Origin of the sequence: Salipiger sp. CCB-MM3 (assembly GCF_001687105.1) — a bacterium.
GTDB lineage: Bacteria > Pseudomonadota > Alphaproteobacteria > Rhodobacterales > Rhodobacteraceae > Salipiger.
This window is the reverse complement of record NZ_CP014599.1, coordinates 167,414-224,175: the sequence shown is the minus strand read 5'-3', so window position 1 is coordinate 224,175 and position 56,762 is coordinate 167,414. Positions and strand designations below refer to the sequence as shown.

The 56,762-nt window shown below is 65.7% G+C and carries 52 protein-coding genes (1 of these 52 cut by a window edge); 32 read left to right on the top strand and 20 right to left on the bottom strand.

Annotation, left to right across the window (positions count from 1 at the left end):
* The 4 genes from AYJ57_RS24085 to AYJ57_RS24070 all read right to left on the bottom strand — a co-directional run.
* Positions 1-703: the 5' portion of an ABC transporter permease gene (locus tag AYJ57_RS24085; protein ID WP_066111880.1), read on the bottom strand. It extends 128 nt beyond the left edge of the window; only the first 703 of its 831 coding nucleotides appear in the window; it begins with the start codon at positions 701-703; the stop codon falls past the left edge of the window.
* Positions 700-1,788, bottom strand: a complete 1,089-nt coding sequence (locus AYJ57_RS24080) for an ABC transporter ATP-binding protein (RefSeq protein WP_442974936.1) — start codon at positions 1,786-1,788, stop codon at positions 700-702. The genes AYJ57_RS24085 and AYJ57_RS24080 overlap by 4 nt, the downstream gene beginning before the upstream one ends.
* Positions 1,789-1,792: 4 nt before the next feature.
* Complete coding sequence (locus AYJ57_RS24075; protein WP_066111878.1) at positions 1,793-2,845, bottom strand: extracellular solute-binding protein; 1,053 nt, start codon at positions 2,843-2,845, stop codon at positions 1,793-1,795.
* 332 nt (positions 2,846-3,177) lie between these two features.
* Complete coding sequence (locus tag AYJ57_RS24070; protein WP_237220287.1) at positions 3,178-3,873, bottom strand: GntR family transcriptional regulator; 696 nt, start codon at positions 3,871-3,873, stop codon at positions 3,178-3,180.
* A 483-nt stretch (positions 3,874-4,356) separates the two neighbouring features.
* On the opposite strand from AYJ57_RS24070, the gene AYJ57_RS24065 reads away from it, so the two are divergent.
* The 6 genes from AYJ57_RS24065 (at position 4,357) to AYJ57_RS24040 (ending at position 10,554) form a co-directional block, all read left to right on the top strand.
* Positions 4,357-5,415, top strand: a complete 1,059-nt coding sequence (locus AYJ57_RS24065; protein ID WP_066111876.1) for an ABC transporter substrate-binding protein — start codon at positions 4,357-4,359, stop codon at positions 5,413-5,415.
* A 38-nt stretch (positions 5,416-5,453) separates the two neighbouring features.
* Positions 5,454-6,350, top strand: coding sequence for an ABC transporter permease (locus tag AYJ57_RS24060; protein WP_157374386.1), 897 nt, complete (start codon positions 5,454-5,456; stop codon positions 6,348-6,350).
* A gap of 3 nt (positions 6,351-6,353) precedes the next feature.
* Complete coding sequence (locus AYJ57_RS24055) at positions 6,354-7,136, top strand: ABC transporter ATP-binding protein (RefSeq protein WP_066111874.1); 783 nt, start codon at positions 6,354-6,356, stop codon at positions 7,134-7,136.
* Positions 7,133-8,674, top strand: a complete 1,542-nt coding sequence (locus tag AYJ57_RS24050) for an amidohydrolase family protein (protein ID WP_066111871.1) — start codon at positions 7,133-7,135, stop codon at positions 8,672-8,674. Before AYJ57_RS24055 ends, AYJ57_RS24050 begins: the two co-directional genes overlap by 4 nt.
* A gap of 23 nt (positions 8,675-8,697) precedes the next feature.
* Positions 8,698-10,194 carry an amidohydrolase family protein gene (locus AYJ57_RS24045; protein ID WP_066111869.1) on the top strand — a complete coding sequence of 499 codons (1,497 nt, stop codon included), beginning with the start codon at positions 8,698-8,700 and terminating at the stop codon, positions 10,192-10,194.
* Positions 10,195-10,263: 69 nt separating this feature from the next.
* Positions 10,264-10,554 (top strand): hypothetical protein, encoded by a 291-nt coding sequence (locus AYJ57_RS24040; protein ID WP_066111867.1) that lies wholly within the window; start codon positions 10,264-10,266, stop codon positions 10,552-10,554.
* Here the strand turns inward: AYJ57_RS24040 and AYJ57_RS24035 are convergent.
* The gene (locus tag AYJ57_RS24035; protein WP_066111865.1) at positions 10,539-11,975 is read right to left on the bottom strand and encodes a ferredoxin reductase family protein; all 1,437 of its coding nucleotides are present in this window, start codon (positions 11,973-11,975) and stop codon (positions 10,539-10,541) included. The genes AYJ57_RS24040 and AYJ57_RS24035 overlap by 16 nt on opposite strands.
* A gap of 346 nt (positions 11,976-12,321) precedes the next feature.
* On the opposite strand from AYJ57_RS24035, the gene AYJ57_RS24030 reads away from it, so the two are divergent.
* The gene (locus tag AYJ57_RS24030) at positions 12,322-13,263 is read left to right on the top strand and encodes a LysR substrate-binding domain-containing protein (RefSeq protein WP_066111863.1); all 942 of its coding nucleotides are present in this window, start codon (positions 12,322-12,324) and stop codon (positions 13,261-13,263) included.
* 35 nt (positions 13,264-13,298) lie between these two features.
* Here the strand turns inward: AYJ57_RS24030 and AYJ57_RS24025 are convergent, their stop codons facing one another.
* Entirely contained in the window at positions 13,299-14,084 is a 786-nt protein-coding gene (locus AYJ57_RS24025; protein ID WP_066111861.1) for an MBL fold metallo-hydrolase, read from the bottom strand.
* A gap of 302 nt (positions 14,085-14,386) precedes the next feature.
* Between AYJ57_RS24025 and AYJ57_RS24020 the strand changes: the two genes are divergently transcribed.
* The 6 genes from AYJ57_RS24020 (at position 14,387) to AYJ57_RS23995 (ending at position 21,628) form a co-directional block, all read left to right on the top strand.
* Positions 14,387-15,355 (top strand): ABC transporter permease, encoded by a 969-nt coding sequence (locus AYJ57_RS24020; protein WP_066111858.1) that lies wholly within the window; start codon positions 14,387-14,389, stop codon positions 15,353-15,355.
* Positions 15,356-15,359: 4 nt separating this feature from the next.
* Entirely contained in the window at positions 15,360-16,304 is a 945-nt protein-coding gene (locus tag AYJ57_RS24015; protein WP_083191519.1) for an ABC transporter permease, read from the top strand.
* Entirely contained in the window at positions 16,279-17,343 is a 1,065-nt protein-coding gene (locus AYJ57_RS24010) for an ABC transporter ATP-binding protein (protein WP_083191518.1), read from the top strand. Before AYJ57_RS24015 ends, AYJ57_RS24010 begins: the two co-directional genes overlap by 26 nt.
* Positions 17,340-18,383 carry an ABC transporter ATP-binding protein gene (locus AYJ57_RS24005; RefSeq protein ID WP_066111854.1) on the top strand — a complete coding sequence of 348 codons (1,044 nt, stop codon included), beginning with the start codon at positions 17,340-17,342 and terminating at the stop codon, positions 18,381-18,383. Before AYJ57_RS24010 ends, AYJ57_RS24005 begins: the two co-directional genes overlap by 4 nt.
* A gap of 38 nt (positions 18,384-18,421) precedes the next feature.
* The gene (locus AYJ57_RS24000; RefSeq protein ID WP_066111853.1) at positions 18,422-20,161 is read left to right on the top strand and encodes an ABC transporter substrate-binding protein; all 1,740 of its coding nucleotides are present in this window, start codon (positions 18,422-18,424) and stop codon (positions 20,159-20,161) included.
* A gap of 99 nt (positions 20,162-20,260) precedes the next feature.
* A complete protein-coding gene (locus AYJ57_RS23995) occupies positions 20,261-21,628 on the top strand; it encodes an LLM class flavin-dependent oxidoreductase (protein ID WP_066111852.1) in 1,368 nt (455 codons plus the stop codon).
* 180 nt (positions 21,629-21,808) lie between these two features.
* On the opposite strand, the gene AYJ57_RS23990 is transcribed toward AYJ57_RS23995, so the two are convergent.
* From AYJ57_RS23990 to AYJ57_RS23970, 5 genes are read right to left on the bottom strand one after another with little or no spacing between them, the layout of a single operon-like run.
* Positions 21,809-23,194 carry an LLM class flavin-dependent oxidoreductase gene (locus AYJ57_RS23990; RefSeq protein ID WP_066111850.1) on the bottom strand — a complete coding sequence of 462 codons (1,386 nt, stop codon included), beginning with the start codon at positions 23,192-23,194 and terminating at the stop codon, positions 21,809-21,811.
* Positions 23,195-23,244: 50 nt separating this feature from the next.
* Entirely contained in the window at positions 23,245-24,342 is a 1,098-nt protein-coding gene (locus tag AYJ57_RS23985) for an ABC transporter ATP-binding protein (RefSeq protein ID WP_066111848.1), read from the bottom strand.
* A 1-nt stretch (position 24,343) separates the two neighbouring features.
* Positions 24,344-26,356, bottom strand: coding sequence for a dipeptide/oligopeptide/nickel ABC transporter permease/ATP-binding protein (locus AYJ57_RS23980; RefSeq protein ID WP_066111846.1), 2,013 nt, complete (start codon positions 26,354-26,356; stop codon positions 24,344-24,346).
* A 12-nt stretch (positions 26,357-26,368) separates the two neighbouring features.
* Entirely contained in the window at positions 26,369-27,292 is a 924-nt protein-coding gene (locus AYJ57_RS23975; protein ID WP_066111844.1) for an ABC transporter permease, read from the bottom strand.
* 12 nt (positions 27,293-27,304) lie between these two features.
* The gene (locus AYJ57_RS23970) at positions 27,305-28,870 is read right to left on the bottom strand and encodes an ABC transporter substrate-binding protein (RefSeq protein ID WP_066111842.1); all 1,566 of its coding nucleotides are present in this window, start codon (positions 28,868-28,870) and stop codon (positions 27,305-27,307) included.
* 203 nt (positions 28,871-29,073) lie between these two features.
* On the opposite strand from AYJ57_RS23970, the gene AYJ57_RS23965 reads away from it, so the two are divergent.
* Together AYJ57_RS23965 and AYJ57_RS23960 are read left to right on the top strand one after the other, a co-directional pair.
* A complete protein-coding gene (locus AYJ57_RS23965) occupies positions 29,074-29,967 on the top strand; it encodes a LysR family transcriptional regulator (protein WP_193789571.1) in 894 nt (297 codons plus the stop codon).
* Between the two features lie 260 nt (positions 29,968-30,227).
* Entirely contained in the window at positions 30,228-31,004 is a 777-nt protein-coding gene (locus tag AYJ57_RS23960) for a transglutaminase-like domain-containing protein (RefSeq protein ID WP_442974933.1), read from the top strand.
* Positions 31,005-31,013: 9 nt separating this feature from the next.
* Here AYJ57_RS23960 and AYJ57_RS23955 read toward each other — a convergent pair whose 3' ends face one another.
* From AYJ57_RS23955 to AYJ57_RS23925, 7 genes are all read right to left on the bottom strand, one after another.
* Complete coding sequence (locus AYJ57_RS23955) at positions 31,014-31,727, bottom strand: SDR family NAD(P)-dependent oxidoreductase (protein WP_083191517.1); 714 nt, start codon at positions 31,725-31,727, stop codon at positions 31,014-31,016.
* Positions 31,724-32,491, bottom strand: coding sequence for an SDR family NAD(P)-dependent oxidoreductase (locus tag AYJ57_RS23950; RefSeq protein ID WP_066111836.1), 768 nt, complete (start codon positions 32,489-32,491; stop codon positions 31,724-31,726). Before AYJ57_RS23950 ends, AYJ57_RS23955 begins: the two co-directional genes overlap by 4 nt.
* Positions 32,488-33,282 (bottom strand): creatininase, encoded by a 795-nt coding sequence (locus AYJ57_RS23945; RefSeq protein WP_066111834.1) that lies wholly within the window; start codon positions 33,280-33,282, stop codon positions 32,488-32,490. Before AYJ57_RS23945 ends, AYJ57_RS23950 begins: the two co-directional genes overlap by 4 nt.
* Positions 33,283-33,343: 61 nt before the next feature.
* A complete protein-coding gene (locus tag AYJ57_RS23940; RefSeq protein WP_066111832.1) occupies positions 33,344-34,657 on the bottom strand; it encodes an NtaA/DmoA family FMN-dependent monooxygenase in 1,314 nt (437 codons plus the stop codon).
* A 62-nt stretch (positions 34,658-34,719) separates the two neighbouring features.
* Positions 34,720-35,481 (bottom strand): ABC transporter ATP-binding protein, encoded by a 762-nt coding sequence (locus tag AYJ57_RS23935; RefSeq protein ID WP_066111830.1) that lies wholly within the window; start codon positions 35,479-35,481, stop codon positions 34,720-34,722.
* Positions 35,481-36,299 carry an ABC transporter permease gene (locus tag AYJ57_RS23930; RefSeq protein WP_066111828.1) on the bottom strand — a complete coding sequence of 273 codons (819 nt, stop codon included), beginning with the start codon at positions 36,297-36,299 and terminating at the stop codon, positions 35,481-35,483. The genes AYJ57_RS23935 and AYJ57_RS23930 overlap by 1 nt, the downstream gene beginning before the upstream one ends.
* A 21-nt stretch (positions 36,300-36,320) precedes the next feature.
* Positions 36,321-37,391, bottom strand: coding sequence for a putative urea ABC transporter substrate-binding protein (locus AYJ57_RS23925; protein WP_066111826.1), 1,071 nt, complete (start codon positions 37,389-37,391; stop codon positions 36,321-36,323).
* 149 nt (positions 37,392-37,540) lie between these two features.
* Here AYJ57_RS23925 and AYJ57_RS23920 point away from each other — a divergent pair, with 149 nt between their 5' ends.
* Positions 37,541-38,152 carry a TetR/AcrR family transcriptional regulator gene (locus AYJ57_RS23920; protein ID WP_066111824.1) on the top strand — a complete coding sequence of 204 codons (612 nt, stop codon included), beginning with the start codon at positions 37,541-37,543 and terminating at the stop codon, positions 38,150-38,152.
* 15 nt (positions 38,153-38,167) lie between these two features.
* On the opposite strand, the gene AYJ57_RS23915 is transcribed toward AYJ57_RS23920, so the two are convergent.
* Complete coding sequence (locus AYJ57_RS23915; protein ID WP_066111822.1) at positions 38,168-38,839, bottom strand: GntR family transcriptional regulator; 672 nt, start codon at positions 38,837-38,839, stop codon at positions 38,168-38,170.
* 98 nt (positions 38,840-38,937) lie between these two features.
* Between AYJ57_RS23915 and AYJ57_RS23910 the strand changes: the two genes are divergently transcribed.
* The 11 genes from AYJ57_RS23910 (at position 38,938) to AYJ57_RS23860 (ending at position 51,864) form a co-directional block, all read left to right on the top strand.
* Positions 38,938-40,446 (top strand): ABC transporter substrate-binding protein, encoded by a 1,509-nt coding sequence (locus tag AYJ57_RS23910; protein WP_066111820.1) that lies wholly within the window; start codon positions 38,938-38,940, stop codon positions 40,444-40,446.
* 60 nt (positions 40,447-40,506) lie between these two features.
* The gene (locus tag AYJ57_RS23905; protein WP_066111818.1) at positions 40,507-41,424 is read left to right on the top strand and encodes an ABC transporter permease; all 918 of its coding nucleotides are present in this window, start codon (positions 40,507-40,509) and stop codon (positions 41,422-41,424) included.
* A gap of 49 nt (positions 41,425-41,473) precedes the next feature.
* Positions 41,474-42,364, top strand: a complete 891-nt coding sequence (locus tag AYJ57_RS23900) for an ABC transporter permease (protein WP_066111984.1) — start codon at positions 41,474-41,476, stop codon at positions 42,362-42,364.
* Positions 42,364-44,028, top strand: coding sequence for an ABC transporter ATP-binding protein (locus AYJ57_RS23895; protein ID WP_066111817.1), 1,665 nt, complete (start codon positions 42,364-42,366; stop codon positions 44,026-44,028). Before AYJ57_RS23900 ends, AYJ57_RS23895 begins: the two co-directional genes overlap by 1 nt.
* Entirely contained in the window at positions 44,025-45,596 is a 1,572-nt protein-coding gene (locus tag AYJ57_RS23890; RefSeq protein WP_066111815.1) for a gamma-glutamyltransferase, read from the top strand. Before AYJ57_RS23895 ends, AYJ57_RS23890 begins: the two co-directional genes overlap by 4 nt.
* Before the next feature lie 24 nt (positions 45,597-45,620).
* Positions 45,621-47,009 (top strand): M20 family metallopeptidase, encoded by a 1,389-nt coding sequence (locus AYJ57_RS23885; protein ID WP_066111813.1) that lies wholly within the window; start codon positions 45,621-45,623, stop codon positions 47,007-47,009.
* A 2-nt stretch (positions 47,010-47,011) separates the two neighbouring features.
* The gene (locus tag AYJ57_RS23880; protein ID WP_066111811.1) at positions 47,012-47,824 is read left to right on the top strand and encodes a sulfite exporter TauE/SafE family protein; all 813 of its coding nucleotides are present in this window, start codon (positions 47,012-47,014) and stop codon (positions 47,822-47,824) included.
* On the top strand, positions 47,821-49,140 hold the full coding sequence (locus tag AYJ57_RS23875) for a D-serine ammonia-lyase (RefSeq protein ID WP_066111809.1): 1,320 nt from the start codon (positions 47,821-47,823) through the stop codon (positions 49,138-49,140). Before AYJ57_RS23880 ends, AYJ57_RS23875 begins: the two co-directional genes overlap by 4 nt.
* Positions 49,137-50,630: an amidase gene (locus AYJ57_RS23870; RefSeq protein ID WP_066111807.1), complete on the top strand. Its 1,494-nt coding sequence runs from the start codon at positions 49,137-49,139 to the stop codon at positions 50,628-50,630. The genes AYJ57_RS23875 and AYJ57_RS23870 overlap by 4 nt, the downstream gene beginning before the upstream one ends.
* Positions 50,631-50,644: 14 nt before the next feature.
* Positions 50,645-50,977, top strand: coding sequence for a RidA family protein (locus tag AYJ57_RS23865; RefSeq protein WP_066111803.1), 333 nt, complete (start codon positions 50,645-50,647; stop codon positions 50,975-50,977).
* A gap of 77 nt (positions 50,978-51,054) precedes the next feature.
* The gene (locus tag AYJ57_RS23860) at positions 51,055-51,864 is read left to right on the top strand and encodes a metallophosphoesterase family protein (protein ID WP_066111801.1); all 810 of its coding nucleotides are present in this window, start codon (positions 51,055-51,057) and stop codon (positions 51,862-51,864) included.
* 73 nt (positions 51,865-51,937) lie between these two features.
* Here the strand turns inward: AYJ57_RS23860 and AYJ57_RS23855 are convergent, their stop codons facing one another.
* Positions 51,938-52,351, bottom strand: a complete 414-nt coding sequence (locus AYJ57_RS23855; RefSeq protein ID WP_066111799.1) for a VOC family protein — start codon at positions 52,349-52,351, stop codon at positions 51,938-51,940.
* A 392-nt stretch (positions 52,352-52,743) separates the two neighbouring features.
* Here AYJ57_RS23855 and AYJ57_RS23850 point away from each other — a divergent pair, with 392 nt between their 5' ends.
* From AYJ57_RS23850 to AYJ57_RS23830, 5 genes are all read left to right on the top strand, one after another.
* Positions 52,744-53,577: a transporter substrate-binding domain-containing protein gene (locus AYJ57_RS23850; RefSeq protein WP_066111797.1), complete on the top strand. Its 834-nt coding sequence runs from the start codon at positions 52,744-52,746 to the stop codon at positions 53,575-53,577.
* A 119-nt stretch (positions 53,578-53,696) separates the two neighbouring features.
* Complete coding sequence (locus tag AYJ57_RS23845; protein WP_066111793.1) at positions 53,697-54,437, top strand: amino acid ABC transporter ATP-binding protein; 741 nt, start codon at positions 53,697-53,699, stop codon at positions 54,435-54,437.
* Positions 54,434-55,102, top strand: a complete 669-nt coding sequence (locus AYJ57_RS23840) for an amino acid ABC transporter permease (RefSeq protein WP_066111790.1) — start codon at positions 54,434-54,436, stop codon at positions 55,100-55,102. The genes AYJ57_RS23845 and AYJ57_RS23840 overlap by 4 nt, the downstream gene beginning before the upstream one ends.
* Before the next feature lie 10 nt (positions 55,103-55,112).
* Positions 55,113-55,781 (top strand): amino acid ABC transporter permease, encoded by a 669-nt coding sequence (locus AYJ57_RS23835; RefSeq protein WP_066111787.1) that lies wholly within the window; start codon positions 55,113-55,115, stop codon positions 55,779-55,781.
* A gap of 22 nt (positions 55,782-55,803) precedes the next feature.
* The gene (locus AYJ57_RS23830; protein WP_066111785.1) at positions 55,804-56,730 is read left to right on the top strand and encodes an N-carbamoyl-D-amino-acid hydrolase; all 927 of its coding nucleotides are present in this window, start codon (positions 55,804-55,806) and stop codon (positions 56,728-56,730) included.
* The last annotated feature ends 32 nt before the right edge of the window (positions 56,731-56,762 follow it).

Sequence of the window (56,762 nt, the reverse complement as noted above, 5' to 3'; positions counted from 1 at the left end):
CGATGAGCATCGACAGCGTCTGCTGGCGCTCGCCGACGATGAGCGAAGGGATCACATACATCGACACCGCCAGCGAGAAGGTGAAGGCCGAGCCCGCCACCACCCCCGGCAGGGTCAGCGGCAGCGTGACGTTGAAGAAGCGGAACATCGGCGTGGCCCCAAGCGAGGCGGCGGCTTCGGGCAGGCGCTGGTCAAGCTGGCGCACCACGGCGTAGATCGGCAGTACCATGAACGGCAGGAACACATTCGCCGCCCCGACGATCAGCGCGGTTTCGGTGAACATCATGCGGATGGGCCGGTCGATCAGGCCAATCCATTGCAGCGCTCCGTTCAGCGCGCCATTGGCGCGGAACAGGATCGACCACGCAAAGGCTTTGACCACCACCCCCAGCGACATCGGCAGCACCATGGCCACCAGAAAGACCGTCAGCCATCCACCCTTGGCGCGGCTCATGGCGAAGGCGGTGGGATAGGCGATGACCAGCGCCAGCAAGGTGGTCAGCCCGGCAACGCGCAGCGTGCGCCAGAGCACCCGCATGTTATACTCATCGGCAAAGAAATCGGCGTATTCGGCGAGTGAAAATCCTTCCGGCGTGCGCACCGATTTGGCCAGCAGCATGACCAGAGGCAGCGCATAGATCACCGCCAGATACCCCAGCGCGGGGACCGCGAGCAGCGAAAGACGGTCGACGCGGCGGATCATGCGGCGCCTCCATAGACCAGCGTGTCGGCGATCTCCCAGCCAAGCTGAACGGTCTCACCTCGCGCCAGACCGCTGCGGATGCCGGGCAGTTCGCACAGGATGCGGTCCCCCTCGGCGGCGCGGCCATGCAGCACGGTCTTGGAGCCCAGAACCATCACGTCCTCCAGCACGACCGACAGGCTGTTCTCGCCCTGCCCCACCGAGATAAGCTCTGGCCGCACGCCGATCTGCGCCGCGCCGCCAACCGGAAGATCGCCGCGGGCACGCAAGGGGCCGTAGGGTGTGTCGAGCGTCAAAAGACCGCCCTCGGAGGCGGCGACGGTGCCCATGATGGTCGCGGAAAGCCCGACGAAATCCATGACAAAAGGCGAGGCCGGGCGGGCATAGAGCGTCGACGGGTCGGCAAACTGCTCGATCTTCCCGGCGTTCATCACCGCGATCCGGTCCGACACGCCCATCGCCTCTTCCTGATCGTGGGTGACAAAGATGGCGGTGATCCCGCGGTCGCGCAGCAGCGATTTCAGCTCCACCTGCATGGTCTCGCGCAGCTTGCGGTCGAGGGCAGAGAACGGCTCGTCGAGCAGCAGCAGGTCCGGCCCCACCACCAGCGCCCGCGCCACGGCGACGCGCTGCTGCTGACCACCCGACAGCGCCGAGATCGGGCGGCCCGCAAATCCCTCCATGCGCACGAGGCGCAGCGCCTCGTCCACCGGGGCAGAAATCTGCGCCTTGGGGGTGCCGCGCGCCCGCAGCCCGAAGGCGACATTCTCGGCCACGGTCAGATGCGGGAACAGCGCGTAGTTCTGGAACACCACCGAAACGTTGCGCTTATGCGCGGGAAAGCGGCTGATGTCGCGCCCGCCCAGCACCACCGAGCCCTCGTCGGCCTCCATCAGCCCGGCGATGATGCGCAAAAGCGTGGTCTTGCCGCAGCCCGAGGGACCGAGGAGAGAGACAAGCTCTCCCCGGTCCACCCGGAAGTTCATGCCGGACATGACGCTTGTGCCTTTGAAGGATTTCGCAACGCCCCAGACGTCGAGGTAGCGGCGATCGCCCGGAGTGGGGTCTTGGGTCATGTCCAACATCGGCTCAGAGCGCCATCAGCTTGTCGAAACGCTCGATCCACGCGCGGCGGTTGGCGGCGACGAAGGCCCAGTCGGGGCTGTAGATCTGCACGCCCTCGGGGATCACCGCGCCCGCCTTGACCGTGGTGTTGGCGGGCACCGAAGAGGCGAAATCGGCAATGGCCGACTGCATCTTCTCGCCCAGCATCTCGTTCACATAGGCCTCGGCCAGCTCCGGGTTCGGCCCGCCCTTCACAAGGCAGATGCCCGACGGCATGGCAAAAATGCCTTCCTTCGGCGCGGCCAGATCGACCGGTACGCCTTCGGATTTGCGCGGCAGCGTGTAGGACGAGAAATTGCCCGACAGCAGCGTGATCTCGCCCTGTTCCAGCAAGTTGAAGGCTTGGCTCATGGTCGAATAGACCGACAGCAGGTTGGGCTTGAGCTCCTCGAGCTTGGCGAAGGCCGCGTCGATCTCGTACTGCGCTTCCGAGAACGGCTTGCCCGAGCCCAGCATCGCCGCGACAAACAGCGTCCACATGCCTTCGGTGTTCTGCAGCGAAGGGATGATCACCTGCCCCGCGTTGGCCGGATCCCAAAGCGCGTCCCACGACGGCACGCCCTCGGAATAGTCGGTGTTATAAGCCACGCCCGCCCACGGCTGGACATAGTTGCACCACATGCCGTCCATATGCACCGCATCGCCGCGCAGGTCGGTCATATTGGGCACGGCCTCGGCGGTGATCGGGGTCAGCAGATCGGCCTCGACCGCTTGGATCATCACCGGATCGTCCATCTGCACGACCGACAGATACGGCTGGTCCTTGTTCGAGGCCATCTTTTCAAGGTTGACCGAGGATTTGGTGCCCTCGAACAGAATATCCGCGCCGATCGCCTCTTTCATATGAGGCACGACGATCTCTTCCATCCAGGCGGTGTGCGATCCGGCACAGCCGATCACCAGTTCAGAGGATTGCGCGCGCAGCAGCGCGGGCGTGGCCAGCGTTCCAGCGGCGGCAAAGGCCGAGGTCTTGAGCAGCGAGCGGCGGGTGAGGCCACGGTGCGTGAGGCGGGTCATGGGCGTTCCTTCTCTGTCGGTTGCAAGGCGCGTTGGCCAAAGGGTTCGGCTGGTGAAAAGGGCCGGTTCTGGCGCCGACCTCAAATGGGATGCCATTTAACTTACGCAGGATTGCTGGCCCGCTGGCGAGAGATACAGCTTGAAAATCTCCTTGTTTCTCAGAACGCCCAAAGTTTGCGCGGCTGAATCCCACTTCTGCCCGACCCGCAGGCTAGCCGCGAACCAAAATGGCATCCCATTTTAAAAACGGCAGTACACAGCGACTCGCGCCCGCCGGTCAGCGGGTCGGGGCAACCTTGTCGGGATGTTTCGTGAACGCGGGCGAAGGAGGCCTAACCCTCCCCGTCCTCCAGAACGGCGGCGAAGGTCTCGCCGGTGTGCTGGAGATGCTGGCGCCAGACCTGCGCCGCCGCCGCCGCGTCGCCGCTGCGCAGCGCCTCCATCAGCGTCTCATGCTCTTGCACCGATTGCGCCAGTCGGTCGGCGCTGTGGATCGCCATGAACCGGCCATAGCGCGCCCGCGCAATCAGCCGCTTGTGCGCATCATGCACGATGGGATTGCCGCAGTTCTCGACGATGAAATCGTGGATCGCGGAATTGGTGTCGAAATAATCGGTGTGGTTGCCCAGCTTGTGAAACACCATCATCTGCGCGTGCAGGTCTTCAAGCTCGTCCAGCAGCGCGGGCGTGATGGTCCGCGCGAGCCGCTCGGCGGCAAGGCTTTCGAGCGAGGCAATCACCTCGAAAAGCTGCACCGCCTCTTCGGCGCTGCATTGCACCACCTGCGCACCCTTGTTGCGCGAGATCTCGATCAGCCCGTCCTGATGCAGCAGCTTCAGCGCCTCGCGCACCGGCGTGCGCGACAGATCCAGTTCCGCCGAGATGCGCCGCTCCACCAACCGCGAGCCGGGCGGGTACTCGCCTTTAACGATACGATCGCGAAGCACTTCGGCCACCCATTGGGCAATCGCAGTCGGCGAGTCCGTGACCGGGGGAACGGCGGTCAGTTCGGGAAGAGGCTGGCTCAAGGCAAAGTGTCTCAGACAAGTAATACTGTGGCATTCCATTTTGCCCATGCCGCAGGGCGATGCAACCAAATCACGCGCATAGCGCGGAGCCGCCGACCCGTTCATCGCAGACATCCCGGCGTAGAAGCGCCCGCAACCATTTGATTCGCCATAACCTCGCCGCTCCGGGCCCTCTTCGGATCCAGATCGCTTAAATTATGCAAATTTGGCATTCCATTTGCTCAATAAGCCGACAGCGCCGAGTGCGACAAAGAAAATTCGGCGCAATTTCCCTCTCGTCCGCCGTGGATCGGCTCAGGCTGATCTCAGCGCAGAGAGGGCACACTGCCCGCTGAACCACTGACATGAATGCCATATGGCAGTGTTCGCTCCTCTTCTTCTGGTTGGCGTGCCGAGAAAAATTGTCATGGACGATTTGGCCCGGCCTGCCTGAACGATAGACCGCCCGCCACTTTGTCCGTGCCCAACAGAGAGGACAAAGACATGTGCGAACGTTGCGGGAACACCTACCAAAACATCCAGATGGCCAGCCGACGCGGCTTTCTCAAAGGCAGCGCCGCCGCTGCGGCCAGCCTAGCGCTGCCCGCCGGGCTGATGAGCGCCTCCGAGGCCGCCGCTGCCGGAATGACCACAATCAAGGCCACCCACGGCTCGGGCCTGTGCAACCTCGGCATTTTCCTCGCCAAAGAGCGTGAACTGGCCAAGGACGATGGCGTCGAGCTTGATTTCGTCGTGACCCCGACCACCACCGATGTGGTCACGCTCTTCGGCGCGGGCATGGTCGACGTCTCGGTCATCCCCTATTCCAACTTCATCACGCTGGTCGATGCCGGGGCGCCGGTGCGCATCGTCGCGGGCGCGGGTGTCGAGGGCTGCATCTTCGTCGGTGCCGAAGGCATCACCTCGGCAGAGGACCTCAAAGGCAAGACCATCGGCACCTTTCAGGCCGACACGCTTGAGGTGCTGCCCTATGACTATCTGACCGCCGCGGGCATGTCCTTTGCCGATGTCGACGTGAAATACTTCAACACCTCGCCCGAGCTTGCCGCCGCCTTCATCAATGGCGCGATCGACGCGGTGTGCCACATCGAACCCTATGCCACGCAATGTCTGCAGGAGCGCGCGGGCGCCTCGGTGCTGTCGGACGGGCTCGACGTCTACGGCAAGGGCTATTCGGACTGCGTGCTGGCCGCGCGCATCCCGCTGCTGGAGGAAAACCCTGACGCGGTGAAAGCGGTGATCAAGGCGATGATGACCGCGCAGTTGCAGTCCGAGCAGGACACCGACAAGGCGCTCGAGGACACGGTGGGCACCTACTACAAGACCTCGCTCGAGGCGTTGAAGCTGGCCCAGTCGCGCCAGCCGGTGATGATCGACCAGCGCAACAACACCGAGTTCTTTGTCGAGCGTTCGGCCTCGATGCAGGCCATGGGTTACGTCAAGAACACGCTCCCTGCCGAGGCCGTTGACTGGACGCTTCTGGAAGAGGTGATCGCCGAGAACGGTGACCTTTACGAGCAGCTCGCGCTCAAGACCGCCTGAAGACCCCATTGAGCCGAGAATGAGCACAGGAGCCTCCCATGAGCGACGGAACCATGAGTGACGAGAGAAAACTATCCGCCCCAACGCGTCCGCCCGCGGGCCGCAATCTGGCCCGCAAACTGGCCCCGGCGCTGTGGTCTCTCGCGTCGCTCGCAATCTTCGTGGGCTTGTGGGAGCTCGCATGGTGGCGGGGGTGGGCAAACCCTCTGCTGCTGCCGCCACCGCATATCTTTCTGGCCAATCTGCCCGACCAGTTCCGCTTTTTCGACCCCAACGGCCAGCGCGCCGGGGCGCTCAGCCAAGGCGGATCCTTCTGGTCGGTGCTGGGGGTGATCGGCTGGACCTCGCTGCGGGTCACCGCAGGGCTGGGGCTGGGCTTCATCATGTCGCTGGGGATCGGGCTTGCGATCCGCTACTTCCGCATCTTCGGCAATCTGATGCTGCCGATGGTCACCATGCTGGCACCGATCTCGCCGGTGGCATGGATCCCGGTCGCCGTCTTCGTCTTCGGCATCGGCAACCCGCCCGCGATCTTTCTGGTGTTCATCGCCATTTTCTTCGTGATGACGCTGGCGACGCTGTCGCTGATCGACAGCGTGCCCAAGAACTACATCCAACTGGCCAAGATCATGGGCTGCTCGAAACGGCAGATCTACCGCCATGTGATCCTGCCCGCGATCCTGCCCGACCTCTTCGTCACCCTGCGCATGAACCTTTTCGCCGCGTGGATGGTAGTGCTGATCGCCGAGGCGGTGGGCGTCGGCTCGGGCCTTGGTCAGGTCACCATGCTGGCGCGCAACACGTTCAACGCCAGCCTCGTCTTCTTCACCATGACACTTATCGGGATCACCGGCTTTGCCTTCGATCAGGCGCTTCGCTACGTGCAGCGCAAGGTCCTTTGGTGGGTCGGTCCCAGCCCCGTGGGAGGGGTGTGACCCATGCTCGGACTGTCCATCAAGAACGTCTCGAAAACCTGGAACCCGGACGGCCCCGAGCCAGTCCCCGCGGTCCGCAACCTCACCCTCGATGTGGCGCTTGGCGAGTTCGTCGTGCTGCTCGGGCCCTCGGGCTGTGGCAAAAGCTCGCTGCTCTATATCGTCGCCGGGCTCGAAGACGCCACGCAGGGATCTGTCACCTTCGACGCGCTGGAGATCACCGAACCCTCGCCCGAACGCAGCCTGATCTTTCAGGAGGCCTCGCTTTATCCGTGGCTGACGGTGAAGGACAATATCACCTTCGGTCTGCGCATCGCTGGCAAGTCGCCGCGCGAGATGGATGAGGCCGCCGAGCGGTTGCTGCGTCTCGTCGGCCTCGTCGGCGCGGGCAACAAGCGCCCGCATGAGCTGTCGGGCGGGATGCGCCAGCGCGCCGCGCTGGCACGGGCGCTGGCGATGAAACCCAAGGTGCTGCTGATGGACGAGCCCTTTGCCGCGCTCGACATCCAGACCCGCGCCCGGATGCAGAAACATCTGCTCGATGTCTGGGAAAGCTCGGGCGCTTCGGTGCTGCTGGTGACCCACTCGATCGACGAGGCCCTGGCGCTGGCCGACCGCATCGTCGTCTTCACCGCGCGTCCCGGCCAGATCAAGGCCGAGATCCGCCTCGATCAGGCCCGCCCGCGCGATCTGCGCAGCCCCGAAATGATCGACCTCGCGCGCCGCTGCGAAGCGCTGCTGGCCGAGGAAGTGGAAAAATCCTTCAAGGAACAGGAATTCTCGTGAGTATCGAAATCGTCACCGCCCGCTGGATCGTTTCGGGCGCGAAGGATGATGTCTCGCCCGATATCATCGAAAACGCGGCACTGGCCCATGAAGACGGCATCATCCTCGCCGTCGGTCCCGCCGCCGAGATCACCGCCGCCTATCCCGGTGCAAAGACCACGGACTACCCGCATCACCTGATGATGCCGGGGCTGGTCAACAGCCACCACCACATCGGCCTGACCCCGCTGCAACTGGGCGCGCCCGATTACGCGCTGGAACTGTGGTTCGCCGCGCGGCTGTCGATGCGCAAGATCGACCCCTATCTCGACACGCTGTTCTCTGCCTTCGAGATGATCTCTTCGGGCGTCACCACGGTGCAGCATATCCAAGGCTGGGCCACCGGCGATCTGGAGCAGGTCAAGGCCTCGGCGGGCGGTGTGCTGAAAGCCTATGAGACGGTGGGGATGCGCGCCTCTTACTGCTACGCGGTGCGAGAGCAGAACCGGTTCGTCTACGAGGCCGACGAAGATTTCTGCCGCCGCCTGCCGCCCGAAGCCGGGCGCGCCATGGCCGAGCACCTCGGCCAGCAGAAGATGAGCTTTGCCGAATATATGGCGCTTTACGAACATCTGCGCGACAGCAACGGCAATTCGCGCGCGCGCATCCAGCTGGCCCCGGCGAACCTGCACTGGATGACCGACGATGGGCTTTTGGCGATGAAAGAGCGCTCGGACGCTGACGGCGTGCCGATGCATATGCACCTGCTCGAAACCGCCTATCAGAAGGAATACGCCTTCAAGCGCACCGGCACGACCGCCGTCAAACATCTCGAAAAGCTCGGACTTCTCAGCCCGAAGCTGACCCTTGGCCACGGCGTGTGGATGACCGAAGAAGACCTCGAGATCTGCGCCGGGACCGGCACCTGCGTGTGCCACAACTGCTCGTCCAACTTCCGCCTGCGCTCGGGGATGCTGCCGCTGATGGAGTTGCGCAAGCGCGGCATCGTGGTTGGAATGGGCATCGACGAGGCGGGCATCAACGACGACCGCGACATGCTTCAGGAAATGCGCATGGCGCTGACCGTGCACCGCGTGCCGGGCATGGATCACAGCGCCGTGCCGACGCCAACCGGCGTGCTGCGCATGGCCTCCGAACATGGCGCGCTGACCACCGCCTTCGGCGCCGAGATCGGGCGCCTTGATCCGGGGCGGCGCTTCGATGCGGTGGTGCTCGATTACGACAGCGCCACCTATCCCTATCAGGACCCCGACATCGCGCCGCTCGACGCGCTGATCCACCGCGCCAAGTGCAAGGACGTGCATGAGGTGCTGATCGACGGCGAAGTGGTCTACCGCGACGGCAGCTTCACCCGCATCGACCGCGCAGAGGTGCTGGCGCAGATCGCCGAGGCGCTGGCCAAACCGCGCGACGAAGAAGAGCAGCACCGCCACTGGCTGCGCGATCAGGTCTTTGGCGAGGTCGAGAACTTCTACGACGGCTATATCACCGGCACCGCCCCGCGAACGCCCTTCTACAACCGCTCCTCCCGCGACTGACCCGGAGCCCGAGAGGACAGACCATGCCCGAAACCCTCTTTCGCAACGTGCGCCTGCTTGATCTGCAGGCGCATGACGGACTGACTGCGCCCTGCGATCTGCTGGTGCGCGATGGCCGTATCGCCGAGATCGGTGCCCCCCAGCCCGCGCCCGGTGCGGCGGTGGTCGAGGGTCGCGGCGATCTGCTGATGCCCGGCCTCGTGAACGGCCATTTCCACTCGTCGGTCAATCACATGAAGGGCCGTCTGCCGTCGCTGCCGCTCGAGATCTTCATGCTCTACGAGTGCCCCGAACTCGAGGTGCTGCGCCCCACCCCGCGCGAGGCCTACCTGCGCACCATGCTCGGCTGCATCGAGATGCTGAAGACCGGCACCACCTCGGTGCAGGACGATTGCTTTTTCGTGCCCGAGCCGACGCCCGAGATCATCGACGCGGTGGCGCAGGCCTATCTCGACAGCGGGATGCGCGCTCGGCTGGCGCTGGATCAGCCGGAGGTGCCCGAACTCGACAAGCTGCCGTTCCTGCGCGACCTGCTGCCTTGCGAGTTGCGCGCGCCGCTCGAACAGCCCTCGCCCTGCCCCGCCCCGCGCCTGCTGGAGCTTTACGATCACCTCCTTGGCCAGTGGCATGGCGCGGAAGGTGGCCGGCTGAAGGCGGCGGTCTCCTGCTCGGCACCGCAGCGGGTGACGCCCGAGTATTTCGCCGCGCTCGACGACCTGAGCCAGCGCCACGACCTGCCGTTCTATGCCCATATGCTCGAGACCAAACTGCAGCGGGTCTATGGCGAGGAGTGCCTCGGCGGGCGCTCGCTGGTGCGCTACACGGCGGATCTGGGGTTTCTGTCCGAGCGGATGAACGTGATCCATGCGATCTGGGTCGATGACGCCGATCTCGACCTTATCGCGCAAAGCGGCGCAAGCGTGGCGCATAATCCGATCTCGAACCTGCGCCTCGGCAGCGGCATCATGCGGTGGCGCGACATGCTCGGTAGGGGCATCCCGCTCTGCCTCGGCGTCGACGAGGCCATCGCCGACGACGCGATCAACATGTGGAGCGTGATGAAAACCGCCGCGCTGGTGCATACGCTGGACCGCCCGCGCTATGAGGATTGGCCGATGGCACCCGAGGTGCTGCGCGCCGCGACCGAAGGCGGCGGACGGGCGATGCGCGAGCCCGGTCTGGGCACGCTCACGATCGGCGCGCCTGCGGATCTCAATCTGCTGGACCTCAGCGCCCTGCCCTTCGTGCCGCTCAACAACCTGCCCCGGCAATTGGTGCATTGCGAATTGGGCCAGTCGCTTCGGATGACCATGGTCGCCGGAGAGATCGTCACCGAGAAGGGCCGCCTGCTGCGGGTCGACGAGGCGGCGCTTCTTGAGGAGGCAGGCGCGCTCTTTGCAGGCAAGCGCGCCCAGATGGACCGCGCCGATGCGCAGGTGGCGCGCTATCTGCCCGCCTACCGCGCGATGTACGACATGGCCTCGGCGCGGGACGTGGGGCTGCGGCGGCGACTTGGCTGAGGGCGCGCATCTTGCCCGATGGGCCGCCGCGCGGCATCATGGTGCTCCGCTGATCCGGAGATCTCGCCGATGCCATTGCCAGCTTCTTCGCGCCACCGCGCCGCGCTGATCGCGGGCCTGCTTTGTGTGGGGGCGGTCGGGCCCTGCGTTGCCGATGATCCCTCCCCCGGCGGGCAGGCATGGTCCGACACCTGCGCAAAGTGCCACCGCAGCACCGAGGCGATCGCCTATGCGCTGCCCGATCCCGACGACCGCGCGGGGAAGGACCGGCTGAACCGCTTTCTGGCCATGCATCACGCCCCCGATGACGAGGCGCGCGCCGCGCTGGTCAACTGGCTGGCGGATCAGGCCAGCCAGTAAAGCAGCACCAAGCCCAGAACCGACCCGAGCAGCGCCGCAAATCCCGTCAGCCGCAGCCGGTCCTTCACCGAACTCGGCCCGGCCCCATAGCTGAAGCGCTCGTAGTCGATGCGGCTCAGCGGCACGCCCATTTCCAGCGCGCTGTCGGCCACGAGGGTCATCATCACGCCCGGCCCGCAGATCATCACCTCGCAGGCTGAGGGCTCCAGCCCCTCCATGGCTTTCTCGAGCAGGGCAGCACTCATAGGCCCGCGCAGCAGCCCCAGCTCGGACACATCTTCGGCCCGGTCCGACACCAGCATCGGCGTGACGCCAAGCGCGGCGCAGGCGGGCTGGTACAGCTCGGGCGGCACCATCGCTTCGGCGCTGCGGGCGGCATAGACAAAGCGGACCTGCCGCTGACTGCCGCTGCGCGCCAGATGGCTGAGGATCGACAGGATCGGCGCGATCCCGACGCCGCCGGCCACAAGGATCAGCGGCCCGGCCCCGCGCGGCACAAAACTGCCGTGCGGCGCATCCATCGACACGGCGGTGCCCGCAGGCAGCGCGCCGATGCCATCGGTGAAATCCCCGGCCTCCTGAATAAGAAACCGCAGGCCGTCTTCCCCCGGCGCCGAGGCGATGGAAAACGGATGGTCATGCAGCGGCAGCCGCTTTGCACCGAACGCCAACCACGCGAACTGCCCCGGCTCGAAGGCCAGCGCGGCCCCTTGCGGCGGTGCCAGACGCAGCAGCCACAGACGTTCGGCGACGTGGCGGTTCTCGGCGATGGTCCAAGGCGCGGCACCGCGCCGGACCAAACGGCGGGCGTAGACCGAGACCGCTGGCAGGCAAACCGCCAGCGCCAGCCCGACCCAGAGCAGCGCCGTCCCCATGCCCCTCGGGCCATCGCTCAGCACATGCCAGAGCAGCGCCGCGACCAGCCCCAAAGCGCCAAGCGCATGACCCGCCCGCCACAGCTGATAGCGCATCGGCAGCCGGTCCCGCAGCAGCGCCAGCGCGACCAGCAAGGCCAGCAGCCCCAGCGCGATCCGCGCATCCCACAGCCCCGGCCCCGAGAGCACGAAGTCGATCCTCCGCGCGAGCCGTCCGGGACGGTCGGGGTCGGGCAGGCCGATGAAGGCCAGCACATGCATCAGCGCCAAAAGCAACGCCAGCGGCGCCGCCCATTTGTGAAACGCCATGGTCACATCGATGCCGATGCGGCCCGAGATCGCCTCGAAGCGCCCACTGGTCACCATCTGCGCCAGAACCATGACCGCCGCCGCGATACCGCAAGCCGTCGCCAGCCGCATGGCACCTTGCCAATGGCCGGGCTCGGAAAGCAGCGCCACAAGCATCGGCAACGCGACCAGCCCGGCGTAGAGACAGGCGAGCACGCGAGGCGGCAGGCCGCGGCGTTTGGAACGGTCTTGGGGCATGGCGCTTTTGGCTCCTTTGTCCAAAGCTTAGCGCGGCCCGCGCAGCGAAGACTTGATGCGGATCACAAGCGGGGGCGGAAACTCTCCGCCGCGCGTGTTTTTCCCGGCGAGGGCGATCATCCCGGGCGCACACTCTTTCTCGGCGTGCTGAAAACTCGGCGTGTCGGCGCAGCAAATGCCGGTTCTGCAAGCAGTGTCTGCGCGGCGGAGGGAAATCTTGCACAAGTTCGGACTTAAACCTCGGAGCGCCCGAAGATTTATTCTTCACTTACCTTAGCCGCAGGCGCTTGGGGGTCGCTCCGGGGTGCCTGCCGCGACGCTCCCGAAATAGCCGACCGGGCCCAGCATGTTGAACGTCCGCCAGATCGAGGCCTTCAAGGCCGTCATTGAAACCGGCACCGTCAGCCGCGCCGCCTCGCGCCTCTGCGTCTCGCAGCCCGCGATCAGCAAGATGCTGCAGAACCTCGAGTATGACACCGGGCTCGCCCTGTTCGAGCGCAGCCCCGGCCGGGTCCGCCCCACCGGCGACGCGCTGCTCTTGTTCGAAGAGATCAACCGGCTCTATCGCGGCCTCGACCGGATCGAGACAGCCGCCTCGGACATCCGCAACATGAAGGGCACGATGCTGTCGGTCGGGGTGATGCCCGCGCTGTCGACCGGCTTCATTCAGGACCTCGTGATGGAATACCAAAGCAGCAACAGCGCCGCGCGACTGGCGCTGCATGCGCGCAGCACGGTCAAGATCGTCGACATGCTGATTTCCGGCAGCCTCGACATCGGTGTCTCGTCCCATCCAATCGACGATCCCGAGATCGAGCATATCGCGCTCGACAGTCGCCCCTATGTCTGCGTGATGCCGCGCGGCCACCGGCTGGCCGAACGGCCCGCGCTTTGTCCGGCGGACCTCGAAGGCGAGCGTTTCATCAATTTCACCCCGACCTCGGATCTGCGCGCTCAAGTGGATGAGCTCTTCACCCGCGCCGGGGTGCAGCGCGACATCATCACCGAAGCCTCGATGGCGCCCAGCATTTGCGCCATGGTGGCGCGCGGTCTGGGCGTGGCGCTGCTCAACCCTCTGTACCTTGGGGCTTTCTCGGAACTTGTGGTCTGCCGCCCCTTCGCGCCCACGGTCAGTTCCGAGGTGCGGCTGCTGCTGCCCCGCCACCGCCCGCGCACCAGTCAGGTGCAGCGCTTTGTCGAACTGGCGCTGGCCCACGCAGAAAGCCTCGGCCCCGCGCTGGCCCCGCCCCCCGCCAGCACCACAAAGACCGCCGCCGAGCTGCGCTGACTTTCAAGGCGGGCTACGCAGGACGCAGGGCCCGCTCAAATCTCGATCAGCGAACCCGCCCCCGGCCTGTCATAGCCGAACTCGCTTTGCAGACGCGCCTGAATGTCGAAGGACACGCAATGGACCGGCAAAAGGCGCGGAATGCCTTCGGCGCGGAGCCATGCAATCGTTTCATCCAAGGCGGGTTTTTCGGGATGGACCAGATGAAAGCCACCGATCACGGCGTATAGATCCTGACCGGTCACCGATTTCGCATAGGTGCAGATGTTGCAGATCCCGCTGTGCGAACAGCCGGTGAGAACAACCGCGCCCTTCTCGGTCCTGAAGGCCAAAGCCGTGTCGTCCTCCATCGTGTCCTCATAGTAATAGCCCCGCTCGAAGGGGACGACCCTTGGGATCTGCCCGAGGAAAAAGGCACCGGGGGCGATCTCATAGGGCCCGACCGTCTCGACGATCTGAAAGTCCGCACGGATCTTCCGCTCGATGTCGGAATACCTGTGCGGAAGGTGGCGGTCGGGCGGCTCTATGAAGGGATCAAGCAGCGCCGTCATGACCCGTGGGTGCAGCACCAGCGTCTTCTTTTCGGTGAACGGATGGAAAAGCAGCCCGCGCGAATGGTCACTGTGAAAGTGCGACAGCGCGATGACGTCGGCGGCGTCCAGATCGATATGCGCGGTTTCGGCGTTGCGGCACCATACGTCGGACCAGCCCGTGTCAAAGACGATCTTGCTGCCTTCGTATTCGATCCAGGCGGAAAACCCGTATTCGGCCAGCCAACACAAGTCGGAGACGAGGTTCTCATTCAACAGCCGGATCTTCATGATGCGGGCCCTCCTCCAAGCACGGGCACCATAGCAGATTTCCGGCCCCACCGCGACGCAGGCGCGCGGGGCCTGCCTCGCAAAATGCCAGCGCCGATGTCCTGACCGCCAAATCCGCTGCCGGGCGCACGGGTTTTGGTTATCGGCACAGGCCGCCCCATAACCTGAGTTCGATGCATACCTATTATTTGGAATTTGACCCTACGGGCTGCGGCATCTCATCCTGACCCCATCAGAACCAATTGAAATCATTAGGCTGCAGGCGCGCTGATCCCCGCCTTGCGGCAACGGGAGAGCTTGGCTTGCAGGTCACCCAGTTCATCATTCGCCGTCTCATCTTCTCGGTGATCTTGCTCATCGGCGTCAGCGTTATCGTCTTTGCGCTGGTCAACGCCGTGGGCAATCCGATCGAGATCCTCCTTGCCGAACGGCCCGGCATCAGCCAGCAGGCCATCGACCAGATGACCGCCTATTACGGGCTCGATCAGCCGGCGGTGACCCGCTACCTGATCTGGGCCGGAAATCTGCTGCAGGGCGATTTCGGCACCTCGATCATCTACAACCAGCCGGTCTGGGAGATGATCACGGTCTGGGGCGCCGAGACCATGAAGATTCAGGTCCCCGGCATCCTCATCGCGCTGGCCATCGCCACGGTGATGGCCGTGACCGCCGCCGTGCGCCAGTACAGCAAGACCGACTTCGGGGTCATGGCCAGCGCCATGCTCGGCCAGTCGCTGCCCGCCTTCTTCGTCGGCATCCTGCTGATCCTCATCTTCTCTTACTGGCTGGGCATCTTCCCCTCTTACGGGGCCTATTCCATGCGCGCGCCGCTCTGGGGCAGCCCGACGCTCGACGCGCTGTGGCATATGGTGCTGCCGGTGGCGATGCTGACCTTCTTCAACACCGCCGCGCTGACGCTGCTGATGCGCTCGAACCTCGTGGACATCCTGCGCCATGACTTCGTCACCGCCGCCCGCGCCAGCGGCCTGCCCGAGCGGCGCATCATCTACGGCCACGCGCTGCGCAACGCGCTGATCCCGGTGCTGACCTATCTGGCCATCCTCTTCGGGCTGATGCTGGGCACCGCTCCGGTGACCGAGGCCGTCTTCACCTGGCCCGGTGTCGGCTACCTCTACATCAACGCGATCCAGCAGCTCGATTACCCGGTGATCCTCGGCGTCACCATGGCGATCTCGGTGATGCTCGTGCTGGCCACGCTGCTCACCGACATCGCCTACGTGCTCATTGATCCCCGCATCAGACTGGACTGACCCCATGGCCTCGATTGATCCTCTCACCCCAGCCGCCAGCCCCAAGGCGGCACGGCCCGAGATGCCGCGCGGCATGTGGGCACAGGGCTGGTCGCGCTTCCGCCGCAACCGTACCGGCATGCTGGGTCTCGTGCTGGTAAGCTTCGTGGTGCTGGTGGCGATCCTCTCGCCGCTGATCGCGCCCTATGCCGCCGACGACCAGTCGGCGATGCTCAACTTCGGCTCGCGCGCCGCCCCCAGCCTCGCGCATCCCTTCGGCACCGACCGTATGGGCTATGACGTCTTCACCCGCGTGGTCTATGGCGCCCCCACGGCGCTGGCGGTGGGGCTCGGCACCATGCTGGTCGCCTCGGTGCTGGGGCTGCTGATCGGCGGCATCAGCGGCTATGTCGGCGGTTGGGCCGACGAGGTGATGATGCGCATCACCGAATTCTTCCTCGTGCTGCCGGTGTTTGTGGTCATCCTTGCCGTGGTCCGGCTCTTCGGGGTGATCGTGGTCGGCACCCCGCTCGAAGAGATCCCCTATCTCAACCTCAGCACAATCGTCGTGCTGCTTGGCCTCTTCGGCTGGCCGCCCATCGCGCGCATCGCCCGCGCCGAGTTCATGCGCCTGAAAAGCATGGAGTTCGTCGAGGCCGCCCGCTGCATCGGCGCCACCCGCAGCGACATTCTGATGCGCCACATCCTGCCCAACGCCATGCCGTCGCTGGTGGTGATCATCGCGCTGGGGATCGGCTCGGCCATCCTTTCGGAGGCGATGGTCAGCTTCCTCGGCTTCGGCGACCCCGAGGCGATCAGCTGGGGCCAGCTTCTCTATTTCAACTACGAGAACCTCAGGGTCTCGCCCTGGGCCTCCATCGCCCCGAGCGCGGCGATCTTCATCACGGTTCTTGGTTTCAACCTTCTTGCAGATGGGCTGTCCGATGCTTTCAACCCCCGCGTCAAATGATCCCCTGTCCCGTGATCCCTCCGGTGATCCCGCACCCGGTGCCGCCCCGCTGCTCGAGGTGCGCGGGCTGAGCGTCAGCTTCGGCAAGGGCGCAAGCGCGGTGCCCGCGGTGATGGGTGTCGGTCTCGCCGTCGGGCGGCAGGAAACCCTCTGCCTTGTCGGCGAAAGCGGCTCGGGCAAATCCGTAACCTCGCTGTCGCTGATGGGGCTGCCGCCAGCGGGCGCGCAGGTGACCGGCGGACAGGTGGTCTTCGAGGGCGAGGATCTGACCCGCAAATCCGCAAAAGCCATGGGCCGCGTGCGCGGCAAGCGCATGGCCATGGTGTTCCAGAACCCGGCGCATTCGCTCAACCCGATCCTGACCATCGGCAAGCAACTGGGCGAGATCTACGCATGGCACACCGGGGCGGGCCGGCTCGAGACGCGCGAGCGCGTCGGCTACCTGCTGCGGCAGGTCGGCATCACCGATGCCACCAGCCGTCTGAACCAGTTCCCGCACGAGCTGTCCGGCGGCATGAAACAGCGCGTCTGCATCGCCCGCGCATTGCTCTGCGATCCGGCGCTGATCCTTGCAGACGAGCCCACCACAAACCTCGACGTGACCATTCAGGCGCAGATCCTCGACCTTCTGGATGAGATCAAAGAGCGCTTTCACACGTCGATCCTGCTTGTCACCCACGACATGGGGGTGGTGGCGCGCATGGCCGACCGGATCTCGGTGATGTACTCGGGCCGCATCTGCGAGAGCGGCGCGGCGCGCACGGTCTTTCGCGACCCTCAGCACCCCTACACCCGCGCGCTGCTCGACAGCACGCCGCGCATCGACCAGCGCTATGAGCAGGGCGCGCAGAGCCTGCCGGCGATCGGCGGCAAGCCCCCGAACCCGGCGGAGCGGCCCAGCGGCTGCCAGTTCAATCCGCGCTGCGGCGAGGCGCAGGAGGACTGCCGCCGCCACCTGCCGAAAATGACCGCCAGCGGGCCCGGCCATGCCGTCAGCTGCCTGCGCCGCGGCTCGCTGATCGAGGAGGACGCCGCATGACCGCCCCCTTCGCCATCCCCGATCCCGACCTGCTCACCGTGCGCGGGTTGCAGAAGCTCTACCCGGTGACCAAACGCGGCCTCTTTCGCAGCCGCCAGACCGGGGTGATCCGCGCCGTCGACGAGATCTCCTTTTCCGTGGCGCGCGGGCAGACCCTTGGCCTCGTGGGCGAATCCGGCTGCGGCAAGTCGACCACTGCGCGCTCGATCCTGCATCTGATCGGTGCCAGCGGCGGCGAGGTGCTGCTCGGCGGGCAAGACCTGCTGGCGACGCTGGGCGGCGACGACCGCAAGGCCGAACTGGCCATGCGCCGCCGCGTGCAATACGTCTTTCAGGATCCCTATATGTCGCTCAACCCGCGCTGGACCATCGCGCAAACGCTATCCGAGCCGCTGCGGGTGCATGCGCTGCTGCCGCCCGCCGCATGGCGCGCGCGGGTGCTGGAACTGCTGGAACTGGTGGGGCTGGAGCCGCATCACGCCGACCGCTACCCGCATGAGTTCTCGGGCGGTCAGCGCCAGCGCGTCGGCATCGCCCGCGCGCTCGCCGTAGACCCCGAACTGCTGATCCTCGACGAGCCGGTGTCCTCGCTCGACGTCTCGGTGCGGGCGCAGATCCTCAACCTGCTGGCGCGGCTGCAGGCGGAACTGGGGCTGACCTATCTCTTCATCTCGCATGACCTCAGCTCGGTGCGGTTTCTCAGCACCCGCGTCGCGGTGATGTATCTGGGAAAGATCGTCGAGATCGCCGATGTGGACACGCTCTTCGAGGCGCCGCGCCATCCCTACACCCGCGCCCTGCTAAGCGCGATCCCGGTGCCCGATCCCGACCGGCCCGCCGCGCGCAACACGCTGCGCGGCGAGATCCCCAGCGCGATGAACATGCCCGCCGCCTGCCGGTTCCACACCCGCTGCCCGCGCGCCAGTGCGGTCTGCGCCGCGCATGAGCCGCCGATGAAGACCCAGCGCGGCCACGCGCTCGCCTGCCACCACCCGCTGAACGAGCCGGCCCCGGCCGAACCGCTCAGCCCCGACAGTTAAGCCACGACCATAACGCACCAACAGGGACCAGAACCGACATGCAAGCAAACCAGACACGCAGAAACTTCCTGAAGACCACCGGCGCCGCCGCGGCGGCACTGGCCGGGTCGGCACCGGGCATGGGCCGCGCCGCGGCACCCTTCTTCAAGATGTATATGATGATCCCCAACAACCAGCCCGCCCGGATGATCTGGGGCACGCTGGCGGCGCAGCAGATCTCGAAGCTGGGGATCGACGTGCAATCGAGCTATGTGCCGTGGTCGGTGATCACCCCGCGGCGCACCAATGGCGAGGGCAAAAGCCACGCCGAGGGCGGCTGGGACGCCTATCTCGAGCGCTATTACTACAACTCGATCACCCCGATGCCGAACAACCTCTTCTCGTCCACGGCCTTCCCGCCGAACGGGCAGAACTACTATTACGTCAATGACGAAGAGATTGATGCCTCGCTCAAGGATTACGCCGCCGCCCGCGAAGAGGGCCCGCGGATGGAGGCAATCCACCGCTTCGAAAAGCGCTGGTATGACATCCAGCCGATGACCATCCTGTTCTACCCCGAGGATGTGATCGCCACGAACCCCAAGCTCTCGGGCTTTACCGGCACCACCTTCAACCCGGTGTTCTTCCCCGACCCGCACAACTGGACGATCGAAGGGGCCGAGGGCGGTGCCACCGCCGCCTTCGCCTCGTGGCAACCGCCGCAGAACCTCACCCCGATGTATACCGGCGGCTATTCGGACTCGAATGTCTTCGGGCCGGTGTTCAACCGCCTTTACGAGTATAAAGACTGGGAAACCAAAGAGATCGCTCCGGCGCTGGCCACCGGCCACACCATGTCGGAGGACGGCAAGCAATGGGTCATCTCGCTGCGCGAAGGCGTGAAATGGCACAGCGGCGAGGAGTTCACCGCCGAGGATGTGATCTTCACCTGGAAGATGATCATGGACCCGGCTTATGCCTCGGCGTTCAACGCGCCCTTCGTCGAGATCTTCGGCTCACCCGACGCCTTCAAGGCCACCGGCAAATACGAGGTCACCATCGATCTGCCCGCCTTCACCATCCAGTTCGAACATTGGGTGATGAACGCCATGCAGGTGATGCCCAAGCACGTTCTGGAAGGCATCGCGCCGGGCGATCTGCGCGCGCATCCGTTCAACACGTGGAATGGCAGCTATGAGGTCACCCTGTCCGACGGCTCGACCTACACCGCCAAAGGCGGCGTCGGCACCGGGCCGTGGGTCTGTCAGGGTCAGGACCAGATGCGCAAGGCCTTCGTCTACGCCAAGAACGCCGACTACTGGCAAGAAACGCCGGGCAACGTCGAGACCTTCTACGTGGTCAACATCCAAGGCTCGGACGCGGTGCTGTCGGCGCTGAAATCCGGAGAGATCGACGCGCATGACCCGATGTATGACATCGGCTCGCTGGTCGACACGATCGACCCCTCGTGGGGCAAGGTGCAGACCTACGACAGCTACAAGTGGCAGCACGTCTGCTACAACCTGCAGCACCCGGTCTTTGGCACCGGCGTCGACACGCCGCTTGGCCGCGAGGACCCGTCGCGCGCCGCCGAGGCTGCGGCCTATGTGCGTCAGGCCTTCAGCCACGCCATGCCGCGCGAGCAGATCGTGCAGGAGATCGCCAGCGGCTTTGGCGCGCCGGGCACGGTGCCTATGCCCTTCACCGCGCCGGAATACGCCAAGGAATTGCTCAAACCCATCGAGTACGACCTCGAGATCGCGCGCGATTTCATGACCAAGGCTGGCTACGTCTACTGACCCCGGCCCGCAGCGACCTGCCCCGGGCGCCTCGCCGCGCCCGGGACCTCGACCAAGGCACAGCCCTGGACACATCCCCGTAAGGAACGGATCCAAGAGATGACTGACAAAAAGATGCGGCTCGGCCTGTCGATGCGTGGCGTCGGCTATCACCCCTCTGCATGGCGCCACCCCGATGTGCCGGCCAATGGCGCCAGCGAGATCGAGCATTTCCACACCGTCGCCAAACACGCCGAACGCGGCAAGATCGACATGATCTTCTTTGCCGACGGCGCGGGCGTGCGCGCCAAGGACACCCCCAAGGGCTCACTGGCCCGCCTCGGCCATTACATCACCGACATCGAACCCACGGTGCTGCTGGCCTCGATCTCGGCGGTGACCACGCATCTGGGCCTCGTGACCACGGCCTCCACCGCCTATAACGAGCCCTACAACCTCGCCCGCCGCTTTGCCGGGCTCGACCTGATGAGCCATGGCCGCGCGGGCTGGAACGTGGTCGCCTCGTGGTCGAACGAAGAGGCCAAGAACTTCGGCCTCGAACAGGTGCGCGACTACACCGAACGCTATGAGCGCGCCGCCGAGTTCGTCGAGGTTGTCACCGGCCTCTGGGACAGCTGGGAAGAAGACGCCTTCCCGCTCGACAAGGCCTCGGGGCTGTTCTTTGACGAGGCGAAGATGCACCGGCTGAACCACGAGGGAAAACATTTCCGGGTGCGCGGGCCGCTGAACGCGCGCCCCTCGGAGCAGGGCCGTCCGATCGTGGTGCAGGCGGGCAATTCCCCCGCCGGGCGCGACATCGGCGCCAAACACGCCGAGGTGATCTATACCGCCGCGCGCAGCGTCGAAGAGGCGCTGGACTATTACGCCGACATGCGCGAGCGGCTGGCCAAATTCGGACGCCCCGCCGATGCGCTGCGGGTGATGCCCGGCTTCCGCACCTACATCGGCGAGAGCCGCGAGGAGGCGCAGGAGAAATTCGAAATGATGCAGGATCTGATCGAGCCGGTGGTTGGCCTGTCGTTCCTTGCCGACACATTCGGCGATCTCTCGGGGCTGCCGCTGGACGAGCCGATCCCCGCCGATTTCAAACCCTCGGGGGACAATGAAAGCCTCAGCGGCTGGGCCGACCGGCTGATCGCCAGCGCCCGGCAAGAGGGCAAGACGATCCGCGATCTCTATCTCGAGCAGGCCGGACAGGCATCGAGCAATTACATCGGCACCGCCGCCGACATCGCCGACGTCATGGAAGACTGGTTCCACAAGGGCGCCTGCGACGGCTTCAACCTGACGGTGCCGCACCTGCCCGGCGGCGCTGCGGATGTGGCCGATCTGCTGGTGCCCGAACTGCAGCGGCGCGGGCTGTTCCGCACCGAATACGAAGGCCGCACCCTGCGCGAGAACCTCGGGCTGCCAGCGCATGTGAACCGCTACACCGCCGCCCGTGAGCGCGAGACCACAATGGCCTGACACCCTCGAAAATTTCTTCCCAACTGCCTCCCGGTCCTGTGCCGGGGGGCTTTTTTGTCAGCTGACAATTTCTCGCGCGGCGGCAGCCGGCCAAGACGAAAAGAGCGGACCCGAAGGCCCGCCCTCTCGGCGCCGGGGACGGGAGCAGCCCCCAAAGCGACCATCAAAGTTCTGCCGCGCTCAGTGCGAGACGGCGATCGCTTCTTCGGATTCCGAACTCTCCGACACACGTCCCGCCAGCGGGTTGGGCTTGGCCTCCAGCCCGAGCCGGGCGCGCAGCGTGCCGCCCTCATATTCGCTCTGCGCCAGTCCGCGCCGACGCAGTTCCGGCACCAGCAGGTTGATGAAATCCTCTGCGCCGCCGGGCATATAGGGCGCCATCAAGTTCCAGCCGTCGCAGGCGCCATCTTCGAACCAATCCTGCATCACGTCGGCGATCTGCTCGACCGTGCCGCAGCAGACGTTGTGGCCCGAAGAGATCGAGATCTCCTCATAGACCTGACGGATGGTCATCGGGGTCTCGCGCAGGCGGCGCTCCCATTGCTCGATGGCGCTTTTGACACCGTTCGACTCCGGCAGCGGCAGCGGCACCAACTCGTCGGGATCATAGGCGCTGAGATCGCCGAACATCTTCGAGATCAGCTGCAGGCCGACCTCGGGGTGGACCAGCGCCTTCAACTCGTCGAGCTTGGCCTGCGCCTCTTCCTCGGTGGCGCCGATGATCGGCATGATGCCCGGCATGATCATCACCTGCGCCGGATCGCGACCCGCCGCGGCGACCCGCGCCTTCATGTCGGCGTAGAACTCCTTGGCGATCTCCTTGTCCTTCTGGCCGGTGTAGATGATGTCGGCGATGCGCGCGCCCAGCTCGCGCCCCGGACCCGAGCCGCCCGCCTGCGCGATCACCGGATAGCCCTGCGGCGAACGCTCGAGGTTCAGCGGGCCGCGCACCTGATAGTGTTTGCCCTTGTGGTTGAGCAGATGCATCCCCTCGGGGCGGAAATAGCGGCCCTCGTCCTTGTCGCGCACGAAGGCGTCATCGTCCCAGCTGTTCCACAGGCCGGTGACTACATCGAAGAATTCATTGGCGCGCTCATAGCGCTCGGAATGCTCCATGAGCGTGTCGCGGCCAAAGTTCATCGCCTCTTCTTCGCTCCAGCCGGTCACCACGTTCCAACCCGCGCGCCCGTCCGAGATATGGTCCAGCGAGGCGAATTTGCGGGCCAGCGCATAGGGCTCGTTATAGGTGGTCGAGGCGGTGCAGATCAGGCCGATGCTCTCGGTCACCGCCGACATGGCGGCGAGCAGGGTGATCGGCTCGAAGCGGTCGATATGGCCGTGGCGGCTCAGTTCGTCAGCATCCTTGTGCGGGATGCGCACGGCGGCGCCGTCGGCAAGGAACATGAAGTCGATCTTCTGCGCCTCGGCCTGCTTGATGATCTTGGCGTAGCCTTTGAAATCATTGGCGATACCGGCGTTGGCATCGGGGTGGCGCCAGCCCGAGTTATGGCCGCCGTTCTGCACCATGTTAATGCCGATCTTCATGCGGCGTTGGGTCGTGGGCATCTTGGTCTCCTTTCCCGGACTGCGCCGGGATATCTTCTGGGGTGTTTTGATCAATTGTCAGTCGGGTCCGGCTGCGCGCCGGCAAGCGGGTAATGGCACAGGCACCCCGCGGGGCCGGTTTCGGCACGCGGCGTTGCCTCGACGCAGAGGCGCGGCACACTGTGGCCTGCCACCTCTTGGCGCGATGCGGGATCGATCCCCGCGGCGACCACGCGCGCATGCGGGCAGCGGGTGTGAAACGCACAACCGGTCGGCAGATCGAGCGGGCTGGGGATATTGCCCTCGAGCAGCACCACCTCGCGATTGCGCTCCACCTCCGGGTCCTCGCCCGCCACCACCGACAGCAGGCTCTCGGAATAGGGGTGGCGCGGGCTGTCGCAGATCTGCCGGGCCGGTCCCTGCTCGACGAAGCGCCCGAGGTACATCACCCCGGTGCTGTCGGCGAAATGGCTGACCAGCGCGAGATCATGGGTGATGATCACATAGGTCAGCCCGAGCCGCTCTTGCAGTTCCACCAGCAGGTTGATGATCTGCGCCTGAATCGACACGTCGAGCGCGCTCACCGGCTCGTCGAGCACGAGGATCTCGGGCTCGAGGATGATCGCGCGGGCAATGGCGACGCGCTGGCGCTGACCGCCCGACAGTTCATTGGCAAAGCGCCCGAGGTGCGCCACGCTCAGCCCCACCTGCCGGATCACCTGCTCGATACGGGCGCGCTGATCGTCCTTGCTGCCCTTGATGCCATGCACCACCAGCGCCTCGCGCAGCACGTCATAGACGCGCATCCGCGGGTCGATCGAGGCGCGCGGATCCTGCAGCACCAGTTGCACCCGCCGCCGCAGCTGCCGCCGCTCGCGCGGGGTGAGGCCGGACAGCTGCTGCCCGCCAAGGGTCACCTCACCCGCCGTCATCTTAACCAGCCCGACGATTGCCCGCGCCAGCGTGCTCTTGCCCGAGCCGGATTCCCCGACGATGGCGTAGCAGCCGCCGCGCGGCACCGAGAAGCTGACGTTCTGCACCGCGCGCACCACCTTGGTGGCGCCGGTGCGGAAGAAGGATTTGTTCACCGGGAAATCGACGCTGAGGTTGCGCACGTCCAACACCACATCCGCGCCGGATTGGACCTCTTGCTGCATGTCCTTGGGCATCTCAGACCTCCTCTTCTTGCGCGAAGTGACAGGCCACCGAGGCCGCGCCGCAGCTCTGCAGATCCGGCGCAATGGTCATGCAGGGCGCCCGGCCCTTGGCCCGCGCGCAGCGCGGCGCAAAGCTGCAGCCCTCGGGCAGACGGCCCAGCATCGGCGGCTCGCCCGAAATCGCCGGAAGCAGCCGGGTCGAGCCATCGTGGCGCAGCTTCGGCGTCGAGTTGCGCAGGGCGCGGGTGTAGGGGTGGCGGGCGTTGCGGAACACCTCGTCCACCGGCCCGACCTCGACGATGCGCCCGGCGTAGATCACCGCCACGTCGTCGGCATAGCGCGCCACCAGCCCCAGATCGTGGGTGACCAGCATCATCGCCATGTCGCGCTCTTTCTGCATCTTGCGCAGCAGCGAGAGGATCTGCTGCTGGATGGTCACGTCGAGCGCCGACGTGGGCTCGTCGGCCAGCAGGATCTCGGGCTCCTGCGCCAGCGCGATGGCGATCACGATGCGCTGTTTCATCCCGCCCGAGAACTGGTGCGGATAGGCCGAGAGGCGGCTTTCGGGATCGGCGATCTGCACCGCCTTGAGCAAGTCGATGGAACGGGCGCGCACCTCTGCGGCGCTGAGGCTGGTGCCGGAGGTCAGCGCCTCGGCCAGCTGCGCGCCGATGGTCATCACCGGGTTGAGCGCGCTGGCGGCATCCTGAAACACCATGCCGATATAGCGGCGACGCAGGTCCTGCACCTCTTTGCCCGACAGATGCGCGGCGGATTTGCCCGCGATCTCCAGCTCACCGCCCGAGACCACCGCCTGCCCGCGCGGCAGCAGGGTGCCGACGGCGCGCAGCAGCGTGCTCTTGCCCGAGCCGGACTCGCCGACCACCGCCAGAGTGCGCCCGCGGCGCAGCGCGAAATCGACACCGCGCACCGCCGGAAGCTGGCCGCGCTCGGTGAGATAGGAAATCTCTAGATCGCGCCCTAGCGCGGCGGCATCGCTGGCCACCCCGAGCCGCGCCTTGGCCTCGGCGGCGGTCTCACGCGGGGCGGCGGGCAGCGCCTTGCCACCGGAGATCAGCCGCGCCAGCATCCCCTGCCCCTTGCGGCGCTTGGCGGCGGTGGGGTCGTAGATGTTGCGCAACTCCTCGCCCAGCAGGTTGAACCCCAGCGCCGAGAGCGCAAGGAAGAGGCCCGGGAAGGTCGCCATATAGGGATGGCTGCGAATGTAAGAGCGGCTCTCGCCCAGCATGGTGCCCCATTCGGGTTCCGGCGGCTGGGTGCCGAGGCCGAGAAAGCTGAGGCCCGAGGCGTTGAGCAGCGTCGAGGCGAACAGCAGGCTGCACAGGGTCACGAGGATGCCGCCCATGTTCGGCAGCACGTGCCGCGCCATCACCCGCATCGGCGAGCAGCCGAGCGAGACACTGCCTTCGACGAAGGGTTCCGACAGGGTGCTCATCGCCACCGCGCGGGTGGTGCGGATGAACACCGGGATCGACACGATGCCCACCGCGAGGATCACGTTCCACGTGCTCGGCCCGAGGATCGCCACGACGGCGAGGGCAAAGACGATGTCGGGGAACGAGAGCATGATGTCGACGCCGCGCATCAGCAGCTGATCGAAGGTGCCGCGCACATAGGCTGCGGCCAGTCCCAGCGGCACGCCGATGACGAAGGCCACCGCCACGCCGCCGACGCCGATGCCCAGCGACGAGCGCGCGCCGACGAGGATGCGGCTGAACACGTCGCGGCCCAGCTGATCGGTGCCGAACCAATGCGCCGCCGAGGGCGGCTGCAGCGTCGCCATGAAATCCTGTTTGTAGGGATCGAGCGGCGCCAGCCAGGGACCGAAGAAGGCGAGGAAGGTCAGCACCGTCACCAGCGCGAGGCCGATGGCGCCCTTGGGCGAACTGGCAATGCGGCGCAGGGTCTTGAGCCTTGGATGCAGCAGAGTCTGCCGCAGCAGCCCTTGCCGTGCGCCGGTCTCGGCGCCGCCGGGGATATCGTCTGTGGTGGATGTCATTGTCATGAGGTCTGCCTGTCAGGCGGCCGCGTAATCGCGGGTCCGCGGATCGAGCCACTGGCCGAGCAGGTCGGTCGCGAGGTTGATGAGGACGAAGAACACCGCAAAGAGCAGCACGCAGTATTGGATCACCGGGTAGTCGGAACTGCCGACCGCGCTGACCAGAAGCCGCCCCAGTCCGGGCACGCCGAACACCGTCTCGGTCACCACCGAGCCGCCCAGCATGCCGCCGAATTGCACCCCGGCGACGCTGACCGCTGCCACCAGCGAGTTGCGCAGCGCGTGGCGCAGGATCACCGTGCGTTCGGCCAGCCCCTTGGAGCGGGCGGTGTCGAGGTAATCCTTGCCCATCACCTCCAGCAGGTTGGCAGTGACGAGGCGGCTGAAAAGCGCGGCGGGCCGTGTCGCCACCACCAGCACCGGCAGCACATAATGCGCGGGTGTCGCCGCTCCGGCTGCTGGCAGCCAGCCCAGCGTCACGGCGAACAGCCAGATGCACAACAGCCCCAGCCAGTAGATCGGCATCGAGATGCCCGCGAGCGTCAGCACGGTGACGGTGGCGTCGAACCACCCGCCCTGCCGCAGCGCGCAAATCACCCCGGTGACCACCCCGAAGGCAAGGCCGATAACCAGCCCGCCGACGGCGATGATCAAGGTCTTGGGCAGCCGCTCGGTGATTTCCTGAACCACTGGGCGACTGGTGCGATAGGAGGTCGCCACCTCGGGATCGACCACGCCGCGCAGGAACAGCGCGTAGCGCTCGAACGGCGGGCGGTCGAGGCCGAGGTGATGCCGGATATCGGCGATCTCCTCATCGGTGGCCATGTTGCCCGCAAGCTGCGCGGCCGGGTCTCCGGGGATCAGGGCCACGAACCAGAAGGCCAGCAGGCTGACAGCGAAGAGGGTCGGGACCGCGACGAGGAGTCTCTTGAGAACAAACATGGCCGTCCCCGATCAGCCGTCGACCGAGACGTGGACGTCGTCGAACAGCATGGTCTCGTCAGGCCGGATGGTGAAGCCTTCGACCTTGTCCGAGATGCCGATCGCCTGCTTCTGGTACCACAGGAAGACAAAGGGCATTTCGTCCCAGATGATCTTTTGCACTTCGGCGTAGATCTCTTTCTGCTCGTCGATGTCCGTGGTCGCGCGGCCTTCGGCCAGCAGGCTGTCGACGCGCTCGTCGCTGAAGCCGGTGGTGTTGGCGCTGACGCCGGTGTGGAACAGGCGGTAGAGGGTGAAGTCGATCCCCGCCGTGGCGCGGCCGATCATCGACATGTCATAGGTGCGCTCTTCCAGCGGCACGCGGTGCGCGGCGGACCAGCTTGGCAGGTCGAGAACGCGGGCCTGCGCGTCGATGCCGATCGCCTGCCACTGGCCGACCAGCGCCTGACAGACCTGCGCGTCCTTGATGTAACGCCCGTTGGGGCAGTTCACCGTCAGCTCGAGCTTGTTGCCCGGTCCATAGCCCGCCTCTTCGAGCAGCGCCTTGGCGCGTTCGACGTCATAGGGCTTGGGCTCGAAGGTCACGCGCAGCGCGTCCTCGGTGCCCGGACCGACCTGCCCTTCGGAGGGTGTGCCAAGGCCGCCGAGAATGCCCTGCACCATGCCATCGCGGTCGAGCGAGATGTTCAGCGCCTCGCGCACCCGCTTGTCTTCGAGCGGGCCGTTCAGCACCATTTCCATGGAGATCGAGAACATGCTGTCGGGCAGGATCACCTCGGCATTGTCGAGCGCGTTGATCGTGTCGATGGATTCCGCCGGAACGCGGTCGACGATGTCCACTTCCCCGGTTTCCAGCAGCGCCATGCGCGAGCCGTCCTCGGGGACCGCCATGAAGGTGATCTTTTCCAGCGTCGCCGGGCGCGGGCCCTCGTAGTCGGGGTTCGGCACAAGGCTAAACCGCTCGCCGCCGATGAACTCATCCACCATGTAGGGGCCCGAGCCGACCGGGTAGAACCCGTATTCGGCGCCCATCTCGGCATTGGCCTCGGTGTCGATGATGCTGGCGGCGGTATTGGCCAGAAGCATCAGCACGTGACCGTTCTTTTCGGCCATGTGAAAGACCACCGTGTCTTCGCCCTGCGCTTCGGCTTCGCCCAGCGAGGAATAAAGCCCGGCGAAGATCGAGCCGCTGTCGGGGTCGAGCAACTGGTTGAACGAGGCGGCGACGGCTTCAGCGTCGAGCGGCTTGCCGTTGCTGAACTTATGGCCGGTCTCGAAGGTCACGGTGAAGGTCATGCCGTCTTCGGACCAGTCCCACTCCTTGGCCAGCGCCGGAACCACCTTGTTGTCACCGTCGATGCGGAACAGCTGCTGAAAGACCAGCCCGTCGACCGCATTGCCCACCGGCAGCGAGTTCACATGCGGATGGAAGGTGGTGGCGTCAGCGCCCACGGCGATGCGCAGCTCGCCTTCGGGCGCGGCCAGAGCCGCGAGCGGCAGCGCGGTGGCCATCAGCAGCGAGGCGGTCACCGAGCGCAGACCCGAGCGGGAGAGCAGAGAGGGGAGGATACGTGTCATGTCAGTCCCTGTTGGCTGTAGGTTTCTGTTCCCCGAAGCGGCTAAGCGACGGGGTTAAGTCGGAAAATCAGCGATTCCGGAAACTGGCGGGGAGCGTTCTGCGGCCCCCTCCGGCCATGGAGTAACCTCAGCTTGCCCAAGCGTTATCTTTTCTGTCAAATTATGTTTGGGGCATGTATATATCTTTGAGTTATGGCTTTGGCATGAATTACAGACAGTGCGAAATCTTCGTCACCGCGCTTGAGGCGGGCTCGGTGACGGCGGCGGCAGAACGGCTGGATCTCTCGCAACCCGCCGTCAGCAAGTCCTTGAAACTGCTGGAGACAGAGCTGGGTGTGCGCCTGTTCCTGCGCGGCGCCAAAGGGCTGCAACCCACCGACGAGGGCCGCTCGTTCTACCTTGAAGCGGCGCGGCTGACGGAAAGTTTCGGCCATCTGGAGAGCTTTGCCCAAAGCCTTGTGCGGCTCGAACACGCGCGGCTCGAGATCAGCTGTATCCCGGCGCTTTCGACCGCATGGCTGCCCGAGACCATGTGCGACTTCCTGCACGAATACCCCGATCTTTCGCTGTCTTTCCGCTCGCGCAGTTCCCCCGAGACGGTGCAACTGGTGGCGCGCGGCGAGCTTGATATCGGCGTGTCGCAGGCGCGCAGCGAGGACAAGATGGTCGAAAAGACCCGGCTCTTCGATCTGCAGTCGGTCTGCATTCTGCCGCGCGGCCACAGGCTTTGCGCCGAAAAGCACATCCGGCTGGACCATTTGCACGAGGAACGCCTGCTGTCGCTGAGCGCGGCGGATGAGATCCGCAAGAAGTTCGAAGCGGCGATGCTGATGGCGGGCTACAGCATCCGCAGTCAGGTGGATGTGGCGCATGGCGCGATGCTGTGCCGGATGGCGGCGGACGGCCATGGCATCGGCATCGTCGACGAGGAATCCGCAAAGCTCTTCGAGGCGGCGGGCGCGGTCATCCGCCCCTTGGCCGAGGAACTCTCGGTGCCGATCTATTTGCTGCAGAACCCGCTGAAACCGCAGACCCTGATCGCGCGGAAATTCGTCGAACACATGCTGGCGGTCACCGCCCCAAGGCGAGCGCATTGAGGGCAGAGCGGCCGCTCACCCTGAACTTCAGGTTATGGAACGCCCCCAAAGCAAAATTTTGGGTACGGCGAAAATGCCAATCGAATATGCATCTTCATCCGTTCGCACGCCCCGCCGCGCGTGAATTTCCGCCATTTCCCATCGGAATCGCGCGCTTTGCCCCGACCTCTCCGGCGCAGGTCCAAGATTGCGTGACAAGCGCGGCGCGCGCGCCATCTTGAGACCGAGAGGACCAATCAGACCGGGGGTGCCGGATGCGCATGATGATCGACGTAGAGATGCACTATCAGTTCGCCATGCCCAACACGGTCACCCTTGTGATCGAAGCCGCCGAGACCGCAGGACAAACGGTCAACCGCGCCGAGCTTGATCTGGGGGATGCGCAGGTGACGCGGATCGCGGGCGACATGGACCTTGGAAGCCGCCTCTGGGTGCAGGTGCCCGGCGACGAGATGCGGCTGAGCTACCGCGCCGAGGTCGAGGTGACCCGTCCAGACCTTCCCCTCGAGACGCTGCGCGCCGCGCCTTTGCACGAATTGACCACCGAGGCCGCGCCGTTCATCCGGCCCTCGCGCTATTGCCTGTCGGATAAGTTCGTCGCCTTCGTCGCGCGGCGCTTCGGCCATTTGCAGGGCGGTGCCAAGGTTCTGGCGATCCGCGACTGGATCGAGGCCGAGCTGGACTACGTCCCCGGCAGTTCCGATGCCGACACCCATGTGCTGGAGACCTTCGCGGCGCGGCAGGGGGTGTGCCGCGATTACGCTCATCTTTTCTGCGCCATGGTGCGCGCGGCGCAGATCCCCGCGCGCATGGTCGCCGCCTATGGGCCTTGCGTCACGCCGCCTGACTTTCACGCGCTGGCCGAGGTCTGGCTGGAGGGGCGCTGGCACCCGGTGGATCCCACCGGCATGTGCCGCCCGGACGCGCTGGCGCTGATCGCCGTGGGGCGCGACGCTTATGACATCGCCTTCATGGAATCGCAGGCCCCGGCGACGCTGGTCTGGCAGGAGGTGAGCGTGACCGAGATCCCCGGCTGAGGCGCGCCGTCAGTACATCGCCGAGCCGCCGTTGACGCCATAGACCTGTCCCGTGATGAACCCTGCCCCCGGCCCGGCGAGAAACACCGCCATGGCGGCGATCTCCTCGGGCGTGCCGAAGCGGCCAAGCGGCGTGGCAAGATCGCGGGCCACCGCCTCGGGGGTCATGCCAGCGGTCATATCGGTCTCCACCGGGCCGGGCGCGATGGCATTGACGAGGATCTGCGGCCCCAGTTCCCGCGCGAGGCTGCGGGTCATGGCGATGATCCCGCCCTTCGAGGCGGCATAGGCCACTGTATTCGCCGCGCCAAGATAGCCCAGATCCGAGGCGGTGAAGATGATCCGCCCGCCCGGCATCTGCCGCGCTGCCGCGCGCGCGGTCAGGAAAGCGCCGCGCAGGTTGACCGCGATCACCCGGTCGAACGCCTCGGCAGAGGTGTCGCGCAGGGGGGCCTCGTCGAGAATGCCGGCATTGGCGAACACCCGCGTCACCGGGCCGAGCCGCGCCTGAAGCCTGGCGAACATGTCGCTGACCTCGGTCTCAAGGGTCACATCGGCGGGCAGTTGCAGGATGTCTTCCGGCAAATCCGCCGCCTGCGGATCGCGCGGATGGCAGACCGCCACCGCCGCTCCGGCCTCGCGCAGCGCCAGCGCCATGGCGCGCCCGATGCCCCGGCTGCCGCCCGTGACCAGCGCCACCTCTCCGGTCAGCGGGCCGCTCATGCCAGCGTCTCGCCGCGATCAATGCAGACCGCTTGTCCGCTGATGCAGGCCGCGCCCTCGCTGGCGAGGAAAAGATAAAGCGCCGCGATGTCCTGCGGCAACATCAGGCCCGGCATCGCCTGCGCCGCCAGAATGTCGGCCATCACCGCCTCTTGTGTGCGCCCCTCTACCCGCGCCATCTCGTGCGCCGAGGCGAGCGCGGACTCGGTGCCGATCCAGCCGGGGCAGACCGCGTTGACCGTGATGCCGCGCGGGCCAAGCTCTTTGGCCCAGCTGCGCATCAGCCCGAGCATCGCGTGTTTCGACGCAGCATAGGCGGAAAACCCAGCCACCGCCGTCTTGCCCCAGATCGAGGAGGTCAGCAGGATGCGCCCGCCCTGCCCCATCTTCGGCAGCGCCGCGCGGGTGACATGCTCGGTGCCCATGACGTTGATGCTCAGCACCTCGGCGGCAACCTTGCCCGCCGCCGGATCATCGAGCCACGTGGGCCGCTCGATCCCGGCGTTGTTCACCAGCACGTCGATCCGCCCCAGTGGCGCCAGGGCCTCGGCCACCGCCTCGGGCGCGCGGATATCGCAGCGCAGCGGCGTCGCACCCAGCGCGTCGGCAGCGGGGTGGATCCCATCATCCTCGGCCAGCATCCACAGCGACGCTCCGGCGGCGGCAAAGGCGGCGGCGATGCCCTGCCCGATGCCGCGGCTGGCGCCTGTCACCACCACATTCTGGCCGGTGAAATCGAACTGAACCCGTCCCGCAGCGCTCATGCGCCGAGCCCGAACTCGCCGCGCACCGCAGCCCCGATGTCGCGCCGGTATTGCTCGGCCATCAGCGCGCCCTTCGCGGGGCTCGCTCCGGCGGCGGACACAAGGTTGCCCTCGGGCGCCACCCAGTCGCGATGCGGCGGCCATGCGTCATAGGGCGGAGCATAGGCGGCCTTATTGTCGGGGATCAGATCGGCGCGGACGAGATGCGGGTAGAAATGCATCATCAGCGAGGTCTCGAGCACCGCCGCATGTTCCAGCTCGATGCCCGGATAGCCCTCGGGGAAGACCTGCGCCAGCGTGTCTTCGGTGAGAAAATCCCAATGCTGCAGGCACATGACCCGCAAATCCTTGCCCGCCGCGTCGCGCATTGCCAGATCGATGCCTTCGTTGAGGAACCACAGGTTCTCGTAGTTGCCATCGAGCACGCAGATCCGCCGCACGCCGTGTCGCACCAACTCGCGGATGATGTCACGCACGATGCCCGTCAGTGTTGCCGCGTCGAGCCCGGTGGAGCCGGGAAAGAACGGACCGCCCGCCGAGCGGGTCATCGACTTGTAGCCATAGCAGACGGGCGCGGCGACCACGCCGCCGATGTCACGGGCGATCTCTTCGGCGATGGCCAGCGGCAGCATGTGATCCACGCCCATCGGCAGATGCGGGCCGTGCTGTTCAAGCGCGCCGGTGGGCAGAAAGACCACCGGGTTGCGCTCCAGCGCTTCGGCATAATCGGGCCATGTCATCTCGGCCATCAGAACCGGCGAAGGTGCGGGCGGTTGGGCGGGGCTGGTCATGATCGGGCTTTCCTTGTTGCCGCGCGGGCCCCGCGAAGGGCCCGCGCATTCTCGACTGTCCTCAGAATTCCTTGAGGTTGTCGCGCAGCAGCTGGTGTTTGTACTCGGTGCGCACGAGGCCGCGGCGTTGCAGTTCGGGCACCAGCCCGTCGGCGATCTCGACAAGGTAATGGCGGCTGACCCGCAGCACCGGGGTGGTGATCAGGAACCCGTCCCCGCCCACTTCGGCCATCGCCTCGCCCATCTTGTCGGCCACCTGCGCCGGGGTGCCGATCAGTTCCATCGACGAGACCAGCCCGCCGCCCTCGGCAGCGGCCAGTTCGCGCAGGGTTTTGCCACTGCCCCATTGCTGGAACTTGTCGAGCGTGCCGCTTTCGCCGTTGGTCACCAGTTTCTCGGGCAGCGGCTTGTCGAGATCATATTGCGAGAAGTCGATCTCGGTGATCGCCGAGATCGAAGCCAGCACATCGTTGACGAAATGATCGGCGGTGGTGCCGCGCTCGTATTTGGCGCGGGCGTCCTCTTCGGTCTCGCCAAGCGTGGGGGTGACGCAGAACAGCACTTTGATGTCGTCGGGGTTGCGGCCGATCTTCTCGGCGCGGGCGCGGATGTCATCGCGGAAGGCCTTCATCCCCTCGATGCCATTGGCCACCGAGACGATGCTATCGGCGTGCTGCGCGGCGAAATCGCGGCCCCGCGGCGAGGCACCGGCCTGCACGTAGACCGGGCGCTTCTGCGGCGAAGGCACAGTGTTGAGCGGCCCGCGCACCTTGAAGAACTCGCCCTCGAAATCGATGCTGCGCACCTTGGTGCTGTCGGCGTAGACGCCGTTCTCGCGGTCGAGCACCACGGCATCGGCGTCCCAGCTGTCAAAGAGCTGCCCCACCACATCCATATATTCGTCGGCCATGGCATAGCGCTGCTCGCGCGGGGGCAGCACGTCCATGCCGAAGTTCTGCGCGGCCAGATCCTCAGCGGAGGTGACCACGTTCCAGCCGAAGCGGCCCTTGGTCAGACTGTCGATGGTCGAGCTGAGACGGGCGAGCATGAAGGGCGGATAGGCCATGGTCGACATGGTGGCGACGACACCAAGGTTGCGCGTCGCCATGCCCATGGCCACCGCCAGCGGCGCCGGATCGTGCTTGGGGGCCATCATGCCGTTGGCCAGCGAGAACTTGCGGTCGCCGCCGAAGGTCTCGGGCACCATCAGCTTGTCTTCGATCATGATGTAATCGAAGCAGGCCCGTTCCAACGTCTGCGCCATCTCGATGTAGAACTGCCCGTCCCACGGGTAGCCGCCCTGCCCGAAGGGCGCGCGCCATTCGTCGGGGGTGAAATTCATGAACCATGCGAGGTGAAAGCGTTTGTCGGTCATCTGTCGGTCGTCCTTGCAAATGCGCCAGCCAAAGCTGGCTGAGTTCGGGAGGAAGGGGAGGATCAGCCCGCCGCGCGCTCGGCGCGGCGCAGGCTGCGGGCCAGCCGCGGCTTGGCCTCGAAGTCGGAGGTGATGATCGAGCCGTAGCGGTGCGGCGCATGCGGATCGTGGCGGCGCTTGTCCACGGCGATGACCCGCGTGCCGAGGTGGAACGCCTCGGAGAGATCATGGGTCACCATCACCACGGTCATCTGATGCTCTTCCCACAGCTCCAGCACCAGTTGGTGCATGGCCTTGCGGGTGCCGGGGTCGAGCGCACCGAAGGGCTCGTCGAGCAGCAGCACCTTGGGTTTGGTCATCAGCGCCTGCGCAATGGCAAGCCGCTGCTGCTGTCCGCCCGAAAGCTGCGCCGGATAAAGCGCCGCATGTCCGCCCAGCCCGACCCGATCGAGCATCGCCTGCGCCCGGTCACGCAGATCGGCGCGGGCGCTGCCGAAGAGCCGCCCCATCAAAGGGGCCGCCTGCCATTCGGGGCCGGTCATGACATTGCCGATCACCGTGCGGTGCGGGAACACCGAGTAGCGCTGAAAGACGATGCCGCGATCGGGCATGGGCTCTGGCGCGATGGGCTCGCCGTCGATGAGGATCTGCCCGCCGGTCGGAGCCTCTTGGCTCAGCAGCATGCGCAGCAACGTCGATTTGCCTGCCCCCGAAGGCCCGACCACCGCAAGGAACTCGTTGTCGTCGATGAACAGGTTGATGTTCTCGAGCACCACGGTCTCGCCATAGGTCTTGGAGACATTGTCGAAGGTGATGATGGCCATCAGCCGCCCTCCCGGAAGCGCGTCCAGGGGATCGCGTCATGCGCGACGCGCAGCGCGTAATCCATCGCAAAGGCAAGGAAGGTGATCCACACGACGTAGGGCAAGATCACATCCATCGCGAGATAGCGCCGGACGAGGAAGATGCGGTAGCCAAGGCCTGCCTCGGCGGTGATCGCCTCGGCGGCGATGACAAAAAGCCACGCCGCCCCCAGCGACAGCCGCACCGAACTGATCAGCCGCGGCAAGACCTGCGGCAGCACCAGCCCGAGGATCATCTGCCATGTCGAGGCGCCAAGGGTCTGCGCCTTGACGATCTGCTCGCGCGGGATTTCCGACACCCGCAGCATCACGTCGCGGATGATGAAGGGCGCGATGCCAAAGACGATGAGCACGGTCTTCGACAGCTCGCCGAGGCCGAAGAGGATGAAGAGGATCGGCAGCACCGCCAGCGGCGGAACCAGCGAGAGCGCGGCGAAGAAGGGCTCAAAGATGGCGCGCAGATAGGGGATGAACCCTACCAGCACCCCGATGACGAGGCCGATCAGCGCCGACAGGCCAAGGCCGATCCCAAGCCGCGACAACGAGGCCCAAGTGTCGGCCCAGAAGAGTTTCTTGCCGGTCGCCATGTCGACCTGAAAGATCAGGCGGGACATGGCGGTGCGAAAGGCTTCGAGGCCCGGCATCAGCTTGTCGGAAGCATCGACGGCGTGCCGCGCTTCGGAGGTGACCGCGTAGACCGCGATCACCAGAATGAAGGGCATCGCGCCCAGCAGGATTTTACTCCTGCGGGAGGGAAGCCGGTTGATGGCTCGGCGCATGGAAACGTCTCGGGTCGCCGATTACAGCTCGCCCGCGGCGGCCATCTCCGAGAAGCTCGGATCGAAGCGCAGCTTCACGTTGCCCTCGTCCCCAAGCACCGTGCCGCCGACCTCTATGCCGATGGCATCGACGCTGGAAGCCCCCTGCCCAAACAGGCCCTGCTCGAAGCTGAAGGTGCGCACCTTGTCCATGATGTCGCGGCTGCTGTCCGCCGAGAGGAAGGCCGCCGCATCGCCGGGCGTGGTGAAGAAATGCGTCTGGTCCACCTGCACCGACAGGCCCGCCACATCCGTGCCCATGGCCGACGCCATGACCTCGGCCATCGGCTGCTCGTCGCCGGTCTCGGCCGCCATGGTCTCCATCGCCTCATACCATGCGCCGGTCAGCGCCTTGGCGAACTCGGGATGCTCTTCCAGCGTCTCGGTGCGGGCGATGAACACATCCATGATCTCGCCGGGGATGTCCGAGCTGTCGAACAGCACGTTGCTCTCGGGCACTTGGTTCAGCATTTCGGCGGCAATCGGGTTCCATGTCGCCACATGCTTCATCTCGGGCTGGGTGACATAGGCGGCGCCGATCTCGGCATCCGAGATGTTGACGCTCTTCACCCGCCACGGCTCGGTGATCCCGGCCTCGGCCAGCGCGCGGTTCAGCAGGTAGTGCGACACCGAGTATTGCAGCAGCCAGACCTCATCATCGAGCAGGTCCTCGACCTTTTCGGCGCTGCGCGAGATCAGCATGTCGTTGCCGTCGGAATAATCGGTGATCAGGAAGATCGAGGTATCCACCCCGCCCGCCGCCGGCATGGTCAGCGCGTCCATGCCCGCCACCGCCACCGCGTCGAGATCGCCTGCGATGAACTGGTTGATCGAGCCCACGTAGTCATTGATCTGGATAAGCTCGACGTCGACGCCGTATTTCTCGCCCCACGCCTCCATCAGCCCTTCGGTGCGCATCCAAGCCAGAGGCATGAAGCCCACATAGACGACATAACCTACCTTGAACGTCTCCTTCTCCTGCGCCTGAGCGGGCGCGGTGAAGGCGACCGAGGCCGCGGAAGCAAGCAGAAGAAGCAGTCGGGAAATACGCATGGAGTGTCTCCGGGAGGGAAAGAGATGTTCGATGCTCTAACTAAACGAGCGTTGAATAGTTAAAATCAAGTTTTTAATATGTATAAAAAATGCGCTATTAATCACCTGATGAGTTCGCTACGACGGCGCGGCGTGAACGGAGAGTCCCCATGGCCAGGACCGCAACCAGAAAACGGCTCGATCCGGCCGAGCGGCGCACGCAGATCCTCGACGAGATGCTGCAGCTGTGTGCGAATCAACACTTCGCCTCGATCACCATGCGGCAGATCGCGGCGGCCTGCGGCGTGAACATGGCGCTGCTCTACCACTACTTCGACAATAAAGAGGGGCTGGTGCACGCCACGCTGCGGCACGCGGTGGACGACTTTCTGGTGATGTTCGACGATCTGCCCAAGGATGTCGGTGCCCCGCTCGGCGCGGCTGACGTGTGGATCGACGCCACCATCGAGGCCGCGCCGCGCCTGATGCGCATGGTCAAGCTGATGAGCGATTTCGGCGCTCAGGAAAGCCGCGATGCCGAGGCGCTGGCGATCATCGACGAGTTCTATGCGCGCGAGCGGGAGACGCTGAAACACGCCATCCTCGACGGCATGGCCGAGGGCCGGTTCCGCGAGGTCGACCCCGAGCGCACCGCGCGGCTGACCTCGATCGCCATCGATGGCGTGTTCTTCGGCGGGCCCGCACGGAACGATTTCGCCTTTGAAAACAACCTGCGCGACGTGCGGGACCAGCTGCTCGACTATCTTCAGCCCGCGCCCTGACGCCTTTGGCAGTGCTCAGCGCCGGTCGCGCGCGTCCTCGCCCAGCGAGGCGAGATAGACATCATAGGTGCTGCTCAGCGAGTTGATGTGCTGGCGCATCAATTCGGCGGCGTGATCGGCCTCGCCGCGCTCCATCGCGTCGAGAATGCCCATGTGCTCCTGCATGGATTTCTCCAGCCGCCCGGTGACGTCGAGCTGACGCCGCCGGAACGGGCGCAGCCGCCGGTCCATGCGTTTTGCCTCTTCGGCCAGCACCTGATTGCCCGACGCCTCGTAGATCATCCCGTGGAGGCGGTTGTTGGCCTCATAGTAATGATCCGCGGCGCCCTCCTTCAGCGCCGCCTCACAATCCTGCGCCGCGCGCCGCAGATACAGCCGCTGCGCCGGTGTGATGCGCTGCGCCGCCAGCCGCACGCACCACGCCTCGAGCCCGGCCATCACCTCGAACATCTCGACCAGACGGGTCATCGAGGGCCGCCGCACGAAGGCCCCCCGGCGCGGAATCAACTCCACCAGACCAATCGCTTCGAGCGTCAGAAACGCCTCGCGCAGCGGCGTGCGCGACACCTCGAGTTGCTCGGCCAGCGCCACTTCGCTCAGCTTGTCGCCATCCTGATATGCACCCGACGCGATCCGCTGCTCGATAATTGAGCAAATCCGGGTGGCGGTTCTGGAGTTGTCGGACATCGGGAAAAATCCTTGACGATATGCAATCCCCCCAGATTGTATACAGGAATAATCAAAAGAATACAAATAACGAAAACGCCAACAGTGAGGACAACACCATGAAAACGTGGAAACTTCTCGCCGGAACCGCGCTTTGCGCGAGTCTCTCTGCCCCCGCTTTCGCGGATAAGGCGAGTGACACGGTGAACATGGCCTTCAACAAGGAACTCGAAACCGCGGATGTCTACTTCAACACCGCGCGCGAGGGCCTGCTGCTCAACCATTCGGTCTGGGATGGCCTGCTGTACCGCGATCCGGACACAGGCGAGTATAAAGGCAACCTTGCCACCGAGTGGACGTGGATCGACGATGTCACGCTCGAACTGAAGCTGCGCGAGGGCGTGACCTTCCACAATGGCGAGCCGTTCAACGCCGATGACGTGGTGTTCACCGTCAACTATGTGACCGATCCCGAAAACGGCGTGAAGAACATGGCCAACGTCGGCTGGATGGACCACGCCGAGAAGGTCGACGACTACACCGTGCGGATCATTCTGGGCGCGCCCTTCCCGGCGGCCGAGGAATTCCTAGCCGGCCCCGTGGCCATGTATCCCGATGAATATTATGCCGAAGTTGGCCCGAGCGGCATGGGTCTGAAGCCCGTCGGCACCGGCCCCTTCAAAGTGACCGAACTGGAGCCGGGCAAGCACTTCGTCCTTGAGCGGTTCGAGGATTACTACGGCGGGCCGAAGGGCAAGGCCGGGGTCGCCAAGGTCGACATCCGCACCGTTCCCGACACCAACACGCAGATCGCCGAGTTCTTTAACGGCACGCTCGACTTCCTGTGGAACATGCCCGCCGATCAGGCGGAAAAGCTCGACGCTATGGGCAAGTACCAAGTGGTCAACGCCCCCGCGATGCGGGTCGGCTACATCACCATGGATGCCGCTGGCCGCGCCGGCGACACGCCGATGACCGATCAGAAAGTGCGCGAGGCGGTCTATCACGCCATCGACCGTCAGGCGATCGTGGATGCGCTGGTCAAAGGCTCGTCGGAAGTGATCGACACCGCCTGCTCGCCCGCGCAATTCGCCTGCGACCAGAGCGTCGAGGGCTATGAGTACGATCCCGAGAAGGCCAAGGAGCTGCTGGCCGAGGCGGGCTATCCCGACGGGTTCGACATCGACTTCTACGCCTATCGCAACCGGCCCTACGCCGAGGCGATCATGGGCTTTCTGGGCAAGGTCGGCATCAACGCCAACCTCAACTTCATGCAATACTCGGCCCTGCGCGAGAAGCACCGCAAGGGCGAAGTGCCGATGGCCTTCCTGACATGGGGCTCGAACTCGGTGGCAGACGCGTCGGCGATCACCTCGGAGTTCTTCACCGGCGGGCCGCAGGACGACGCGCGCGATCAGGAAGTGATCGACTGGATCGAGGCCGCCGACAGCACCAACGACAAGGAAGAGCGACAGGCGCTCTACTCCAACGCGCTGAACAAGATCACCAGCGAGGCCTATTGGGTGCCGCTGTGGACCTACAACGTCAACTACGTGATGAGCCCCGAAATGGAGTTCACACCGACCGATGACGAACTGGTCCGCTTCTTCAGCTTCGGCTGGAAGTAACCGCTGGCCCTGCCCGGCCCCCTCGCGGGGCCGGGCGAGACCCGACCACAGGAACACCCCATGCTGCTCTATATCCTCAAACGCCTCGGTCTTGCGGTGCTGGTCGCGCTGACCGTCTCGGCGATCAGCTTCAGCCTGCTGTTCATGGCGGGCGATCCGGCCATCTCGATCGCCGGTGAGAACGCCGCCGCCGAGGACATCGCCGCAATCACCGAACGCTATGGTTTCGATCGCCCGGTGCTGGTGCAATACGCCGACTGGCTGGTCTCTGCCGCGGGCGGCGATCTGGGGCGCTCTTGGTATTTCGATCTGCCGACCACCGAGATCATCGGCGACCGGCTTGGCGTGACCATGACGCTGGGCCTGCTGGCGATCTCGTTTGCGCTGATCCTCGCCATCCCGATGGGCGTTGCGGCGGCGGTGAGGCCGAACTCGCTGATCGACCGCGCCGCGCTCTTCATCTCGGTCGTGGGTCAGGCGATCCCCTCGTTCTGGTTCGGGCTGATCCTGATCGTGGTCTTTTCGATCAAGCTCGGCCTCGTGCCCGCCTCGGGCTCGGATGGCTGGAAACACTTCATCCTGCCCACGGTGGTTCTCGGCTATTACGCCACGCCCGCGATCATGCGCCTGACCCGCGCCGGGATGATCGAGGTGCTTTCCGCCGACTACATCCGCACCGCCCGCGCCAAGGGTCTCGCGCCGCGCAAGGTGCTGTTCAAACACGCGCTGCGCAACGCCATCATCCCGGTGATCAGCCTCGCAGCGGTGCAGATGGGCTTCATGCTCGGCGGCTCGATCGTCGTGGAGTCGATCTTTGCGCTGCATGGCGCAGGCTATCTGGCGTGGGAGAGCATCAGCCGCAACGACCTGCCGGTGATGCAGGCGCTGATCCTCGTCTTTTCCATGTTCTACATCCTGTTCACCTTCCTCGCCGACGTGCTGAACGCGTGGATGGACCCGCGCCTGCGCGTGGGCTGACCGAAGGCGCCTCGACATGACCGACACGACCGCATCCGAAAGCCCCGCCATGACCGCCTCCAACGCCGCCCCCAAGGAAGCCCCGCTCTCGCCCCGTCAGGCGATGGCGCGCCGCGCCCTGCGTCACCGCGGGCTGATCTTCGGCGCGCTGGTGATGGGCATCATCATCTTCGTCGCGCTCTGCGCGCCGCTGCTCACCAGCTACAGCCCCTATGATCAGGACCTCTTGGCCCGCATGAAACCGCCCGTCTTCATGGGCGGCGACGAGGCGCATTGGCTCGGCACCGATGCATTGGGCCGCGACTTCTGGGCCCGGCTGGCCTATGGCGCGCGCATCTCGCTGATGATCGGGCTGTTGGCCGCCACCATCTCGGCGCTGATCGGCTCGGTGCTGGGCATCCTCGCGGGCTACTTCGGAGGCCGCGTGGATATGGCAGTGACCTTCCTGATCAACGTGCGCCTTGCGATGCCGGTGGTGCTGGTGGCGCTGGCGGTGGTCGCGCTCTTCGGCGGCTCGCTGATGGTGGTGGTCTCGGTGCTGGGGCTGCTGCTCTGGGACCGCTTCGCCGTGGTGCTGCGCGCCGCCACCATGCAGGTGCGCAAGCTCGAATATGTCGCCGCCGCCGAGGTGCTGGGCGCCTCGCTGCCGCGGGTGCTGTGGAAGGACATCCTGCCAAACGTGATGAACCATCTGATCGTGATTTTCACGCTGGAGATGGCCCATGCCATCATCCTCGAAGCGGCGCTGTCGTTCCTTGGCCTCGGCGTGCAGCCGCCCACCCCGTCGTGGGGGCTGATGATCTCGGAGGGCAAGGAAATGCTGCTCTTCGAGCCGTGGCTCATCACCATTCCCGGCGTGGCGCTGTTTTTCCTCGTCCTGTCGATCAACATGCTCGGCGACGGCATCCGCGACGTCACCGCACCCGAAGGCAGAAACTGATGACCGATCCCATCCTGTCCATCCGCAACCTCACCGTCGATCTGCCCAAGGGTGGCGACCGGCCCCATGCGGTCGAAGGGCTGAGCCTCGAGATCATGCCCAAGGAGATCGTTTGCATCGTCGGCGAGTCCGGCTCGGGCAAGTCGATCACCTCCTTCACCACCATGGGGCTGCTGCCGAAAGCGCTGGTGCCCTCGTCCGGCGAGGTGATCTTTGACGGCAAGGACCTGCTGAAACTGCCGCCGTCCGAGCATTCGAAACTGCGCGGTCGGCGCATGGCGATGATCTTTCAGGAGCCGATGTCGGCGCTGAACCCCTGCTACACGGTCGGCAACCAGATCGAAGAGATGTTCGAGCAGCACACCAGCCTGCCCGCCGCCGAGCGCAAGGCCCGCACGATCAAGCTGCTGGACGAGGTGCAACTGCCCGACCCGGCGCGCATCTACTCCAGCTACCCGCACCAGCTTTCGGGCGGGCAGCGGCAGCGCATCGTGATCGCCATGGCGCTGGCGCTCGACCCGGCGCTGCTGATCGCCGACGAGCCGACCACGGCGCTCGACCTGTCGACGCAGGCGCAGATCCTGCACCTGCTGAAAGAGCTGCGTGAAAAGCATTCGGCGGGCATCATGTTCGTCACCCATGACTTCGACGTGGTGGCCGAGATCGCCGACCGGGTGGTGGTCATGCAACACGGGCGCATCGTCGAGCAGGGCAGCGCCGAAGAGGTGCTCAACCGCCCGCAGCACCCCTACACCCGCCTGTTGATCGACGCGGTGCCGCGCCGCGAGCGCGCCGCGCAACCCAGCCTCGAAGGGCGGGTCGAGATGCTAAAGGTGGAAGGGCTGGAAAAGACCTACCACGTGAAGGGCAACATGTTCCGCCCCGGCCGCATCGTGCACGCCTGCAAGGACGTCGGCTTTGCCGTGCGGCGCGGCGAGACGCTGGGCATTGTCGGCGAGAGCGGCTCGGGCAAGTCGACGCTGGTCAAATGCCTGATCCGGCTGGAGGACCCCGACGCGGGCCACGTCTGGGTCGAGGGCACTGATATTGCCGCCTATTCCAAGCGCGCGCTGCATCCCTACCGCAAGATGATCCAGATCGTGTTTCAGGATCCCTATGGCTCGCTCAACCCGCGCCGCACCATCGGCGACCAGCTGGTCGAAGGGCCGGTGAACTTTGGCCGCGACCGCGCCGAGGCGATGGAAAAGGCCCGCGAGCTGATGAAAATCGTGCGGCTCGATCCCGACGCGCTCAACCGCTACCCCAACCAGTTTTCCGGCGGTCAGCGTCAACGCATTTGCATTGCGCGCGCGCTGATGGTCGAACCCAAGGTGCTGATCGCCGACGAGGCGGTCTCGGCGCTCGACGTGTCGGTGCAGAAGGAAGTGCTCAAGTTGCTCAATGAAATCCGCGACAAGATGGGGCTGACCGTGCTCTTCATCACCCACGATCTGCGCGTCGCGGCGCAGGTCTGCGACAATCTCATCGTCATGCAGCAGGGTGAGATCGTCGAGCGCGGCTCGGTCGATCAGGTCTTTGGCAGCCCCAGCCATGCCTATACGCAAAAACTGCTCGCGGCGCAGCCCGGACAGGATTGGGACGTGCCGGACGTGTCGAAACTGCCCCCCGCCACCGGCGTCATGGGCATGGGAGGTCTGGCATGAGCGGCTCGTTCTCTCCGTCGCAGACCACCCGCAAGCCCGGCGTCACCGCCACTTCGGGCGGCGTTGTTGCAGCCCAGCACGCGCTTGCGGCCAAGGCCGGGGCCGAGGTTCTGAAGGCGGGCGGCGATGCGCTTGATGCCGCCGTGGCGGTGAGCTTCGCCATCGGTGTGCTGGAGCCGTGGATGTCCGGCCCGATGGGCGGCGGCGCGATGATGATCTGGCGCGAGGACGAGGGCCGCGCCCATGCGCTGAACTACGGCATGCGCAGTTCCGCCGCGCTCGATCCGGCGCATTATCCTCTGTCGGGCGCGGGCAAGGCCTCGGACCTTTTTCCGTGGGACGCGGTGGTCGAGGACCGCAACGTCATCGGCGGGACCTCGGTCGCGGTGCCTGGCACCGTCGCGGGCATCGCCGCCGCGCATGGGCGCTATGGCCGCATGCCGTGGAAAGACCTGCTCTCCCCCGCCATCGGTTTCGCCAAGAAGGGCCTGCACGTGGATTGGTACGCGGCGCTGGTCATCGCCTCCTCGGCGCGCGATCTTGCGCAGGACCCGGACGCCGCCGCCATGTTCCTCGAAGACGGGCAATGGCCCAAGGGCTCTGGCTGGACGGCGCTTTCCGACATCCGCCTCGACCAGTCGCGCCACGCCGCCACGCTGGAGCAGTTGGCGCAGGCGGGCGCAGAAGACTTCTACAAAGGCGATATCGCCGCGATGCTGTCGGGCGATGTGACCGCCAAGGGCGGCTTTCTGACCATGGACGATCTCGCGGCCTATGCGCCGCAATGGTCCGACCCGCTGGAGATCCCCTATCGCGACGGGCGGCTCTTTGCCCTGCCCGGCCTCACCGCCGGACCGACGCTGAGCCACGCCGTCACCGGCTGGACCAAGGGCTATGACGCCGCCGAGGCCGCCTCGCCCAAGGCGCATCTGGCGCGCGCGGAGGCGCTCAAGGCCGCCTATGCCGCGCGGCTCGAGGGGATGGGCGACCATGAATCGGCCAAGGCCCCCGGCTGCACCACGCATTTCTCGATCGTCGACGGCCACGGCAACATGGTCGCGATGACCCAGACGCTGCTGTCGATCTTCGGCTCGCGCGTGGTCTCGCCCTCCACCGGCATGCTGCTCAACAACGGCATCATGTGGTTCGATCCCGCACCGGGCGGGCCCAACAGCCTCGCCCCCGGCAAACGCTGCTTGATGAACGTCTGCCCGGTCATCGGCGAGGCCCCCGGCAAGCGCTTTGCCCTCGGGGCCAGCGGCGGGCGCAAGATCATGCCCGCCGTCGGGCAGATCTCGGGCCATATCATCGAGCAGGGCATGTCCATGCAGGAGGCCATCGAAGCGCCGCGCATCGACGTCTCGGGCGGGGCGCAGGTGGTGGCTGACGAGCGCCTCGCAGGTCCCGTCACCGAGGCGCTCGCCGCCGCGCACCCGCTGGCCATGGTCCAGCGCCTGCCCTTCCCCTTCGCCTTTGCCTGCCCCGCCGGGGTCCTGCGCGAAGGCACCACCAATTCCGGCACGACCGAGACCTTCTCGCCCTGGGGCGACGGGATCGCTGCCGACTGACCGACGAAGCAAGAAAGAGACCCCATGTCCCCCCGCGACACCGCCCTTGCGGCCATCACCGAGTATTTCGACAGCGGCAGCTTCCAGAGCGAACTGGCCGAACTGGTCGCCCGCCCCACCGAAAGTCAGGACCCGCGCGGCGCGCCGCATCTGATGGCCTATCTCACCGAGGCGATGGCGCCGATGCTGGAGGCGATGGGCTTCAGCTGCCAGATCTTCGACAACCCGCAAGCGGGCGCTGGCCCGCTGCTCGTCGGCCAGCGTATCGAAGATGAGAGCCTGCCCACGGTGCTGACCTATGGCCATGGCGATGTGATCCGCGCGCAAGAGGGCCAGTGGCGCGAGGGGCTGGAGCCCTTCACGCTCACCGAAGAGGGCGACCGGCTCTATGGTCGCGGCTCGGCGGACAACAAGGTCCAGCACCTGATCAACCTGCGCGCCATGGCGGCGCTGATCGAGACGCAGGGCAAGCTGGGCTTCAACGCCAAGGTGCTGATCGAAATGGGCGAAGAGAACGGCTCGCCCGGCCTCAAGACCTTCTGCGAAGAGCACGAGGAGCTTCTGGCCGCCGATGTGCTGATCGCCTCGGACGGGCCGCGCCTGTCGCCCGACGCGCCGACCATCTTCACCGGCTCGCGCGGCGGGGCGCTGTTCGATCTCAAGGTCGAGCTGCGCGAGGGGGCCAACCACTCGGGCAACTTCGGCGGCCTGCTGGCCGACCCTGCGATCATCCTCGCCCATGCGCTGGCCTGCATCACCGACCGACGCGGCCAGATCAACGTGCCCGAATGGCGCCCCGACAGCCTGACCCCGCGCATCCGCGAAGTGCTGGCGGCGCTGCCGGAGGTAAAATCGGGCATCGCGCTCGACCCGGACTGGGGCGAAGAAAGCCTGACCATGTCCGAGCGCGTCTTTGGCTGGAACAGCTTTGCGGTGCTGGCGATGATCTCGGGCGTGCCCGAGGCGCCGGTGAATGCCATCGCAGGCTGGGCGCGCGCCACCTGCCAGCTGCGCTTCGTCGTCGGCACCGATGTGGACGACATTCTGCCCGCGCTGCGCCGCCATCTCGACACGCACGGTTTCCAGCAGGTTCAGATCTCCTCTGCCGACCGCGGATCCTTCCCTGCAACGCGGCTCGACCCCGATCACCCTTGGGTGCGCTTCGCCGCGACCTCGCTGCAAAAGAGCACCGGCCAGAGCCCGCATATCCTGCCCAACCTCGGCGGCTCGCTGCCCAATGACTGCTTTGCCGAAGTGCTGGACCTGCCGACCATCTGGGTGCCCCACTCCTATGCCGGTTGCAGCCAGCACGCCCCGAACGAGCATGTGCTGAAGCCGCTCTCGAAACAGGCGCTGATTGGCATGACCGGGCTGTTTTGTGACCTCGCCGAGCACGGCGCGCCGAAGGACTGACTATGGACTACATCATCCTCTTTGCGGTCATCGCCGCCGCGGGCGCGGTGGCCGGGATCATCTCGGGGCTGCTTGGCGTGGGCGGCGGGATCATCCTCGTGCCCGCCTTCTATTACGTCTTCACCGGGCTCGGGTATGAGCCGAACCAGCTCATGCAGATCTGCGTCGCCACCTCCACCGGCACGATCATTGTGACATCGCTGCGCTCGGTCACCTCGCACCACAAGCGCGGCGCGGTGAGCGTCGAGCTGATCAAGACATGGGGGCCGTTCATCGCCATCGGCTCGGTGCTGGGCGTGCTGGCCGCCACCGTGCTGCGCAGCCACCAGCTGCAGCTGGTCTTCGGCATCGTCGGCGTCTGCCTCGGGCTTTACATGCTGCTCGGCAAGAAAAGCTGGCGGCTGTCGGACACGCTGCCGGGGCGCGGGCTCAGCGCGATCTACGGCGGCATCATCGGCTTTTTCTCGGCCCTGATGGGCATCGGCGGCGGCAGTTTCACCGTGCCGCTACTGACCGCCTACAACGTGCCGCCGCATCGCGCCGTGGGCACCTCGCCCGGCTTCGGCCTGCTGATTTCGATCCCCGGCTTCATCGCCTTTCTGCTGACCGGTTGGGAAATCACCGGCAAGCCGCCGGGCACGGTGGGCTACGTCAACCTGCCCGCGGTGCTGCTGATTATGGTGACCTCGCTGCTGACCGTGCCGATCGGCGTGAAACTGGCACATAGCCTCAGCCCCGCCCGCCTGCGGCTGGTGTTTGCGCTGACCGTGCTGGTGCTGGCCGGGAACATGCTGCGCAAGGCACTGATGGGATGAGCGACGAGACCCTCCTGCAGCGGCTGCGCGCCGCCGAGCCGGTGCTTTGGACCAATCCGGGCTATGCCCCGCAGACCGACCCGCAGGCCATGGCGGACGTGATGGGGGCCAAGGCCGCCTGGGCTCGTTTCGCACCGCTGATGGCCGAGCTTTGGCCCGAACTGGCACCTTCGGGCGTGATCCGCTCGACCCTCACCGATATCGCCGATCTGCGCCCCGCGCTTGGTTACGATGCTCCCGAATACGGCACGCTGCTGGTCAAGGGAGACCACGCGCTGCCCGTCGCCGGGTCGGTCAAGGCGCGCGGCGGCGTCTTCGAAGTGCTCAGCATCGCCGTCAGTCAGGCGCGCGGCGCAGAGCTGCTCTATGATGGCGAGGACATCGAGAAACTCGCGGGCGACGATGCCCGCGCCTTCTTTGGAGAGCGCCGCATCGCCGTCGGCTCCACCGGCAACCTCGGGCTCAGCGTCGGCATCGCGGCACGGGCGCTTGGCTATAAGGCGACGGTGCATATGTCGCATGACGCCAAAGAGTGGAAGGTGGCGCGGCTGCAGAGCCTCGGCGTCGAGGTGGTGCAGCATGAGACCGATTATTCGCAGGCCGTCGCCGCCGCCCGCGAGATCGCCGCGCGCGATCCGCTGACCCATTTCGTCGATGACGAGGACTCGCTGCTGCTGTTCAAGGGCTACAGCGCCGCCGCCGCCGAACTGAAGGAGCAACTGGCCGAGCAGGGCATTTCCATCGGCCCCGACCGTCCGCTGATCCTCTATCTGCCTTGCGGCATCGGCGGCGCGCCGGGCGGCATTGCCCATGGCGCGCGCGGTGTCTTTGGCCCCGACGTGCACCCGTTCTTTGTCGAGCCGGTGCAGGCCCCTTCGGCGCTCGTGCAGATGCGCGAGGGGCTGGGCCGCGAAACCTCGGTCTACGAGCTTGGCCTGTCGAACCGCACCGAGGCCGACGGCATGGCCGTCGCCACCATGTCGCAACTGGTGGCCGAGCGGATGCAGCGGCGGCTGGCCGGGGTCTTCACCGTCGGCGACGACGATCTCTTCCGCTGGCTCGCGCTGGCCGAGACCAAGGGGCTGCGGCTGGAGCCCTCGGCCGCCTCGGGCTTTGGCGGGCCGCAGATGCTGATGAACACCCATGAGGGCCGCGCCTTTAGGGCCATGCATATGCCCACCGTCGATCCGGCGCGCGCGGTGCATGTGATCTGGACCACCGGCGGCGCATTCGTGCCCGAGGAGCAGTACCAAGGTTTTGTCGCGAAGGGCCGCGCGCTCGGCCCGCGCTTCGATCTGAAAGGAGTTTCGTCATGACCAATCCCGCCGACCTCGGGGCCATTGAGGCGCGCAGCCTGATCGCCCGCAAGCAGCTGTCGCCGGTGGAACTGGCCGAGGCCTGCATCGCCCGCGTCGAAGCGGTGGACCCCGCCGTCAACGCGCTGATCGCCCGCGATTTCGACGGGCTGCGCAAGGCCGCGAAACAGGCCGAAGCGGATGTGACCGCAGGCAAGGAACTGGGGGCGCTGCACGGGCTGCCCTTCGGCGTGAAGGACATGATCGACGTCACCGGCCTGCCCACCACCTTCGGTTCCGAGGCGTTCAGGGACAATATCGCCACCAAGGATGACGCCATCGTCGCCGCCATGCGCGCGGCGGGCGGCTTTCCCATGGGCAAGACCAACAACCCCGAATGGAGCGCCGGGGCCAACACCCGCAACCGCGTCTACGGCGTGACGGCCAACCCGCATGACATCACCCGCAGCTGCGCCGGATCCTCGGGCGGCTCGGCGGTGGCGCTGGCCTGCGGCTATGCCCCGCTCGCCACCGGCTCGGACACCGGCGGCAGCCTGCGCAACCCGGCGGCATTTTGCGGCATCGTCGGCTATCGCCCCAGCCCCGGCGTGGTGCCCGGCAACACCCGCGCGGCAGGGCTGATCCCGCTGCCCACCTCCGGCCCGATGGCGCGCAACGTGGCCGATTGCGCGCTGATGCTCTCGGTGCTCGCGCGTCCCGACCGCAATGATCCTTTCACCACGGTGATGGACGGCAAGACGCTCTGGTGCCCCGGTGATTTCGCCAATCTGCCGCGCCGCGATCTGTCGTCGCTGAAGATCGCGGTGACCGAGGATTTCGGATTTGCCCCGACCGAGAGCCTCATCCGCGACCACTTCCGCAAGATCATGCCGCAACTGGCGCCCTTCTTCGGGCAGGTCGAGGACGCCACCCCCGACTGCAGCGACGCCGACCGCATCTTCTCGGTGCTGCGCGCGGTGCAATTCCTTGGGGTGCATGCGAAACTCGTGGACGAACAGCCCGAGCTGGTCGGCCCCAACGTCCGCGACAATGTCGCCGAGGGCCGCAGCTATTCCGCCGAGGATGTGGCGCAGGCGATCTTTGGGCAGGCGCGCTTTTACCGCGACTGGCAGGCCTTCTTCGAGACCACCGACTACCTGCTCTCTCCGGCGGTCTGCATCTCGCCGCGCGACTGGCACGAGCTTTATCCCACGCAGATCGACGGCGTGCCGACCAAGAGCTACTACCATTGGCTCGCCATGGCCTATGCGTCGACCATCGCGGGCCACCCCTCGATCACCATCCCCTGCGGGACGGATGCCAATGGCATGCCCTTCGGGCTGCAGATCATCGGCAAGCGGCACGACGATCTGGGCGTGCTGGCGGTGGCGGCAGAGCTTGAGGCGGTGATCGCGGGCCTCTCCGATCTCGCCCCGCGCGGACCCGACATCGCGGCACTGGCCAAGGCGCCGAAGCTGTCGGACGCGCCCGGCTTTCTCACCTTCGACTGATCCAAGGATATCTCATGAGCATCCCCCTCTCCAAGACCCGCCGCTCCGGCAGCACCCTCTATCTCTCGGGCGAACTCGGCTTTGGGCCGGACGGCAAAATCCCCGACGGCATCGAGGCGCAGACACGCCAGTGCCTCGAGAACATCAAGGCGACGCTGGCCAAGGAAGGGCTCGATCTGTCGCACGTCATGTCGGCGACCTGCTACCTGACCGATCCGGCGGATTTCCCGGCCTTCAACAAGGTCTATGCCGAGATGTTCCCCGAGCCCTACCCGGTGCGCACCACCATCGGCTGCGCGCTGATGATCGACGCCAAGGTCGAGATCACGGTGATCGCCGAGGGCTGATCCCCGCCTCTGGGGCAGGTTTGCATTCCCGGCGGCTGCGTGGTCTAGCTGGATCACTGCCGCCGGAAGGACCTGCCATGCAAGATGATCTCAACCAGTCCGAATGGGCTCTCCTGCTCGAGGGGGTGCTGTTCTATGGCGATCCGCATGGCCGCTGGGATCCGCTGCTGAAGGCGCTCGGACCCGAGACCAAAGAGGTGATCATCCTTGGCGATCTGGCCGATGCCGCGAAGGATCCGGCGCAGGTCGAGACCGCCCGCCGCGCGCTGCAAGACGTGCGCGCGCGCGGCATCAATTGGTGGACGATCTCGGGCAACCACGACACGGAAACCGACGAGATCTGCGATCTTTTGCATGACGAGATGCCGGCAAACCTGCTCGACGGCAAGGTGGTGCAGGCCACCGGCATGGGCACCGCGATCGCCGGGCTGGGCGGCGTGGTACGGGGCCGGGTCTGGGACGGCAGAGGCCCGGCGCAGGTGCATTCGCCCGAGGATATGATCGCCGCCAGCCACCCCTCGGCCCTGCACAGAGGCGGCCTGCCGCGCCGCCACCGCAGCACGATCTTTCCCTCGGAGGTGGCCAAGCTCGGGCTTCAGCGCGCCGATGTGCTGGTCAGCCACGAGGCGCCAAGCTGCAACCGCCACGGGTTCTCCTTTATCGACCGGCTGGCTGGCGACATGGGTGCGGGGCTGATCGTGCATGGCCACCACCACCTGTCGTACGAGAGCGTGCTGCCCAATGGCGTGCGGGTGAAGGGTCTGGGCCGCGCCGAGGTTTGGCAGCCGAGCGTCGAACTCAGCCCGACGCAGCGCAGCCTGCTGCGCGCCGGGGTCGACACGCTGCGGCGCGGCTCGGCGACCTATGATCTGCTGAAAGATCTCTGAGCGGCGCGACGGCCGGCGCATGAAAAAGCCCCCGGCCATCTGGCCGGGGGCTTTCGTTTCAGGGACTTACGGATCAGGAGGCGAAGAGGCCGTCGAAATCGGCAAAGCCCTTGATCTCGATCGGGTTGCCCGAGGGATCGAAGAAGAACATCGTCCGCTGTTCGCCCGGCTCGCCTTCGAAGCGAATGACCGGCGGGATGTCGAACGCGGTGCCCTTCTCCTGCAGCCGCGCCGCCAGCGCCTTCCAATCGTCGAGGCGCAGCACCGCACCCATGTGCGGCATCATCACCATATGCTCGCCAACCTTGCCGGTGCGGGTCACCGGGAAGGGCTCGCCGAGGTGCAGCGACAGCTGGTGGCCGAAGAAGTCGAAATCGACCCAAGTGTCGGTCGAGCGGCCTTCCTCGCAGCCCAGAACGTCGCCGTAGAAGGCGCGGGTCTCGTCGAGGTCTTTGACGTGAATCGCGAGGTGGAAGAGGGATTTCATTAAGGAATACTCCGGTTGCCGGGACAGCGCCGGACCCCAGCCCGGGCGCACGATGGGGCATGGATTGCTCAATCCGCGGGCATCGTAAAGGGCCCGATCGGGGAGCTCTGAAGCGCTGCAGCGCCCCGCGTATCCCCGCCTAAGCGCCCTGCGCCTGCCGCCGGGGAATGCGATTGTCCGAACCAGACCAATTACTTAGGGTCAGGAGCCCCTCGCGCAGCAGCCGGCGGGCACGTGGCCATCCCGCGCCGATATATAATCCCTGTTTATAATTATACTATCAGTATAATCTTCATTTCTATTGCTCTCCCCCGGGTCCGCCGTCTTTTTGAACACATCCGAGCCTCCCCCGGATCACAGCAAAAACAAACCAACCCAACACGGAGCTCCTCATGAAACGAACCGGTTTCCTTCTTTCCGCAGCCTTCGCCGCGCTGGCGATCCCCGCTTCTGCCGAAGGCTATAAGGTCGCTCTCGACGGCACCTTCGCCCCCCACGCCATGCCCAGCCTGTCGGGCGGTGTCGAGGGTTTCAACGTCGATCTGGCAGCGGCCATCGGCGAAAAGCTCGGCACCGAGGTCGATGTGACCGCGGCGCAGTTCTCGGGGCTGATCCCGGCGCTGCAGGCGGGCACCTATGACTTCCTCGTCGCCCCGACCACCGTCACCGAAGAGCGCGCGTCGAACCTGCTCTTCTCGGAAGGCTTCATGGACACCAACTTTGCCTTCACTGTCCCCGCGGGGACAGAGTCGATGGAGGGGCTCGAGGCCTTCAAGGGCAAGACCATCGCGGTCAACAAAGGCTCGGTCTATGAATCCTTCCTGACCGAGAAGGCCGAGGAATATGGCTGGGAAGTCGTCGCCTATGGCACCAACACCGATGCGGTCGAAGCCGTGGCCACCGGCCGTGCCGACGCCAACCTTGCCGGTGCCACCGTCTCGGCATGGGCAGCGAAGCAAAACCCGCGCATCGATCTCAGCTACGAATACCCCACCGGCCTCGTCTGGGCCTTCCCGTTCCGCAAGGACGACGTGGAAACCCGCAACAAGATCGACGCCGTGCTGGAATGCCTCAAGACCGATGGCACGATGGTTGAACTGTCGGAAAAATGGTTCGGCGTGACCCCGACCGAGGGCACCACCATCGTCACCCCGACCCCCGGCTACGGCACCCCCGGTTTCGACGGTTACGACGAAGCCGAACATGAGGTCTCCTGCGACTTCTGATCGCTGACACCGCTCCCTGACATCTCCGGGCGGGGCGCCCGCCGTCCCGCCCGTTCATCGAAAGTTTACGCATGCACGCAGCCCCCTCTTCCTCTTCTGCCAAGGTCCACCAAAGACCGATGCTCGAGATCAATCAGCTCGAGAAGAGCTTCGGCGACACGCAGGTTCTGACCTCCATCGACCTGAGCGTGAAACCGGGCGAACTGGTCTTCGTGATCGGCCCCTCGGGGTCGGGCAAATCCACCATGCTGCGCTGCTGCAACCGGCTCGAAGAGCCGACCTCGGGCAGCATCCTGCTCGACGGAGAACATGTCACCGACTGCCACGGACGCGCGCTCGACAAGATGCGGCTGAAGATCGGCATGGTGTTTCAGGGTTTCCACCTCTACCCGCACAAATCGGTGCTGGCGAACGTCATGCTGGCGCAGGTCAAGGCGCTGAAACGCTCCAAGCCCGAGGCCAAGGCCCGCGCCATGGAGATGCTCGAACACGTCGGGCTGGCGCATAAGGCCGACGCCATGCCGACCGAACTGTCGGGCGGCCAGCAGCAGCGCGTCGCCATCGCCCGCGCGCTGGCGCTCGATCCCAAGGTCATGCTGTTCGACGAGCCGACCTCGGCGCTCGATCCCGAACTGGTGGGCTCGGTGCTGAAGGTGATGAAACAGCTGCGCGACGAGGGCATGACCATGGTCGTGGTCAGCCACGAGATGGACTTCGCCCGCGAGGCCGCGGACCGCGTGGTCTTCATGGACGGCGGCGTGGTGGTCGAGGCGGGCACTCCCGACGAGATCTTCGGCAACCCCAAGTCCGACCGGCTGCGCGCCTTCCTCTCCCGCCTGCATCCGACGAGCGCCGCATGAGATTTATCGAGACATTCTTCAACGGCGCGGTGATGGCGAAATACCTGCCGGACCTCGCCTCGGCCATCGTCACCACGCTCTGGCTGAGCGTTGTGATCGTGGTGGGCGGTCTGCTGCTGGGGCTGGCGCTGGCCTGCCTGCGCACGCTGGGCCGCTGGTATCTCAACGTCCCCATCGTCGCCTTCGCCGACATCGGCCGAGCACTGCCGCCGCTCGTCGTGATCCTGATCTTCTACTTCGGCCTGCCCGGCCTCGGCATCAACCTCTCCGGCCCGATGGTTCTGATCCTCGTGCTGGGCGGCGTGCTCGCCGCTTTCGCCGAAGAGATTTTCTGGGCTGGTCTCACCGCCGTCTCCAAGGGCCAATGGGAAGCCGGGCGTGCCACGGGCCTCAGCTTTGCGCAGACGCTGTTCGAGATCGCGCTGCCGCAGGCCATCCGCCTTGGCATCCCGCCGCTGGTCAACCGCGCGCTGGCGATCACCAAGATGACCGCGCTCGGCTCGGTGATCGGGGTGAAGGAAATCCTCGCGGTCTCGTCCTCGGCACAGAGCTTCTCGGGCTCGGCCACGCCGCTGACCATGGCCGCGCTCGCCTATCTCGCGATCTTCCTGCCGGTGGTCATCCTCTCGCGCCTCCTCGAGAAGCGCTACGCTTGGTCTGTGTAAGGGGCGCATCATGAGCAATTTCATCGACCTCTTCTTCAACCTCGACATCATGGGTCAGGCATGGCCGCTGCTGCTCAAGGGTCTGATCATCACGCTGAAACTCTGCGCGGTGGTCATCGGGCTCGGCCTCATCGGCGGGCTCTTCCTTGCCCTCGGCGCGCTGTCGCCGCGGCGCTGGCTGAAATGGCCCTCGGTGGGGTTCATCGACCTCTTCCGCGCGGTGCCGCCGCTGGTGCTGCTGATCTTCGTCTACTCGGGCCTGCCCTTCGCCGGGCTGGAACTGAGCCCCTTCCTCGCGGTGGTCATCGCCTTCTTCCTCAACAACTCGGCCTATTTCGCCGAGGTGTTCCGGGCCGGCATCCAGTCGGTGCCCAAGGGCCAGACCGAAGCCGCCCGCGCCACGGGCCTCAGTCAGGCTCAGACGCAGGTCTATGTGATCCTGCCGCAGGCCGTGCGCAACGTGCTGCCCGACCTGCTTTCGAACACCGTCGAGGTGGTGAAGCTCACATCGCTCGCCTCGGTCGTCTCCCTTTCCGAGCTGCTCTACTCGGCCAATATGGCCCGCTCGGTCACCTATAACTCCTCGCCGCTCATCCTCGCTGCGCTGATCTACCTCGCGATCCTCTGGCCGCTCGTGCGCCTGATCTCTCGGTACCAGCGCGGGCTGGCGGTGCACTGAACGTCCCTGAAAGGAAACTCCCATGACGAAGATGATTATCGGCGGCGCCCAGATCGGCGGCATCCAGAAGGACGAGACCCGTGAAGAGGTCGTCGCCCGGATGGTCGCCCTGATGGAGCAGGCGCACGAGAAGGGTGTGAAATACCTCGTCTACCCCGAGATGACGCTGACCACCTTCTTCCCGCGCTTCTACGTCGAGGACCGCGCCGAGTTCGACCATTGGTTCGAGAGCCAGATGCCCAACGCCGCCGTGCAGCCGCTCTTTGACAAGGCGCGCGAATACGGCATGGGCTTCACCTTCGGCTACTGCGAGCTGACGCCGGAAGGCGAGCATTTTAACACCTCGATCATCGTCTCCCCCGAGGGCGAGATCGTGCTGAAGTACCGCAAGACCCACCTGCCCGGCCATTCCCAGTTCGAGCCCGAGCGCACCCACCAGCATCTTGAAAAGCGCTACTTCCTGCCCGGCGACACCGGCTTTGGCGTGGTCAAGAACCAAGGCGTGGTCATGGGCATGGCGATCTGCAACGACCGCCGCTGGCCTGAGACTTGGCGCGTGCTGGGCCTGCAGGGCGTGCAGCTGGTGACCATCGGCTACAACACCCCCAGCCAGAACAACCTCTCGGCCGAGGAAGGCATCGAGCGGCGCATGTACCACCATGAACTCTCGGTCTGCGCGGGTGCCTATCAGAACTCGACCTACGCGGTGGCGGTGGCCAAATGCGGCATGGAAGACGGCAACCACATGTTCGCCGGGTCGATCATCGTGGACCCCGATGGCTTCGTCGTGGCAAAGGCGGAAGGCGAAGGCGACGAGTTGATCGTGCATGAGGCGGATTTCGCCAAATGCGACTTCGGCAAGTCCACGGTGTTCAACTTCGCGGCGCACCGCCGGATCGAGCACTACGGGCTGATCGCCGAGCAGACCGGCGTGAAAGTGCCGGAATAAGACCGGAATAAAACCGGACGAGAACCGGATTA

Coding starts and splice junctions, on each gene's coding strand:
- AYJ57_RS24080 (WP_442974936.1), bottom strand. CDS start 1,788: ATGTTGGACATGACCCAAGACCCCACTCCGGGCGATCGCCGCTACCTC.
- AYJ57_RS24075 (WP_066111878.1), bottom strand. CDS start 2,845: ATGACCCGCCTCACGCACCGTGGCCTCACCCGCCGCTCGCTGCTCAAG.
- AYJ57_RS24065 (WP_066111876.1), top strand. CDS start 4,357: ATGTGCGAACGTTGCGGGAACACCTACCAAAACATCCAGATGGCCAGC.
- AYJ57_RS24060 (WP_157374386.1), top strand. CDS start 5,454: ATGAGCGACGGAACCATGAGTGACGAGAGAAAACTATCCGCCCCAACG.
- AYJ57_RS24055 (WP_066111874.1), top strand. CDS start 6,354: ATGCTCGGACTGTCCATCAAGAACGTCTCGAAAACCTGGAACCCGGAC.
- AYJ57_RS24045 (WP_066111869.1), top strand. CDS start 8,698: ATGCCCGAAACCCTCTTTCGCAACGTGCGCCTGCTTGATCTGCAGGCG.
- AYJ57_RS24040 (WP_066111867.1), top strand. CDS start 10,264: ATGCCATTGCCAGCTTCTTCGCGCCACCGCGCCGCGCTGATCGCGGGC.
- AYJ57_RS24035 (WP_066111865.1), bottom strand. CDS start 11,975: ATGCCCCAAGACCGTTCCAAACGCCGCGGCCTGCCGCCTCGCGTGCTC.
- AYJ57_RS24030 (WP_066111863.1), top strand. CDS start 12,322: ATGTTGAACGTCCGCCAGATCGAGGCCTTCAAGGCCGTCATTGAAACC.
- AYJ57_RS24025 (WP_066111861.1), bottom strand. CDS start 14,084: ATGAAGATCCGGCTGTTGAATGAGAACCTCGTCTCCGACTTGTGTTGG.
- AYJ57_RS24015 (WP_083191519.1), top strand. CDS start 15,360: ATGGCCTCGATTGATCCTCTCACCCCAGCCGCCAGCCCCAAGGCGGCA.
- AYJ57_RS24010 (WP_083191518.1), top strand. CDS start 16,279: ATGCTTTCAACCCCCGCGTCAAATGATCCCCTGTCCCGTGATCCCTCC.
- AYJ57_RS24005 (WP_066111854.1), top strand. CDS start 17,340: ATGACCGCCCCCTTCGCCATCCCCGATCCCGACCTGCTCACCGTGCGC.
- AYJ57_RS24000 (WP_066111853.1), top strand. CDS start 18,422: ATGCAAGCAAACCAGACACGCAGAAACTTCCTGAAGACCACCGGCGCC.
- AYJ57_RS23995 (WP_066111852.1), top strand. CDS start 20,261: ATGACTGACAAAAAGATGCGGCTCGGCCTGTCGATGCGTGGCGTCGGC.
- AYJ57_RS23990 (WP_066111850.1), bottom strand. CDS start 23,194: ATGCCCACGACCCAACGCCGCATGAAGATCGGCATTAACATGGTGCAG.
- AYJ57_RS23985 (WP_066111848.1), bottom strand. CDS start 24,342: ATGCCCAAGGACATGCAGCAAGAGGTCCAATCCGGCGCGGATGTGGTG.
- AYJ57_RS23980 (WP_066111846.1), bottom strand. CDS start 26,356: ATGACAATGACATCCACCACAGACGATATCCCCGGCGGCGCCGAGACC.
- AYJ57_RS23975 (WP_066111844.1), bottom strand. CDS start 27,292: ATGTTTGTTCTCAAGAGACTCCTCGTCGCGGTCCCGACCCTCTTCGCT.
- AYJ57_RS23970 (WP_066111842.1), bottom strand. CDS start 28,870: ATGACACGTATCCTCCCCTCTCTGCTCTCCCGCTCGGGTCTGCGCTCG.
- AYJ57_RS23965 (WP_193789571.1), top strand. CDS start 29,074: ATGAATTACAGACAGTGCGAAATCTTCGTCACCGCGCTTGAGGCGGGC.
- AYJ57_RS23960 (WP_442974933.1), top strand. CDS start 30,228: ATGATGATCGACGTAGAGATGCACTATCAGTTCGCCATGCCCAACACG.
- AYJ57_RS23955 (WP_083191517.1), bottom strand. CDS start 31,727: ATGAGCGGCCCGCTGACCGGAGAGGTGGCGCTGGTCACGGGCGGCAGC.
- AYJ57_RS23950 (WP_066111836.1), bottom strand. CDS start 32,491: ATGAGCGCTGCGGGACGGGTTCAGTTCGATTTCACCGGCCAGAATGTG.
- AYJ57_RS23945 (WP_066111834.1), bottom strand. CDS start 33,282: ATGACCAGCCCCGCCCAACCGCCCGCACCTTCGCCGGTTCTGATGGCC.
- AYJ57_RS23940 (WP_066111832.1), bottom strand. CDS start 34,657: ATGACCGACAAACGCTTTCACCTCGCATGGTTCATGAATTTCACCCCC.
- AYJ57_RS23935 (WP_066111830.1), bottom strand. CDS start 35,481: ATGGCCATCATCACCTTCGACAATGTCTCCAAGACCTATGGCGAGACC.
- AYJ57_RS23930 (WP_066111828.1), bottom strand. CDS start 36,299: ATGCGCCGAGCCATCAACCGGCTTCCCTCCCGCAGGAGTAAAATCCTG.
- AYJ57_RS23925 (WP_066111826.1), bottom strand. CDS start 37,391: ATGCGTATTTCCCGACTGCTTCTTCTGCTTGCTTCCGCGGCCTCGGTC.
- AYJ57_RS23920 (WP_066111824.1), top strand. CDS start 37,541: ATGGCCAGGACCGCAACCAGAAAACGGCTCGATCCGGCCGAGCGGCGC.
- AYJ57_RS23915 (WP_066111822.1), bottom strand. CDS start 38,839: ATGTCCGACAACTCCAGAACCGCCACCCGGATTTGCTCAATTATCGAG.
- AYJ57_RS23910 (WP_066111820.1), top strand. CDS start 38,938: ATGAAAACGTGGAAACTTCTCGCCGGAACCGCGCTTTGCGCGAGTCTC.
- AYJ57_RS23905 (WP_066111818.1), top strand. CDS start 40,507: ATGCTGCTCTATATCCTCAAACGCCTCGGTCTTGCGGTGCTGGTCGCG.
- AYJ57_RS23900 (WP_066111984.1), top strand. CDS start 41,474: ATGACCGCCTCCAACGCCGCCCCCAAGGAAGCCCCGCTCTCGCCCCGT.
- AYJ57_RS23895 (WP_066111817.1), top strand. CDS start 42,364: ATGACCGATCCCATCCTGTCCATCCGCAACCTCACCGTCGATCTGCCC.
- AYJ57_RS23890 (WP_066111815.1), top strand. CDS start 44,025: ATGAGCGGCTCGTTCTCTCCGTCGCAGACCACCCGCAAGCCCGGCGTC.
- AYJ57_RS23885 (WP_066111813.1), top strand. CDS start 45,621: ATGTCCCCCCGCGACACCGCCCTTGCGGCCATCACCGAGTATTTCGAC.
- AYJ57_RS23880 (WP_066111811.1), top strand. CDS start 47,012: ATGGACTACATCATCCTCTTTGCGGTCATCGCCGCCGCGGGCGCGGTG.
- AYJ57_RS23875 (WP_066111809.1), top strand. CDS start 47,821: ATGAGCGACGAGACCCTCCTGCAGCGGCTGCGCGCCGCCGAGCCGGTG.
- AYJ57_RS23870 (WP_066111807.1), top strand. CDS start 49,137: ATGACCAATCCCGCCGACCTCGGGGCCATTGAGGCGCGCAGCCTGATC.
- AYJ57_RS23865 (WP_066111803.1), top strand. CDS start 50,645: ATGAGCATCCCCCTCTCCAAGACCCGCCGCTCCGGCAGCACCCTCTAT.
- AYJ57_RS23860 (WP_066111801.1), top strand. CDS start 51,055: ATGCAAGATGATCTCAACCAGTCCGAATGGGCTCTCCTGCTCGAGGGG.
- AYJ57_RS23855 (WP_066111799.1), bottom strand. CDS start 52,351: ATGAAATCCCTCTTCCACCTCGCGATTCACGTCAAAGACCTCGACGAG.
- AYJ57_RS23850 (WP_066111797.1), top strand. CDS start 52,744: ATGAAACGAACCGGTTTCCTTCTTTCCGCAGCCTTCGCCGCGCTGGCG.
- AYJ57_RS23845 (WP_066111793.1), top strand. CDS start 53,697: ATGCTCGAGATCAATCAGCTCGAGAAGAGCTTCGGCGACACGCAGGTT.
- AYJ57_RS23840 (WP_066111790.1), top strand. CDS start 54,434: ATGAGATTTATCGAGACATTCTTCAACGGCGCGGTGATGGCGAAATAC.
- AYJ57_RS23835 (WP_066111787.1), top strand. CDS start 55,113: ATGAGCAATTTCATCGACCTCTTCTTCAACCTCGACATCATGGGTCAG.
- AYJ57_RS23830 (WP_066111785.1), top strand. CDS start 55,804: ATGACGAAGATGATTATCGGCGGCGCCCAGATCGGCGGCATCCAGAAG.